The sequence below is a fragment of the Geodermatophilus sp. SYSU D00697 genome, assembly GCF_054050175.1.
On sequence record NZ_JBJGYV010000028.1, the window covers coordinates 1 to 57,284 of the forward strand.

General features: G+C 75.1%; 51 protein-coding genes and 1 tRNA gene (1 of these 52 running past the window's edge). 30 read left to right on the forward strand and 22 right to left on the reverse strand.

All coding sequences use genetic code 11. The features are described from left to right. Positions 1–73: 73 nt before the first annotated feature. Positions 74–1,588, reverse strand: a complete 1,515-nt coding sequence (locus tag ACI79C_RS19910; RefSeq protein ID WP_456947419.1) for a lipopolysaccharide biosynthesis protein — start codon at positions 1,586–1,588, stop codon at positions 74–76. Beyond that, complete coding sequence (locus tag ACI79C_RS19915) at positions 1,575–2,570, reverse strand: glycosyltransferase family 2 protein (RefSeq protein ID WP_456947420.1); 996 nt, start codon at positions 2,568–2,570, stop codon at positions 1,575–1,577. Before ACI79C_RS19915 ends, ACI79C_RS19910 begins: the two co-directional genes overlap by 14 nt. Before the next feature lie 317 nt (positions 2,571–2,887). On the opposite strand from ACI79C_RS19915, the gene ACI79C_RS19920 reads away from it, so the two are divergent. From ACI79C_RS19920 to mfd, 7 genes are all read left to right on the forward strand, one after another. Continuing rightward, on the forward strand, positions 2,888–4,219 hold the full coding sequence (locus ACI79C_RS19920; protein ID WP_456947421.1) for a hypothetical protein: 1,332 nt from the start codon (positions 2,888–2,890) through the stop codon (positions 4,217–4,219). A 70-nt stretch (positions 4,220–4,289) separates the two neighbouring features. After that, entirely contained in the window at positions 4,290–5,756 is a 1,467-nt protein-coding gene (locus tag ACI79C_RS19925) for a polysaccharide biosynthesis tyrosine autokinase (protein WP_456947422.1), read from the forward strand. 2 nt (positions 5,757–5,758) lie between these two features. Then, positions 5,759–6,352, forward strand: a complete 594-nt coding sequence (locus tag ACI79C_RS19930; protein WP_456947423.1) for an arsenate reductase/protein-tyrosine-phosphatase family protein — start codon at positions 5,759–5,761, stop codon at positions 6,350–6,352. Between the two features lie 137 nt (positions 6,353–6,489). Continuing rightward, entirely contained in the window at positions 6,490–6,972 is a 483-nt protein-coding gene (locus tag ACI79C_RS19935; protein ID WP_456947424.1) for an adenylyltransferase/cytidyltransferase family protein, read from the forward strand. Continuing rightward, positions 6,969–7,712, forward strand: a complete 744-nt coding sequence (locus tag ACI79C_RS19940) for a polysaccharide deacetylase family protein (protein ID WP_456947425.1) — start codon at positions 6,969–6,971, stop codon at positions 7,710–7,712. Before ACI79C_RS19935 ends, ACI79C_RS19940 begins: the two co-directional genes overlap by 4 nt. Positions 7,713–7,720: 8 nt before the next feature. Continuing rightward, the gene (locus tag ACI79C_RS19945) at positions 7,721–8,593 is read left to right on the forward strand and encodes a hypothetical protein (protein ID WP_456947426.1); all 873 of its coding nucleotides are present in this window, start codon (positions 7,721–7,723) and stop codon (positions 8,591–8,593) included. Positions 8,594–8,713: 120 nt separating this feature from the next. After that, the gene (gene mfd, locus ACI79C_RS19950) at positions 8,714–12,250 is read left to right on the forward strand and encodes a transcription-repair coupling factor (RefSeq protein ID WP_456947427.1); all 3,537 of its coding nucleotides are present in this window, start codon (positions 8,714–8,716) and stop codon (positions 12,248–12,250) included. 84 nt (positions 12,251–12,334) lie between these two features. Here the strand turns inward: mfd and ACI79C_RS19955 are convergent, their stop codons facing one another. Both ACI79C_RS19955 and ACI79C_RS19960 read right to left on the reverse strand, forming a co-directional pair. After that, entirely contained in the window at positions 12,335–15,286 is a 2,952-nt protein-coding gene (locus ACI79C_RS19955) for an acetoacetate--CoA ligase (RefSeq protein WP_456947428.1), read from the reverse strand. Next, positions 15,283–15,975 carry a 4'-phosphopantetheinyl transferase family protein gene (locus ACI79C_RS19960; RefSeq protein ID WP_456947429.1) on the reverse strand — a complete coding sequence of 231 codons (693 nt, stop codon included), beginning with the start codon at positions 15,973–15,975 and terminating at the stop codon, positions 15,283–15,285. Before ACI79C_RS19960 ends, ACI79C_RS19955 begins: the two co-directional genes overlap by 4 nt. Positions 15,976–16,087: 112 nt before the next feature. Between ACI79C_RS19960 and ACI79C_RS19965 the strand changes: the two genes are divergently transcribed. Both ACI79C_RS19965 and ACI79C_RS19970 read left to right on the forward strand, forming a co-directional pair. Beyond that, a complete protein-coding gene (locus ACI79C_RS19965) occupies positions 16,088–17,092 on the forward strand; it encodes a SurA N-terminal domain-containing protein (protein ID WP_456947430.1) in 1,005 nt (334 codons plus the stop codon). 4 nt (positions 17,093–17,096) lie between these two features. Then, the gene (locus tag ACI79C_RS19970; RefSeq protein ID WP_456947431.1) at positions 17,097–18,017 is read left to right on the forward strand and encodes a MazG family protein; all 921 of its coding nucleotides are present in this window, start codon (positions 17,097–17,099) and stop codon (positions 18,015–18,017) included. Positions 18,018–18,038: 21 nt separating this feature from the next. Here ACI79C_RS19970 and ACI79C_RS19975 read toward each other — a convergent pair whose 3' ends face one another. Continuing rightward, positions 18,039–18,788, reverse strand: a complete 750-nt coding sequence (locus ACI79C_RS19975; RefSeq protein WP_456947432.1) for a hypothetical protein — start codon at positions 18,786–18,788, stop codon at positions 18,039–18,041. 178 nt (positions 18,789–18,966) lie between these two features. Here ACI79C_RS19975 and eno point away from each other — a divergent pair, with 178 nt between their 5' ends. From eno to ACI79C_RS19995, 4 genes are read left to right on the forward strand one after another with little or no spacing between them, the layout of a single operon-like run. Continuing rightward, positions 18,967–20,247, forward strand: coding sequence for a phosphopyruvate hydratase (gene eno, locus ACI79C_RS19980; RefSeq protein ID WP_456947433.1), 1,281 nt, complete (start codon positions 18,967–18,969; stop codon positions 20,245–20,247). 13 nt (positions 20,248–20,260) lie between these two features. Continuing rightward, positions 20,261–20,845: a septum formation initiator family protein gene (locus ACI79C_RS19985; RefSeq protein ID WP_456947434.1), complete on the forward strand. Its 585-nt coding sequence runs from the start codon at positions 20,261–20,263 to the stop codon at positions 20,843–20,845. Next, the gene (locus ACI79C_RS19990; protein WP_456947435.1) at positions 20,842–21,453 is read left to right on the forward strand and encodes a DUF501 domain-containing protein; all 612 of its coding nucleotides are present in this window, start codon (positions 20,842–20,844) and stop codon (positions 21,451–21,453) included. Before ACI79C_RS19985 ends, ACI79C_RS19990 begins: the two co-directional genes overlap by 4 nt. Next, the gene (locus tag ACI79C_RS19995; RefSeq protein WP_456947436.1) at positions 21,450–22,400 is read left to right on the forward strand and encodes a Ppx/GppA phosphatase family protein; all 951 of its coding nucleotides are present in this window, start codon (positions 21,450–21,452) and stop codon (positions 22,398–22,400) included. The genes ACI79C_RS19990 and ACI79C_RS19995 overlap by 4 nt, the downstream gene beginning before the upstream one ends. 40 nt (positions 22,401–22,440) lie before the next feature. On the opposite strand, the gene ACI79C_RS20000 is transcribed toward ACI79C_RS19995, so the two are convergent. Together ACI79C_RS20000 and ACI79C_RS20005 are read right to left on the reverse strand one after the other, a co-directional pair. After that, complete coding sequence (locus ACI79C_RS20000) at positions 22,441–23,682, reverse strand: GNAT family N-acetyltransferase (RefSeq protein WP_456947437.1); 1,242 nt, start codon at positions 23,680–23,682, stop codon at positions 22,441–22,443. 137 nt (positions 23,683–23,819) lie between these two features. Beyond that, entirely contained in the window at positions 23,820–24,122 is a 303-nt protein-coding gene (locus ACI79C_RS20005; protein WP_456947438.1) for a DUF4235 domain-containing protein, read from the reverse strand. Between the two features lie 61 nt (positions 24,123–24,183). Between ACI79C_RS20005 and ACI79C_RS20010 the strand changes: the two genes are divergently transcribed. From ACI79C_RS20010 to ACI79C_RS20025, 4 genes are all read left to right on the forward strand, one after another. Beyond that, entirely contained in the window at positions 24,184–24,969 is a 786-nt protein-coding gene (locus tag ACI79C_RS20010) for a uracil-DNA glycosylase (RefSeq protein ID WP_456947439.1), read from the forward strand. 9 nt (positions 24,970–24,978) lie between these two features. Next, the gene (locus tag ACI79C_RS20015) at positions 24,979–26,361 is read left to right on the forward strand and encodes an NAD(P)/FAD-dependent oxidoreductase (RefSeq protein WP_456947440.1); all 1,383 of its coding nucleotides are present in this window, start codon (positions 24,979–24,981) and stop codon (positions 26,359–26,361) included. Positions 26,362–26,451: 90 nt separating this feature from the next. Beyond that, positions 26,452–26,525 (forward strand) — tRNA-Leu (locus ACI79C_RS20020). Between the two features lie 130 nt (positions 26,526–26,655). Continuing rightward, a complete protein-coding gene (locus tag ACI79C_RS20025) occupies positions 26,656–27,501 on the forward strand; it encodes a Bax inhibitor-1/YccA family protein (protein ID WP_456947441.1) in 846 nt (281 codons plus the stop codon). 158 nt (positions 27,502–27,659) lie between these two features. Here ACI79C_RS20025 and ACI79C_RS20030 read toward each other — a convergent pair whose 3' ends face one another. Then, entirely contained in the window at positions 27,660–28,880 is a 1,221-nt protein-coding gene (locus tag ACI79C_RS20030; protein ID WP_456947442.1) for an acetyl-CoA C-acetyltransferase, read from the reverse strand. A gap of 146 nt (positions 28,881–29,026) precedes the next feature. Then, positions 29,027–30,046 carry an SGNH/GDSL hydrolase family protein gene (locus tag ACI79C_RS20035; RefSeq protein ID WP_456947443.1) on the reverse strand — a complete coding sequence of 340 codons (1,020 nt, stop codon included), beginning with the start codon at positions 30,044–30,046 and terminating at the stop codon, positions 29,027–29,029. A gap of 68 nt (positions 30,047–30,114) precedes the next feature. Between ACI79C_RS20035 and ACI79C_RS20040 the strand changes: the two genes are divergently transcribed. After that, positions 30,115–31,479: a DUF2252 domain-containing protein gene (locus tag ACI79C_RS20040; protein ID WP_456947444.1), complete on the forward strand. Its 1,365-nt coding sequence runs from the start codon at positions 30,115–30,117 to the stop codon at positions 31,477–31,479. Here ACI79C_RS20040 and ACI79C_RS20045 read toward each other — a convergent pair. The 3 genes from ACI79C_RS20045 to ACI79C_RS20055 all read right to left on the reverse strand — a co-directional run bounded on the left by ACI79C_RS20045 (position 31,445) and on the right by ACI79C_RS20055 (position 35,746). After that, positions 31,445–32,266 carry an alpha/beta fold hydrolase gene (locus tag ACI79C_RS20045; protein WP_456947445.1) on the reverse strand — a complete coding sequence of 274 codons (822 nt, stop codon included), beginning with the start codon at positions 32,264–32,266 and terminating at the stop codon, positions 31,445–31,447. The two genes, ACI79C_RS20040 and ACI79C_RS20045, sit on opposite strands and share 35 nt — an antisense overlap. Positions 32,267–32,354: 88 nt before the next feature. Further along, positions 32,355–34,340, reverse strand: coding sequence for a VWA domain-containing protein (locus tag ACI79C_RS20050; RefSeq protein ID WP_456947446.1), 1,986 nt, complete (start codon positions 34,338–34,340; stop codon positions 32,355–32,357). A gap of 2 nt (positions 34,341–34,342) precedes the next feature. Next, positions 34,343–35,746, reverse strand: a complete 1,404-nt coding sequence (locus ACI79C_RS20055) for a sigma 54-interacting transcriptional regulator (RefSeq protein ID WP_456947447.1) — start codon at positions 35,744–35,746, stop codon at positions 34,343–34,345. Positions 35,747–35,996: 250 nt separating this feature from the next. Between ACI79C_RS20055 and ilvA the strand changes: the two genes are divergently transcribed. From ilvA to ACI79C_RS20075, 4 genes are all read left to right on the forward strand, one after another. Next, a complete protein-coding gene (gene ilvA / locus ACI79C_RS20060) occupies positions 35,997–37,196 on the forward strand; it encodes a threonine ammonia-lyase (RefSeq protein ID WP_456947448.1) in 1,200 nt (399 codons plus the stop codon). A 160-nt stretch (positions 37,197–37,356) separates the two neighbouring features. Then, complete coding sequence (locus tag ACI79C_RS20065) at positions 37,357–38,361, forward strand: ATP-binding cassette domain-containing protein (RefSeq protein ID WP_456947449.1); 1,005 nt, start codon at positions 37,357–37,359, stop codon at positions 38,359–38,361. After that, on the forward strand, positions 38,358–39,164 hold the full coding sequence (locus ACI79C_RS20070; RefSeq protein ID WP_456947450.1) for an ABC transporter permease: 807 nt from the start codon (positions 38,358–38,360) through the stop codon (positions 39,162–39,164). The genes ACI79C_RS20065 and ACI79C_RS20070 overlap by 4 nt, the downstream gene beginning before the upstream one ends. Positions 39,165–39,321: 157 nt before the next feature. Then, on the forward strand, positions 39,322–41,433 hold the full coding sequence (locus ACI79C_RS20075) for a M3 family metallopeptidase (RefSeq protein WP_456947451.1): 2,112 nt from the start codon (positions 39,322–39,324) through the stop codon (positions 41,431–41,433). A 19-nt stretch (positions 41,434–41,452) separates the two neighbouring features. On the opposite strand, the gene ACI79C_RS20080 is transcribed toward ACI79C_RS20075, so the two are convergent. The 3 genes from ACI79C_RS20080 to greA form a co-directional block, all read right to left on the reverse strand. Then, a complete protein-coding gene (locus ACI79C_RS20080; protein WP_456947452.1) occupies positions 41,453–41,866 on the reverse strand; it encodes a nuclear transport factor 2 family protein in 414 nt (137 codons plus the stop codon). Positions 41,867–41,993: 127 nt separating this feature from the next. Further along, positions 41,994–42,323, reverse strand: a complete 330-nt coding sequence (locus tag ACI79C_RS20085; protein WP_456947453.1) for an RNHCP domain-containing protein — start codon at positions 42,321–42,323, stop codon at positions 41,994–41,996. 14 nt (positions 42,324–42,337) lie between these two features. Beyond that, entirely contained in the window at positions 42,338–42,841 is a 504-nt protein-coding gene (gene greA / locus ACI79C_RS20090) for a transcription elongation factor GreA (protein WP_456947454.1), read from the reverse strand. A gap of 216 nt (positions 42,842–43,057) precedes the next feature. Between greA and mca the strand changes: the two genes are divergently transcribed. Both mca and ACI79C_RS20100 read left to right on the forward strand, forming a co-directional pair. After that, positions 43,058–43,945: a mycothiol conjugate amidase Mca gene (gene mca, locus ACI79C_RS20095; RefSeq protein WP_456947455.1), complete on the forward strand. Its 888-nt coding sequence runs from the start codon at positions 43,058–43,060 to the stop codon at positions 43,943–43,945. Continuing rightward, complete coding sequence (locus tag ACI79C_RS20100; RefSeq protein ID WP_456947456.1) at positions 43,942–44,283, forward strand: hypothetical protein; 342 nt, start codon at positions 43,942–43,944, stop codon at positions 44,281–44,283. Before mca ends, ACI79C_RS20100 begins: the two co-directional genes overlap by 4 nt. Before the next feature lie 65 nt (positions 44,284–44,348). Here the strand turns inward: ACI79C_RS20100 and ACI79C_RS20105 are convergent, their stop codons facing one another. The 3 genes from ACI79C_RS20105 to ACI79C_RS20115 all read right to left on the reverse strand — a co-directional run bounded on the left by ACI79C_RS20105 (position 44,349) and on the right by ACI79C_RS20115 (position 47,746). Beyond that, positions 44,349–44,921, reverse strand: coding sequence for an AMIN-like domain-containing (lipo)protein (locus tag ACI79C_RS20105; RefSeq protein ID WP_456947457.1), 573 nt, complete (start codon positions 44,919–44,921; stop codon positions 44,349–44,351). Positions 44,922–45,124: 203 nt separating this feature from the next. After that, positions 45,125–46,282, reverse strand: a complete 1,158-nt coding sequence (locus tag ACI79C_RS20110; RefSeq protein ID WP_456947458.1) for an MFS transporter — start codon at positions 46,280–46,282, stop codon at positions 45,125–45,127. A 111-nt stretch (positions 46,283–46,393) separates the two neighbouring features. After that, complete coding sequence (locus ACI79C_RS20115; RefSeq protein ID WP_456947459.1) at positions 46,394–47,746, reverse strand: ATP-binding protein; 1,353 nt, start codon at positions 47,744–47,746, stop codon at positions 46,394–46,396. A gap of 152 nt (positions 47,747–47,898) precedes the next feature. On the opposite strand from ACI79C_RS20115, the gene ACI79C_RS20120 reads away from it, so the two are divergent. Next, positions 47,899–48,642, forward strand: coding sequence for a response regulator (locus tag ACI79C_RS20120; RefSeq protein WP_456947460.1), 744 nt, complete (start codon positions 47,899–47,901; stop codon positions 48,640–48,642). On the opposite strand, the gene ACI79C_RS20125 is transcribed toward ACI79C_RS20120, so the two are convergent. From ACI79C_RS20125 to ACI79C_RS20140, 4 genes are all read right to left on the reverse strand, one after another. Further along, positions 48,573–49,115: a hypothetical protein gene (locus ACI79C_RS20125; RefSeq protein ID WP_456947461.1), complete on the reverse strand. Its 543-nt coding sequence runs from the start codon at positions 49,113–49,115 to the stop codon at positions 48,573–48,575. The genes ACI79C_RS20120 and ACI79C_RS20125 overlap by 70 nt on opposite strands. Positions 49,116–49,367: 252 nt before the next feature. Beyond that, the gene (locus ACI79C_RS20130; RefSeq protein WP_456947462.1) at positions 49,368–49,880 is read right to left on the reverse strand and encodes a ribose-5-phosphate isomerase; all 513 of its coding nucleotides are present in this window, start codon (positions 49,878–49,880) and stop codon (positions 49,368–49,370) included. Between the two features lie 76 nt (positions 49,881–49,956). Beyond that, complete coding sequence (locus tag ACI79C_RS20135; RefSeq protein ID WP_456947463.1) at positions 49,957–51,681, reverse strand: dihydroxyacetone kinase family protein; 1,725 nt, start codon at positions 51,679–51,681, stop codon at positions 49,957–49,959. Continuing rightward, entirely contained in the window at positions 51,678–52,703 is a 1,026-nt protein-coding gene (locus ACI79C_RS20140; RefSeq protein ID WP_456947464.1) for a sugar-binding transcriptional regulator, read from the reverse strand. Before ACI79C_RS20140 ends, ACI79C_RS20135 begins: the two co-directional genes overlap by 4 nt. Before the next feature lie 110 nt (positions 52,704–52,813). Between ACI79C_RS20140 and ACI79C_RS20145 the strand changes: the two genes are divergently transcribed. The 5 genes in view from ACI79C_RS20145 to ACI79C_RS20165 are tightly spaced (each overlapping or abutting the next) and all read left to right on the forward strand, a layout consistent with a single transcriptional unit that may run on beyond the window. Continuing rightward, positions 52,814–53,428 (forward strand): SIS domain-containing protein, encoded by a 615-nt coding sequence (locus ACI79C_RS20145; RefSeq protein ID WP_456947465.1) that lies wholly within the window; start codon positions 52,814–52,816, stop codon positions 53,426–53,428. Then, positions 53,425–54,924, forward strand: a complete 1,500-nt coding sequence (gene xylB, locus ACI79C_RS20150; RefSeq protein ID WP_456947466.1) for a xylulokinase — start codon at positions 53,425–53,427, stop codon at positions 54,922–54,924. Before ACI79C_RS20145 ends, xylB begins: the two co-directional genes overlap by 4 nt. Next, complete coding sequence (locus tag ACI79C_RS20155; protein WP_456947467.1) at positions 54,921–55,631, forward strand: hypothetical protein; 711 nt, start codon at positions 54,921–54,923, stop codon at positions 55,629–55,631. The genes xylB and ACI79C_RS20155 overlap by 4 nt, the downstream gene beginning before the upstream one ends. Next, positions 55,628–56,677: an NAD(P)-dependent alcohol dehydrogenase gene (locus ACI79C_RS20160; protein WP_456947468.1), complete on the forward strand. Its 1,050-nt coding sequence runs from the start codon at positions 55,628–55,630 to the stop codon at positions 56,675–56,677. Before ACI79C_RS20155 ends, ACI79C_RS20160 begins: the two co-directional genes overlap by 4 nt. After that, positions 56,674–57,284 carry the beginning of a sugar ABC transporter ATP-binding protein gene (locus ACI79C_RS20165; protein ID WP_456947469.1) on the forward strand. It continues 1,039 nt past the right edge of the window, so the window shows 611 of its 1,650 coding nt (coding positions 1–611); it begins with the start codon at positions 56,674–56,676; the stop codon falls past the right edge of the window. The genes ACI79C_RS20160 and ACI79C_RS20165 overlap by 4 nt, the downstream gene beginning before the upstream one ends.

The window sequence follows — 57,284 nt, forward strand, 5'->3', positions numbered from 1 at the left end:
GGGCGCCGCCGCACCGGGGGGCACCGCGGGGCCCCCCGGCCCGGGGGCCCGGGCCCCCCCCGCGTCCGTGCGGTCAGCGACCGCGGGAGACCATCTGCCGCCCCCACGCCACCACGCCCGTGAGGTCGGCCCGGATGCCCGGGACGAGGGCGGCCAGGCCGTAGGTGAGCAGGCCGGCGAGCAGGCCGGCCGCCAGGCGTCCGGGCGCGGGCCACGCGACGGCCAGCTGGGTGACCAGGAAGCAGACCGAGCCCCCGGCGGCGGCGCACGCGGTGATCCGCAGCGCGCCCAGCAGCAGCTGCCGGATCGGCAGCACGGTGATCCGGGACAGCCACCACAGCGACAGCGGCCACTCCAGCAGCGCGGCCGACGCGTAGCCGGCGGCGACGCCGACGACCCCGAACGCGCTGCCGACGCCGATGCAGGCGGCCTTCAGGACCAGGGTCACCGCGGTGTAGCGCAGCAGCTCCCCGGACAGCCCGCGGGACAGGTACACCCAGTGGCCGACGAAGGACAGCGTCTGCGCGCTGCCGGCCACGGCGAGCAGGGCCAGCACCGGGGCCACCTGGTGCCAGCGGTCCCCGAGCATGACGTCGACCAGCGGACCGGCGGCGCCCGCTCCCAGGCCCATGCCGGCGACCAGGGTGAAGCCGAGGGCCAGCTGGCTGCGGCGCAGGTACTCACCCGAGCGCTCCAGGTCGTCCTGGATGCGGGCCAGCACCGGGACCGCGACCGTGGTGGCCGGGGAGCGCAGCTGGTTGAGCGGGCTCATCAGCAGCTGGAACCCGCGGTTGTAGATGCCCAGCGCCACCGGGCCGGCCCACAGGCCCAGCGCCAGGTTGTCCAGGTTGTTGCCCGCGTAGTAGAGGACCGACGTGCCGGTGAGCCCCCCGCCGAAGCGCAGGAACGGCCGCAGGCCCGCACCGCGCCGGGGCCGGCGCGGCACCCACCGTGCCAGCGCGACCACGGCCACGAGGGCGGTCGTCGCCTGGGTGAGCTGCTGGGCGACCAGGGCCCAGTAGCCGGCGCCGGCGAGGGCGGTGGCCACCGCCACGGCGAAGGAGAGCAGCTGGGCGACCAGGTCCGAGCCGGCCACCGCGCCGAAGCGCAGGTCGCGCGTCAGACCGGCCCGGTACTGGGTGGCCAGGCCGTTGAGCACGAAGGTCAGGGACAGCGCGCGGACCACGGGTTCGAGCGCGGGCTGGTCGAAGGCGCTCGCCACCGGGCCCGCGGCGGCGACGGCGACCACCGCGAGCACCAGCCCGGCGGCGGTGTTGAGCCAGAAGAGCCCGTCCCGCTGGTGCGGGGTCAGCGACGGTGCGCGGATGGCGGCGGTGGACAGCCCGAGGTCGCGGACGACCTCGCCGATGCCGACCACCAGCAGGCCGACGGCGAGCAGGCCGTAGTCGCGGGGGGCGAGCAGCCGCGCGAGCACCACCACCGACGCCAGCTGCAGGAGGATCCGCAGCCCCTGCCCGACCAGCGTGACGCCGGCGCCCCGGGCGGCGACCCGGCCCAGGTCCGCCGGTGCGGACGGGGACGTCGCGACCGCGTCGGCGGCGGGCGCCCCGCTGTCAACGGGCGGCATGCTGCCGCTCCACGGGGACCGGGGGGCCCGGCAGGACGGCGGGGACCGGTGGCCGGGCGTACTCACCGGCCACGTAGCCGAAGGCGCCGACGACCAGCCCGGCGTAGCTGGCGGCGGTCGCGGCCGCGGCCCCTCGGGCGGCGTCGTCCCGCCGGGCCGTCGCGGCGAGCCACCGCGTCGACGCCTGCGGGATGCGCACCGCGGCCTTGGCCAGGACGACGGCACGGGTGCGGCACCGCCGGACCGGCCCGGCCGCCAGGTGGACCTCGGCGCGGCTCCACGAGCTGCCCGAGCGGAAGCTGCGCCGGAGCACCCACCGCCGGGTCAGGCGCGCGGCGGGGACGTGCTCGGTCGCCTCGGCCTCGTCGCACCAGCGCAGCCCGGCCCCCCGGTGCGCCAGCGCGTGGGTGAACAGGGTGTCCTCGCCGCCGGTGAGGCCCAGCCGCTCGTCGAAGGTCAGCCCCAGTTCGCGCACGCGGGCCACGTCGAGGAGCAGGTTGCCGGCTCCGGCCCCGAGCAGCAGGGAGCCGGTCGCGCACCGCCGGCGGTCGAACACCCCGGTCCCGGCGATCCACGGGTCGACGGGCCCGTCGAGGCGGGCCGCGACGGGCCCGGCGACAGCGGCGCAGCCCCACAGCCGCCAGGCGGCGACCAGCGTGGCCAGCCAGCCGGGGCCGGGCAGCTCGTCGTCGTCGATGAAGACCAGCGCGTCGGCGCCGGAGGCCTCGGCCAGCGCGCGGTTGCGTGCCGCGGAGATCCCCGGCCGGGGCTCGTGGACGTAACGGACACCGCGACCGGCCCAGCCGCCGACCAGGTCGGCGGCGCTGGCCTCGGGGTCGTTGTCCACGACGACGACCTCCGCCGGCGGCAGGAGGGTGGCGGCCTGCGTGACCAGCTCGTCGAGGAGTGGCGGCAGGAGCTCGGTCCGCCGGTAGGTGAGCACGGCCACGACCGTGGTCGCCCCGATGTCGACTTCGGACACGTTCTCCCCCTCGCCCAGGCGCGACCGGCGTCGCACCGGGTACATCGACGTCCCGGCAGGAGAACTTGAGGCGCGGCCGATCTCCGTCGCCGGCCGTTTCGGCCACACCATTCCGGCCGGTTCCCCGCGCGGGAGCCACTTTATGGTCCTGCCGTTCTCCCGGGGGTCGGACAGGCCCTTTCGGGTGATGTCCGCATTCGGGGGGAGCGGCGTCGGGCCGGTCCGTGAGAGCGTGCGCAGGTCCCTTTCTCGGACTTTCCGGAGAACAGTCCTCTCCGGCGTGCCGAGGGGGCGGGAGTCGCGCAGATCGGGGGACCATGGACGTGCTCGCCGTGCCGGGCCAGGCGGTGGACACCGTCCTGCTGGCCGGCGCCGTGGCGGCGGTCGGCGCCCTCGGTGTGGTCGCCATGCGGCACGCCCCGCGGCTGGCCCTCGCCGTCTGGCTGCTCGTGCTGTGCCTGGTGCCGGTGTGGGCCGGGATCTCGATCGTGCTCGAGTGGGAACCCGAGGTGCTGGTCACCCTCGTCGTCCTCGCCGTCCTGGTGTCCCTCCGCCCCCGGGGCGGTGCACCCCTGGCCGGCCGGCTGACGCTGGCCGACGGCGTGGTCGTGCTGTTCGTCCTCGCCGGGCTGGTCCCGATCGCGACGGGCGCCACGAGCATCAGCGACGTCTTCGTTCTGGTGGCGCAGTGGACGGGGGCGTTCCTCGTCGGCCGGCTGGTCGGCCAGCGGGTCGGCCTGCAGTGGGTGTACGGCGCGGTCGCGGTCGCGTTCACCCTCGTCGCGGTCCTCGCGCTGGTGGAGTTCGCGACCGGCTGGAACCCGTTCGTGCAGATCCCCGGGCAGGGCCGGCTCCACGTCGACTGGGCGCCGATCCAGGAGCGCGGCGGGCGGGCCCGGGCCGAGGGCGCCTTCGGTCACTCCATCGCGCTCGGCGCGAGCCTGGCCCTGGCCGTCCCGCTGACGCTGGCCGCGCCGTTCCGCGCCGCGGTGCGCGTGCCGATGGCGGTGCTCATGGTCGCGGCCTCTGCCGTGACGTTCAGCCGGGTGGGGCTGGCCACCGCCGTGTTCGGGATCGCGCTGTGCGTGGCGTTCCTGCGCAGTGGCCTGTCCACGCGGGTGCGGGTGGTCGTCACCGCCGGGCTCGTCGTCGTCGGCGCGGGCTTCGCGTCCCTGCTGTCCGGGGTGTTCGCCGCGGCGGGGTCGGAGGCCACCGACAGTGCCGGGTACCGCTGGGCGCTGCTGGAACTCGTCCCCGACATCGAGCTGTTCGGCCGCTCCAGCAGCGCCTACGGGCTGGCCTCGGGGGAGCGGTTCTTCGGCGGCTTCCGGTCGATCGACAACGCGCTGCTGCTCCTGGGCCTGCGCTACGGGTGGGTGCCGCTGGTCCTGGTCACCGTCCTGCTGCTGGCCGCGTGCGGCTACGTGCTCAGCGGTCGGGCCACCGCGCCGACGATCGCCGTCGTCGCGCAGATCCCCTCCTTCGTGAGCGTCGCGCTCATCACCCAGTACGCCACCTTCCTGTGGTTCGTCGCCGGGCTGGCCGTCTACAGCCAGTCGGTCGCGCGGAAGGGGGTCCAGCCGGCGCGCAACGGTCCGCTCCGCGAGGTCGGGCCCTCACCCGAAATGGTGAGGGTGCCAGTCGGTTGACGCATTTCCCGCTTACCTTTCCTGGACGCACATCGCTGCTGGTGGCGTTGACCACCGCGAGAGGAACATCGTGGCTCTGCGCACATTCCTGACCGTTCTGGGACGCCGTGTCCGGATCGTCGTCGCCGTGTTTCTGATCTGCGTGGCCGGGAGCGGACTGGCCACCTGGCTGGCGACGCCGACCTACACGGCCCAGGCCACCCTGTTCTTCTCGGTCGGGGCGGCCGAGAGCGTCGACGACCTGCAGCAGGGGGGCAACGCCACCCGCGCGCAGATGACGTCCTACGCCAGCCTGGTGGAGACGCCGTCGGTGCTGCAGCCGGTCATCGACCGGCTCGACCTCGCCGAGACCACCTCCGCGCTGGCCGGGCAGGTGGACGTCACCGCGCCCAGCGACACCGTCCTGCTCGAGATCGAGGTCACCGACACCGACGCGGGACAGGCGGCGCGCATCGCCAACGCGGTCGCCGACCAGGTGATCACCGTCGTGGAGGACCTCTCGCCGACCGGCACCGACGCGGTGCGGCCGGCCATCGAGGCCACCGTGGTCGCGCCGGCGGAGACGCCGCGGAAGACCTCCTCGCCCGACGTGCTGCTGAACCTGGCGGCCGGCGTCGTCCTCGGGCTGGGCCTCGGCGTCCTCGCCGCCCTCGGCCGGGACGCGCTCGACACCCGGGTGCGCACCGCCACCGAGGTCGCGGCCCTGACCAACCGGCCGGTCATCGGCAACCTCGGTGTGGACGGCACGCGCCAGCGGCGCGTCGCGGTCGAGGCCGCGCCGCACAGCCCGCAGGCGGAGGAGTACCGCCAGCTGCGGACCAACCTCCAGTTCCTCGACGTCGGCCGCCGGGGCGAGCTCGCCGACGGCGCCCGCACCTCCCGCGGCGTGCTGGCGGTCACCTCGTCGCTGGCCGCGGAGGGCAAGTCGACCGTCGCCGTGAACCTCGCCGTCGCGCTGGCCGAGACCTCCGCCCGGGTGCTGCTGGTCGACGCCGACCTGCGCCGCCCCTCGGTGGCGACCCGGCTCGGGCTCGAGGGGTCGGCCGGCCTGACCACCGTGCTGCTCGGCCAGGCCGAGGTCCCCGACGTCGTCCAGGAGTGGGGCCGCACGGGCCTGGAGGTGCTGACCTCCGGCGTCCTGCCCCCCAACCCCACCGAGCTGCTGGCCTCGCCGGCGATGCACCGGCTGCTCGACCAGCTGCGGGCCTCCTACGACCACGTCGTCATCGACTGCCCGCCGCTGCTGCCGGTCGCTGACGGCACGATCCTCTCGACCCTGGTCGACGGCACGATCGTGCTGGCCAACGCGACCAAGGTGCGCCGCCACCAGCTGGCGGAGGGCCTGCGCAACCTGGCCCAGGTCGACGCGCGGGTCCTCGGGGTGGTGCTCAACCAGCTCGACCGCGGCAAGGACACCTACGGGTACGCCCGGGACGCCGCCGTCGACGGCGGTGGGCAGGCGACCGCGGCCGGCCGGGGTCCCGTCCCCGTCGAGCCGGGCGCCGTCACCCGGGCCGGCAAGCAGCCCGTCGGCTGAGCGTGGTCGCCGCGGAGGCGGCTCGCCCGCCGTTCCCGGTGCTGGTGGTCTGCACGGGCAACATCTGCCGCTCGCCGGCCGCGGAGCTGCTGCTCCGGGCCGGCCTGGGAGAGGGCGCGGGCGTCGCCGTGGCCAGCGCCGGGCTCGCCGCCCTGGCCGGGGAGCCCGTCGCGGCCCCGATGGCCCGGCTGCTGGCCGCGCGCGGCGTCGACCCGGAGGGCTTCGCCGCCCGCCAGCTGGAGCCGCTCGGAGCGCGCTCGGCGGGCCTGGTGCTGACCATGACGACCGAGCAGCGGTCGGCGGTGGTCACCCGCGCCCCGGCGGCCGTCCGGCGCACCTTCGCCCTGCGGGAGTTCGCCGACCTGGCCCGGCTGGGCGGCGCCGCGCTCGACCAGCGGCACCCGGCCGACCGGCTGGCCGCCCTGGTCGCCGCGGCGCCGCGGCTGCGGGCACTGCGCACGGGTCCGCGGGACGACGACGTGGAGGACCCCCACGGGCGTCCCGACGAGGTCTTCGCGCACGCGTTCACCCGGATCGAGGGCGCCGTCGACGCGCTCCTCGACGTCGTCGTCCCGCGTCCTGCTCGCACTGCGTGATCGGAGGCGGGGGTCGCCCCCCAGGTCAGCTACGCACTTTCGGGTGGATGACCCCTCCGGGTGATGACTGTCCGTAGTCGTCTCTGGTCCACTGGACGGGACAAGGCAGCACGTCCTGCCACGGGGGAGAAGCACGCATGTCTCGAGTGATCGGGTACGCGCCGGGCGCGTACGACCTGTTCCACATCGGCCACCTGAACCTGCTGCGGCACGCCGCCGAGCAGTGCGACCACCTCATCGCCGGGGTGGTCTCCGACGAGATGCTCGTCCTGACCAAGGGCCGGGCCCCGGTCATCCCGCTGGCCGAGCGGATGGAGATCGTCCGCAGCCTGCGCATCGTCGACGAGGTCCACGCCGAGGTGGTCCCGGACAAGATCGACACCTGGCGCGAGGTCGGCTTCGACGTCATCTTCAAGGGCGACGACTGGCGCGGCACGGAGAAGGGCAACCGGCTGGAGCGGGACTTCGCCGCGGTGGGCGTCGAGGTCCGCTACTTCCCGTACACGGTGCACACCTCCAGCACGGCACTGCGCCGGGCACTGGTCGCGCTCGAGGGCGGCGCGGCGCGCGAGCCCCGGGCGGCCCGCGGCGCCGTCCTGGCCGGGGACGGCCGCCGGTGACCGTCCCGGCCGAGCGCGTGGCCGCCGACCGGCGGCGGCTGCGCATCCCGCCGGTCCTGATGTACCACTCGATCTGCCCGGCCGGCCGGCCCGACCCGCACCGGGTCCGGGTCACCCCCGACCGGCTCGACCGGCACCTGCGGCTGCTGCGCCGGCTGGGCCTGCGGGGCGTCTCGCTGGCCGAGCTGCTCGACGCCCAGCAGCGGGGGGCCGCGGCCGGGCTGGTGGGGCTGACCTTCGACGACGGGTACGCCGACTTCCTCGAGCACGCCGTCCCCCTCCTCGCCCGGCACGGCATGACCGCCACCCTCTACGTGGTGGCCGGGCTGCTCGGCGGGCAGAACGCGTGGGACGACGGCCCGCGGCTGGACCTGCTGGACGCCGACGGGGTCCGGTCGGTGGTCGCGGCCGGTCACGAGGTGGGCAGCCACACCCTCACCCACGCCGACCTGCGCGGTGCCGACGCGGCGACCCTGGAGCGCGAGGTCGCCGGCAGCCGCCGCGTGCTGGAGGACGTGCTCCAGGCCGCGGTGCCGGGGTTCTGCTACCCGTGGGGCTACTTCGACGCGGCCGCCGCCGACGCGGTCCGCGCGGCGGGCTACGACCACGCCTGCGTGACCGGGGACCACCTGCCCGGGGACCGCTTCACCCTGCCGCGCTCCTACGTCGCTCCCGGCGACCGCGCTCCGCACGTGCTGGCCAAGCTCGCCCGGCACGCCGTGCGCATGCGCGGCGTCTGAGCTCCGCCGTGTCCGGGCCGACCACCTCGTCGGTCGCGGGCTCCCGGGGAACCGCGCACCGCGCCGGGCGGCGGGGTGCGCTGGGGCTGCTCGCGGTGCTCCTCCTCGTGGGCGCCTGCGGCGGTCCGGCCGCCGATCCCGTGGCCTCGGCGACGCCCCGCCCGTCGCCGTCCCCGGAGCCGCTGCCCGACCTGGGGCCCGGTGTGCACGAGGTCGAGGTCGGCGGCCAGGCCGCGATCGTCGTCCGCCCGGAGCGGCCCAACGGCCGGCTGGTCGTCTACGCCCACGGCTACGAGGCCCGCGCCACCGCCCTGCTCAACGGCGAGGCGTTCGGGGAGCTCACCGACGGGCTGGTGGCCGCCGGGTACGTGGTCGCCGCCAGCGACGCCGAGGGGGACGCCTGGGGCAGCACGGCGAGCGTGGACGCCCACGCCGCCCTCGCCGCCGCCGTGAGCGACCTCGTGGACCCCACGGACGTGTACCTCGTGGCCGAGTCGATGGGCGGGCTGGCCGGTGCCCGCCTGGTCGAGGACCGGCGCATCGAGGGGCTGCGCGCCTACGCCGGCATCTACCCGCTGTGCGACCTCGGTTCGGTCTACGACGACTACGCCGACTCGATCGACGCCGCGTACGGGCCTGCGGTGGCCGACGCCCTGGAGGAGCTCTCACCGGTGGCCCTCGGCGCCGCCGTGCCCGCACTCTTCTGGGCGTCCGAGGACGACACCGTGGTCGACAAGGGCCGCAACGCCGACGTCTGCGCCGCGCAGGTGGTCGCCGACGGCGGCAGCGCGGTCGTCGTCGCCACCGAAGGGGAGCACGGCGACCCGTCCAACTTCGACCTGCCCGCCCTGCTCGAGTTCTTCGACGCCACCGCCGGCTGACCGCGCCGGCCGCTGCCCGTGCGCGGCGGCACCCTCCCCGCCCGCGGACTAACCTGGGTTACCGGCCCCCCGCGCACCCGGCGCGACGTGCGTGGCCCGGACTCTGTAGGAGACGGTCTCGTGACCTTGCGCGGCGTGCTCGACGTCGTCCTCACCGATCCCGGCATGGCCCGCGTCGTGGCCGCGGCCGGGACCGCGGAGCTGGCGGTGACCGCACCGCCGTCCGTGCAGCCGCTGGTGGCGGCGGCGCTGGCCGCGGGCACCGGTGGCGCCGGGGTCCCGGTGCTCGTCGTGACCGCGGGGGAGCGGGACGCAGACGCCGTAGCCGACCAGCTGCGCTGCTTCCTGCCCGACCGGCGCACCGAGGTGTTCCCGGCCTGGGAGACGCTGCCGCACGAGCGGCTGTCCCCCCGCGCGGACACCGTCGGCCGCCGGCTGGCGGTGCTCCGCGACCTCACCTCCCCCGGGGACAACGGCGCCATCGACGTGCTCGTCGCGCCGGTGCGCAGCGTGCTGCAGCCGCTGGCGCCCGGCCTGGGCGACCTCGTGCCGGTCGAGCTGCGGCCGGGCGACACCGCCGAGCTCGACGACGTCGCCCGCGCGCTGGCCGACGCCGCCTACACCCGCGTGGAGCTGGTGGAGAAGCGCGGTGAGTTCGCCGTCCGCGGCGGCCTGCTCGACGTCTTCCCGCCCACCGAGCCGCACCCGGTCCGCGTGGAGTTCTGGGGCGACGAGGTCGATGAGCTGCGCTACTTCTCCGCCGCCGACCAGCGCTCCCTCGACGAGCGCCCCGAGCGGCTGTGGGCCCCGCCGTGCCGCGAGCTGCTGCTCACCGACGCGGTGCGCGCGCGGGCGGCGGCGCTCGCTCTCGAGCACCCCGGCCTGCTGGAGATCCTCGGCAAGCTCGCCGAGGGGATCGCTGTCGAGGGCATGGAGTCGCTGACCCCGGCGCTGATCGAGGGCGACCTCCAGCTGCTCACCGACCTGGTGCCGCGCGGCACCCACGTCCTGGTCTGCGACCCCGAGCGCGTGCGCAGCCGGGCCGCCGACCTGGTGCGCACCGCCGAGGAGTTCCTCGCCGCGTCCTGGGCCACCGCCGCCGAGGCCGGGGAGGCACCGCTCGACCTCGGGGCGTCGTCCTTCCGGGACCTCGCCGACGTCGAGTCCGCCGCCCGCGGCCGCGGCCTGCCGTGGTGGCGCACCGGCGCGTTCACCCTGGTCAGCGAGGACGACGACACGCACGTCACCCTCGACGCGACGACGGTGGAGCGCTTCGCCGGCGACGTGCCCAGGGCCATCGAGACGATGCGCGGCTGGCACCGCGACGGGTGGCGGGTCGTGGTGACCTTCGCCGGGCCCGGCCCCGCGCAGCGTGCTGCCGACCAGTTCACCGAGGCCGACCTCGGCACCCGGCTGGTCCCCGACATCGCCGGGCCGCCCGAGCCGCGGCTGACCCTCGTCACCCAGGGCAACCTGGAGGCCGGTTTCGCCTTCCCCGGGGTGGGCCTGGCGCTGCTCACCGAGCACGACCTGACCGGCTCGCGCGGGACGACGATGCGCGACGCGGTGAAGATGCCGGCCCGCCGCCGCAACGCCGTCGACCTGGTGCAGCTGCAGCCCGGCGACCTCGTCGTGCACGAGCACCACGGCATCGGCCGCTACATCGAGATGGTCAGCCGCACCGTCAACGGCGGGCAGCGGGACTACCTGATCGTCGAGTACGCGCCGTCCAAGCGGAACCAGCCGCCGGACCGGCTGTTCGTGCCCACCGACGCCCTCGACCAGCTGACCCGCTACGTCGGCGGCGAGGCGCCGGCGCTGTCCAAGCTCGGCGGCGCCGACTGGCAGAAGACCAAGGGCCAGGCCCGCCGGGCGGTCAAGCAGATCGCCGCGGAGCTGATCCGGCTCTACTCCGCGCGCATGGCCACCAAGGGCCACGCCTTCGGGCCGGACACCGTCTGGCAGCGCGAGCTCGAGGACGCCTTCCCGTTCCAGGAGACCCCCGACCAGCTCGCCGCGATCGACGAGGTCAAGGTCGACATGCAGAACCCGGTCCCGATGGACCGGATCATCTGCGGAGACGTCGGCTACGGGAAGACCGAGATCGCCGTCCGGGCGGCGTTCAAGGCCGTGCAGGACGGCAAGCAGGTCGCCGTCCTGGTGCCGACGACGCTGCTGGCCAACCAGCACTTCAAGACCTTCTCCGAGCGGTTCGCCCAGTTCCCGGTGAAGGTGCAGGTGCTCTCCCGCTTCCAGTCCGACGCCGAGACCCGGCAGATCCTCGAGGAGCTGGCCCGCGGCGAGGTGGACGTGCTCGTCGGCACCCACCGGCTGCTGCAGCCGACGACCCGCTGGAAGGACCTCGGCCTGGTCATCGTCGACGAGGAGCAGCGCTTCGGCGTCGAGCACAAGGAATACCTCAAGACCATGCGGACGGCGGTCGACGTCCTGTCGATGTCGGCCACCCCGATCCCGCGCACCCTGGAGATGTCGCTGACCGGCATCCGCGAGATGTCGACGATCCTCACCCCGCCGGAGGAGCGGCACCCGGTGCTGACCTACGTCGGCGCCTGGGACGACAAGCAGATGGCCGCGGCGATCCGCCGGGAGCTGCTGCGCGACGGCCAGGTCTTCGTCATCCACAACCGGGTGCAGTCGATCGACAAGGCCGCGGCGAAGATCCGCAACCTGGTGCCCGAGGCCCGCGTCGCCGTCGGCCACGGGCAGATGAAGGAGCACGAGCTCGAGCGGATCATGGTGGGCTTCTGGGAGAAGGAGTACGACGTCCTGGTCGCGACCACGATCGTCGAGTCCGGCCTGGACATCCCCAACGCCAACACGCTGATCGTCGACCGCGCCGACACCTTCGGCCTCTCCCAGCTGCACCAGATCCGGGGCCGCGTCGGCCGGGGGCGGGAGCGGGCCTACGCGTACTTCACCTACGACCCCTCGCGGCCGCTGACCGAGACCTCGGTGGACCGGCTGACCACCATCGCGCACAACACCGACCTCGGCGCCGGCATGGCGGTGGCGATGAAGGACCTCGAGATCCGCGGGTCGGGGAACCTGCTCGGCGGCGAGCAGTCCGGGCACATCGCCGGGGTCGGCTTCGACCTCTACGTCCGGCTGGTCGGCGAGGCGGTCACCGACTACCGGGCGCAGCTGTCCGGCGAGGAGGCCCCGGCCGAGCCGGCCGACGTCCGGGTGGACCTCCCGGTCGACGCCTACCTGCCGCACGACTACGTGCCCGGCGAGCGGCTGCGGATGGAGGCCTACCGCAAGGTGGCCTCCGTGCAGTCCGACGAGCAGGCGCAGGCGGTGCTCGACGAGCTCACCGACCGCTACGGCGCCCCGCCCGCGCCGGTGCTCAACCTGCTGGCCGTCGCCCGGTTCCGGGCCGCGGTGCGGGCGTGGGGGATCACCGAGGTGTCGCTGCAGGGCCGGGCGATCCGCATCTCGCCGGTCCCGCTGCGGGAGTCCCAGCAGATGCGGCTGGCCCGGCTGGCCGACGGCGCGACCTACAAGTCCGCCGTCGACACCATCTCGCTCAAGGTGCCGGTCGGACCGGAACGCCGGACCCCGCTGCGCGACGTCGCGCTGCTGGAGAACCTGCACTCGCTGCTGGCCTCGGTCCTCGACCAACCGGTCGCGGCCTGAGGGGGAGGGTTCCCGAACCTCGACCGGCTCCCCTGCAGGGACCCGCCGCGAGCGTGCGAGCGGCGGGGGGGCAGGGGAGCCCTCTCAGCGCAGCGTCTTCGACACGCGGGCGGCCAGGGTGCCCACGTGCTGCTCGCTGAGCATCCCGACCCGGTCGTCGTCGACGTCGCCGTGGTACCCGGGGACGTCGACCACGGTGAGGTCCCGGGACACCCGCCGCCAGGCGCCCAGCGTGCCGCGGACGATGTCCCGGGAGCCCTCGGCCAGGTAGTAGGTCACCGGGCCGGCGACCGGCCCCGGCCGGTAGGCCTCCCCGACCGCCTCCGACCGGGTGAAGAACGCCAGCTCCGCGTCGGCGACGGCCGCCGGTGACCGCGTCGGGGCGGCCGGGGACGGGCGCAGCCGGTCGCGCACCGCACTCAGCACGCGGCGGGACAGCAGCGTGCGCAGCCGCGCCGCCCATCGCCGGGAGGTGACCTCCCAGCGGCTCAGCGCCGCCTGCGGCGGGCGGACGTCGAGCAGCCCGAGCCACGCGACCGTGTCGCCGTCGCCCTCCAGGGACGTCGCCATCGCCGAGGCCACCAGGCCGCCGAACGAGTAGCCGACGAGGCTGTAGGGCCCCTCCGGCTGGATCTCCCTCACCTGGTCGAGCGCGTGCGCGGCGACCTGCTCGATCGCCAGGTGCTCCCCGCCCGGGCCGGTCAGCCGCGGCTGCAGCCCCAGCACCGGCCGGTCGGTGGCCAGCCGGCGGACCAGCCCGGCGTAGAGGTTCAGCTGCCCCCACGCGTCGGCCACGAAGAAGACCGGCCGGCCGGTCCCGGGGCGCAGCACCGCCACGCCGCCGTCCTCGGGCGACCCGGCGGCGGCCACCGCGAGGGCCAGGCCCCGCGGCGTGGGCTGATCGGCGAAGACCTCCAGCGGCACGTCGGCCCCCAGGTCCAGCCGGACCCGCCGCAGCAGGCTGAGCACCTGCCGGGAGGTGCCGCCGAGGTCGGCGAAGTCGTCGTCGGGCCCGATGCCGCCGGTCCTCAGCACCTCGCTCCACAGCCCGGTGACCGCGCGCAGCAGCGGGTCGCCGTCGTCCGCCACGGGCGCGTCCGGGGCGGTGCCGGCCGCGGCGACGGCCGCCCGGATCGCGTCCAGACAGGCCGGCGAGCGCAGCGCGCTGGCGTTGGCCACCGGGTCGCCGTTCACCGCGTCGCGGGCGGCGCGCTCGGAGCGCTTGCCGTTGTGCGTCAGCGGCAGCTCCGGGACGGCGACCACGAGGGCCGGCACGTGCGCCGCGGAGGCCTGCTCGCGCAGCCTGCGCCGGATGGTCCGGTCCAGCCCGCCGTCGAGCGCGGCCCCCTCGCGCAGCACGACCAGCAGCACCATCCGGGTGGCACCCGGGCGGTCGGGGTCGCGCTGCTCGACGGCCATCGCGTCGGCGACCTCGGGCAGGCTGCGCAGCACGGTGTAGATCTCGCTGGGCCCGATGCGGACGCCGTCGATGTTGAGGACGCCGTCGGAGCGGCCGTGCAGCCGGGCCGAGCCGTCGGCGTCGAACTCGACGAGGTCGCCGTGGGTCCACATGCCCGGGTGCTCGGCGAAGTAGGAGGCGCGGAAGCGGGCACCGTCGGGGTCGCGGAGGAAGCCCACCGGCCGCGAGGGGAACGGGTTGCGGCAGACCAGCTCGCCGACCGCGCCCACGACCTCGGTGCCGTCCTCGTCGACCGCGGCCACGTCGAGGCCCAGGCTGCGGGTCTGGCAGCGACCCCGCCGCACCGGCTCCTCGGGGCTGCCGAGGACGAAGCAGCCGATGATGTCGGTGCCCCCGGAGATCGACTGCAGCGGCACCGGCCCGACGTGCTCGGCCACCCAGTCGAACTGCCAGTCGTGCAGCACCGCGCCGGTGGAGAGCACCGCCCGCACGCGGGAGAGGTCGTGCTCGGCGGCGGGGGACCACCCCGCGTCCTGGCACAGCTGCAGGTAGGCCGGGCTGGTGCCGAAGACGGTGACCCCGTGGTCGTCGACCAGGTCCCACAGCGTCCGGGGGCCGGTGACCGGCCCGTCGTAGGTGACGACGTGCGCGCCCACCGCCAGCGCCGACAGCTGCCAGTTCCACATCATCCAGGCCGTGGTGGTGTGGAAGTACAGCGTGTCGGCCGGCGTCAGGTCGCCGTGCAGGCGGTGCTCCTTGACGTGCTCGAGCAGCGTGCCGCCCGCGCCGTGCACCATCGCCTTGGGCGGGCCGGTGGTGCCGGAGGAGAACATCACGAACAGCGGGGTGTCGAACGGTCGCCGCTCCCACGCAGGCGACGGCCCGGCCCCGGCGACCAGGTCGTCGAGCCGGTCCGCGGGCAGCGCCCCGTCGGGCAGCGGGAGGTCGTCGAGGACGACGAGCCGGCGGACGGTCGGCAGCCCGGCCAGCAGCGCGGCCGCCGTCCCCTCGCCCATGACGGTGCGGTCGACGGCGAGGAACGCCGGCTCCACCTGCTCGAAGCGGCCCAGCAGGGCCGGGGCCCCCATGTCCGGCGCGGCGGTGGAGACGGCGGCACCCAGGGCGGCCGCGGCCAGGGCCACGACGATCGTGCGGGCGGCGTGCGGCGCGACGAGCACCAGCCGGTCGCCGGCCCGCAGGCCCGCCCCGGCCAGCGCGGCCGCGGTGACCTCGACCTCCGCGCGCAGCTGGCCGCGGGTGAGGGTGTCGGCCGGACGGTCGGCGTGCACGGCGGTCACGGCGGGGGCGTCGTCACCCGCGCCCGGCAGCGGCCGCAGCAGCGCCTCGGCGTAGTTGAGACAGACGTCGGGGAAGAAGCGGGCGGTCCGCACGTCGTCCCCGGTGCGGACGACGTCGGCCGAGCCCGACCACGGCAGCTGCGACCAGTCCAGCAGCGTGCGCCAGAACAGCTCCGGCTCGGCCACGGAGAACGCGTGCAGCGCGCCGGGGGCGTCGAGCGGGACGCCGGCGACCTCCTCGCAGCGCACGCGGAACTCCGCCAGCTGGGACGCGCCGCGGTCGGCCGAGCGTCCCGGGACGGCGGGGGCGAGGGTCATGAGGACATCTCCTGTTCCGGAGCGGGGGCTTCCGGGGCGCTGGCGAGGCTGGCCACCCAGCCGTCGGGCACGGGCACGGGGGAGACCGGCCAGCCGGCGACGACGCCGTCCGCCCGGCCGATGACGGTGACCGTCGCCGCGGGGTCCTCGCGCAGCCCGGTGCCGCGGGCCTTGAGGACGGCTTCCTTCTGCGTCCAGGCGCGGGTGGCGGCGACCGGGCGGGCCGCGGGCGGCAGGAGGGTGAGCGCCCGCCGCTCGGACGCGCTGAGCCAGCCCTCGTCGAGCACCCCGGGGTGCCACGGCGTCACCCGCTCCACGTCGACGCCGACCCGCCGGCCCCGCCCGACCGCGACCAGCCCCAGCGCGCCGCTCGCCGAGCAGTTCGCGTCCAGGCCGGTGCCGTCGAGGGCCAGCCGGGGGCGTCCGGCCGCGGTCGTGGTCAGGGGCACCCGGTCCGGGGGCGTGCCGAGCTCCTCGGCGAGCACCGCGCGGAGGGCGGCGCGCAGGAGCACCCGGCGCCGGTGGACCGGAGGGGTGCCGCGGCGGGCGCGGGCGAGCTCCTCGCGGGACAGCGACGCGGTCGCGCGCGCCACCGCGTCGTCGTCCGCCGCCAGGTCCACGAGCCGGACGACGAGGTCCCCGCAGGCAGACGCCGGCCAGGAGCGCACGGGCGGCACGGGCAGCGGCACCCCGCGATGCTGGCCGCACAGGCGCGTGCGGCGCATCCCTCGTCGGGGGGACGCCGCCGGGGAGGCGGCGCCTGCGCCGTCGGTCACACCCGGTGTGGCACCCTCGCAAGGCGTGCGCACACGTCGCCTGACCACGACCCTGGCCCTCGGCCTGGCCGCGCTGGCCGGGGTCGCCGGCTGCCGGACGTCGCCCGACGTCGCCGCCTACGTCGGGGACGAGCAGGTGACCGTGGCCGAGCTGCAGGCGGCGGTCGACGAGCGTCTGGAGGCCCCCGACCTCGCCGCGGCGACCCAGGGCCGGGAGGACGAGTTCACCCGGCTGGTGCTCACCCGGCTGGTGCAGTCGGAGGTCTACGCGGCGGCGGCCGAGCGGTACGGCGTGACCCTCTCCGACGCCGACGTGCAAGCGCGGCTCGACGAGCTCATCGGCGACCAGGACCCCGACGCGATCTACGCGCAGGCCGCCGCCCAGGGGGTCGGCCGGGCCGACGTCTTCGAGACCGTCCGGCAGCAGCTGGTGCGTCAGCGGATCCTGGCCGAGCAGGGGGTCGACGCGGGGCTCTCGGAGGAGCAGCTGCGGGCCGACTACGAGGAGCAGCTGCCCGGGCTCTCCCGGGTCCAGCTCGGCTACGTGACGGTGCCCGACCAGGCCGCCGCCGACGCGGCCGTGGCCACGCTGCAGGCCGACCCGGCCGCGTACCCGGCGATCGCCGGGCAGTACCCCGGCAGCACCACCCTCCCCCAGTTGCAGCCGCGGGGCCGGGACGAGGTGCCGACCGCCATCGCCGACCAGGTCGGCGCGGCCGCTCCCAACACCGCCTTCACCACCACCGTGAGCGAGGTCCCCGGCGTCCTCGTCGTCTTCGTCGGGCAGCCGGTCACCCCGTCGTTCGAGGAGGTCCGGCCGCAGCTGGAGCAGGCCGCGCAGGCCGAGGTCGACGACGCCGCGCAGCAGCTGGTCGCCGAGGTCCGGGACGGCCTCGACATCACCGTCAACCCACGCTTCGGCGTCCTCGACGAGGGCCAGGTCGTCCCGGACGACAGCGGCGTGGTCGAGGTCCTCGGCACCGACACGGGGGCCGGGCAGGGCACCGGTCCGGCCACTGCCGGAGACTGACCGGGTGCCCGTCGCGCTCGCCGTCACCGTCCGCCCGACCCTCCCCGGCCTGCTCGGCCCCGCCGGTTGGCGGGCGGTCTCCGGCGGGCTCCCGGTCGTGGCGCTGCCCGGCGCAGCCGCCACCGCCGAGGCCCTGCGGGCCGCGGGGTGGGCGGTCGACGGCGTGCCGGACGCCGCCGCGGCGGCCGCCCGTCCCGACGAGGTCGTGGCGCTCGTGACGGGGGAGGACGTCGGTGCCGCCGAGGTCGTCGACGGCGCGCCGCTCCCACCGGGGGCCCGGCTGCTCGACGTCGTCGCGGTCATGGACCGGCTGCGCTCACCCGGCGGCTGCCCGTGGGACGCCGAGCAGACCCATGCCTCGCTGCGCGGGTACCTGCTCGAGGAGGCGCACGAGGCCTACGACGCGATCGTGGACGACGACCCGGCAGCGATGCGCGAGGAGCTCGGGGACGTGCTGCTCCAGGTGGTGTTCCACGCCCGGGTGGCCGCCGAGGCCGAGCCCGGCCGGCGGTTCACCGTCGACGACGTCGCCGGTGAGCTGGTCGACAAGCTGGTGCGGCGGCACCCGCACGTGTTCGGGGACGCCGGGCCGCGGGACGTCGCCCAGGTCGAGGCCGGGTGGGAGGAGATCAAGAAGGCCGAGAAGCAGCGCCGGTCGCCGACCGAGGGCGTCTCCCGGTCCCAGCCCGCGGCGTCCTGGGGTGCGGCCCTGGTGCGCCGGGCCGGGCGGGCCGGCCTGCCGGTGCCCGAGCCGGCGGAGCTGTCCACCCGCAGCCCCGAGGAGCTGGGGGAGCGCCTGCTGGCCGTGGTCAGCGGTGCGGCCGCCCGCGGCTGGGACGTCGAGGACGCGCTGCGGGAGGCGGTCCGCCGCTACGCCGGTGAGCTCGACGCGGCCGCGGAGGCCCGCGACGGCGCCGGGCGCTGAGCCCGGCACCGTCCTCCCGCGTCAGACCAGCGCGGGGGCCGGCTCGGCGTCGGCGGGGTCCGTCCGGCGCTCCCGGACCACCCGGCGCAGCAGTGTCGCGACGTAGGACACCGTCAGGCTGAGCACCACCAGCTCGCCGCCGTCCTCGATCGTCCCCATGCTCCCGGCGAGCGGGGTGTCGAGGAACAGGACGTGCAGCTGGTCGACCACGCCGCCGAAGAAGACGTAGCCGGCGACCAGGACGGCCAGCCCGAGGTTGGCCCGGCGGGTCCAGCGGTCGCTGCTGCGGAGGAAGAGCACCACCACCGCGAGCGGCACGACCGACAGCAGCCCCCAGACGAGGATCTCGCCGAGGTCGTTGGACCGCAGGCCCAGGAAGCCGTCGGAGGGGAACCAGAGGTGCGCGGTGAGCCGGTCGGCCAGCCAGGCGCCCTTGTTCTCGTGCAGCCGCAGCTTGTCGTCGGCCAGGGCCGCGGCGAACAGCAGCGCCCAGCCGACCCAGACCGGCCGCCGGGAGAGCACGGCCAGGGTCGCCAGCGAGACGGCGAGTGCGGCCTGCAGGGCGTAGCCCCACGTCTCGGAGTGGCCGCCGTCGGCCTCCAGCAGCCACGGGGACGGGTCGAGCAGGTCCAGGCCGAACCGCTCCTCGTGGACCACCGACACGACGACGAACGCCAGGTCGACCAGCAGCAGGCCGGCCAGGAGCGGCCAGCTGAACAGCGTCCGCACGCGCGGCCGCGCCGCCCACAGCTCCGAGAACCCCGAGGTCATCCCTGCTCCTCCGCACCGGCCCGACGAGGGCATCCGTCCAGGAGCCAGCAGACCGGCGCGGGACGGGGGCGGACAAGGGGACCGGGGGAGGACCTCCCCCGGACGAGGGGTGCCGGTCGCTGGTCCGCGTCCGGCGTCGCGGTCACGGCCCGGCGACCGGGCTGGCTAGGCTGCCCCCGTGCCCAGCATCGACGCCGTAGGCGCGCGGGAGATCCTCGACTCGCGCGGAAACCCCACCGTGGAGGTCGAGGTCGCCCTCGACGACGGGACGATCACCCGGGCCGCGGTCCCCAGTGGCGCCTCCACCGGCGCGTTCGAGGCGGTGGAGCTGCGCGACGGCGGTGAGCGCTACGGCGGCAAGGGGGTCGGCAAGGCCGTTGACAACGTGCTCGACGTCATCGGCCCCGAACTCGTCGGCTACGACGCCAGCGAGCAGCGGCTGATCGACCAGCGGCTGCTCGACCTGGACGGGACGCCGAACAAGGAGCGCCTAGGGGCCAACGCGATCCTCGGTGTGAGCCTCGCGGTGGCCAAGGCGGCCGCGGAGTCGGCCGGGCTGCCGCTGTTCCGCTACGTCGGCGGTCCCTCGGCGCACCTGCTGCCGGTGCCGATGATGAACATCCTCAACGGTGGCGCCCACGCCGACAGCAACGTCGACGTGCAGGAGTTCATGATCGCCCCCATCGGCGCGGCGACCTTCACCGAGGCCCTGGCCATGGGCACCGAGACCTACCACGCGCTCAAGGCCGTGCTGAAGGGCCGGGGGCTGTCCACCGGCCTCGGGGACGAGGGCGGTTTCGCTCCCGACCTCCCCAGCAACCGCGACGCGCTCGACCTGATCGGCGCGGCGGTGGAGAAGGCCGGCTACACCGTGGGCGAGGACATCGCCTTCGCCCTCGACGTCGCGGCGACCGAGTTCCACGGCGAGGGCGGCTACGACTTCGAGGGTTCGACCCGGTCGGCGGAGTACCTCACCGACTACTACCGCGAGCTGGTCGAGGCCTATCCGATCGTCTCCATCGAGGACCCGCTGTCCGAGGAGGACTGGGACGGCTGGATCGCGCTCACCGCGGCGCTCGGCGACCGGGTGCAGCTGGTCGGCGACGACCTGTTCGTCACCAACCCGGCCCGGCTGGCCGACGGCATCGCGCGCGGGGCGGGCAACGCGCTGCTGGTGAAGGTCAACCAGATCGGCACGCTGACCGAGACCCTCGACGCGGTCTCCCTCGCCCACCGCAGCGGCTACCGCTGCATGATGAGCCACCGCTCCGGCGAGACTGAGGACACCACCATCGCCGACCTCGCCGTCGCCACCGACTGCGGGCAGATCAAGACCGGCGCTCCGGCGCGCAGCGAGCGGGTGGCGAAGTACAACCAGCTGCTGCGCATCGAGGAGGAGCTCGACGAGGCCGCCCGCTACGCGGGCGCGGCCGCGTTCCCGCGGCTGTCCGGCCGATGAGGTCCACCCGCCGATGAGCGGTGCGCGCAGCCGCCGGGGCGGGGCGGGGCCGGTCCCGCCCGCCCGGCGCCGCTCCACCGGGCGCCCGCTGTCGACCGCGGCGTCCCGCCCGGTCCCGGCCGGCAACCGCTCCGGTGCGGGCAGCCGGCCGGAGGCCCGCCGCCCCGGACGCCGCACCCCGCGGACGGCGGCCGGTTCCGGCGCGCCCCGCCGTCCGCTGTTCACCGGCCGGGCGGTGGTGCTCGGCGGGCTGGTGCTGCTGCTCGCGCTGACCCTGGCCGGGCCGATCCGCCAGTTCCTCGCCGGCCGCGCCGAGCTCGCCCGGCTGGCGGCTGAGGGCACCGCCCTCGACCAGCGGGCGGAGGACCTGCAGGCGCAGCTGGAGCGCCAGGCCGACCCCGACTACCAGACCCGGCAGGCGCGCGAACGGCTGACCTACGTGCTGCCCGGCGACCGGCTGGTGGTGGTGGTCGACGGCGACGCCGTGGAGGGCGATGCCGGGACCGTCCCCGAGGAGTCGGACGCCGAGCTGCCCTGGTACGACGCGCTGCTGCAGTCGGTCGCCGTGGCCGACGGGGACGAGGAGCCGGGCGAGTGAACGAGTCGCGCGCTCCCGGGGACCGCGTCCGGGAGCTGGTCGGCCCGGAGGACCGCGAGATCGTCGCCCGGCAGCTCGGCCGGCCGCCCCGGGCCCTGCGGGCCGTGGCGCACCGCTGTCCCTGCGGGCAACCCGACGTCGTCCAGACCTCCCCGCGGCTGGAGGACGGCACCCCGTTCCCCACGCTCTACTACCTGACCTGCCCCCGGGCCAACGCCGCGGCCAGCCGGCTGGAGTCCACCGGCCGGATGAAGGAGTGGCAGGCCGACCTGGGCACCGACCCCGAGCTGGCCGCGGGGTACCGGGCCGCGCACGAGGCCTACCTCGCCGAGCGCGACGCCCTGGGCGTGCTGCCCACCCGGAACACCGCCGGCGGCATGCCCGACCGCGTCAAGTGCCTGCACGCCCTCGCCGGACACGCGCTCGCCGCCGGGCCCGGGGTGAACCCGATCGGTGACCGCGCGGTGGCCGAGATGGGGGAGTGGTGGGCCAACGGCCCCTGCGCGGCGGATCGCGAAGACGACGGCCGAGCGAGCATCGCAGGGAGCGCCAGCGACCGAGGAGCGGAACGAGGCCGGAGTCGAGCCGTGGACGAGGACGAGAGATGACCCGTGTGGCGGCGATCGACTGCGGCACCAACTCGATCCGCCTGCTGGTGGCCGACGTCCCGCCGGAGGGGCCGCACACCGACCTGCTGCGCCGCATGGAGGTGGTCCGGCTCGGCCAGGGCGTCGACGCCACCGGGCGGCTGGCGCCGGAGGCGATCGAGCGCACCCGCGTCGTGCTCGCCGAGTACGCCGCGCAGGCGCGCGAGCTCGGCGCGACGGCGGTCCGCATGGTGGCCACCAGCGCCAGCCGGGACGCCGCCAACCGTGCCGACTTCGAGGACATGGTGGTCGCGACGCTGGGCCGGCTGCCCGACGTCGTGGCCGGCGACGAGGAGGCGCGGCTGTCCTTCCTCGGCGCGACCGCGTCGCTGGACGCCGCGGTCGCCGCCCACGGCCAGCCCGCACCGAAGGCGCCCTACCTGGTCGTCGACATCGGCGGCGGGTCCACGGAGTTCGTCCTCGGGGACGCCGGTGGGGTCCGGGCGGCCCGCTCGGTCGACATCGGCTGCGTCCGGCTGACCGAGCGGCACCTGCACGGCGACCCGCCCACGGCCGACGAGATCCAGCGCGCCGAGGCCGACATCCGCGCGGCCCTGGCCGAGGTGGCCGCCACGGTGCCGGTCGGCGAGGCGGCGACGCTCGTGGGGCTGGCCGGCTCGGTGACGACCGTCGCGGCCCTCGCCCTCGGGCTGCCGGCCTACGACCCGGTCGCCATCCACGGCTCGCGGATCCCCGTCTCCGCCGTCCGCGCGGTGACCGCGGGGCTGCTGACGGCCACGCGGCAGCGGCGCGCGGCCGAGGCGGTCATGCACCCCGGCCGGGTCGACGTCATCGGCGCCGGCTCGCTGGTGCTGCGGGTGGTCATGGACGCCTTCGCGCTCGACGACGTCGTCGTCAGCGAGCACGACATCCTCGACGGCATCGCGCTCGGGATCGCCCGCGGCTGACCGGCGCGCGGGCGGCCGGTGCCGGTCGAGCGGGCCGGTGCTACGTCCGCGCCCGGAGCACCCGCAGGCCGTGCATGACCGCGCGGGCGAGGTCGCGTGCCCGGCCGCGCAGCGCGCGCCGGGCCAGCGTCAGGGCGCCGCCGATGACGGCGGTCGCCGTGAGGTACCCGGCCGAGCCCAGCAGCCCCGGGCGGGCGAGCAGGAGCCGCGTGCTCGTCACCTCGGTGGGGCGCCAACGGAGCTTGTAGTCCTCCTCACCACGGAGGAACGAGTACTCGGCCTTCTCCAGCCGGGTCGCGCGCTCCAGCGCGCCGCTGACCAGGAGGACGGCGGTGTCGATGTGCTGGCGCAGCTCCGGGGAGATGCCGGCCAGGTAGTAGGCCAGCTGCTCGGGGCCCACGAGGTCGACCTCGCTGGCCATCAGCTCGCCGTCCAGGCGGTACTCCACGAACACCGCCTGGCCGCGCTCGATCATCGGTGCGAGGGCGTCGACGAGGTGCTGCCGGAACCGGTCGGTGAGGTGCTCGGGGTTGCCGCGGCGGCCGGCCCACTGCGCCTCGTGGAGCCTGATCAGGTCCGGAACGGCCCGCGCGACGGACCCGGGCGCCACCTCCGTCCGCTCGATCCCCAGCCTGTCGACCCTGCGCAGCTTGCGGCGGAGGGTCCCCGCCGTCCGTGCCGGGACGCGGGCCAGGACATCGGCCACCGGCAGCGCCGGCAGGTGCAGGTGGACCGATCCGGTCCTCCGCCGGACACGGCCGGGCCAGCCCTGCGCCCAGCGCGCCGCCTCGGCGTCCGGGAGCACCTCGGGCAGGTCGACCAGGCGCCACCCGGGCACCTGCAGCAGCGCCTGGACCAGCCGGGGTCCGGCGTCGGGCACCTCGGGGTCCACCAGGACGTCGGTGTGGTCGGAGAGGTCCCCGCCCAGCGGGGCCAGCAGGTGCACCAGCCCGCGGCGGACCCGGTGCAGGGCCGCGGCCGCGACCAGGAGGTCGTCCTCCCACACGGTGACCACGACCAGCTGCCCGGCCGGGACGTAGGCGCGCGCCCAGGCGCTGGTCCACGCGTGGGTCTGGAACGGCGTGGCCGACGGGCAGCGGGCCCAGAGGTCGTCCCACGCACCCGCCAGCACGTCGAAGTCGGCGTGCGCGCGGACGACCGCGGCGCGCCGGTCCGGCGCCGGGGGCACCGGCAGCGGGATCACCCGGCCGGTGGCTCCGTCCTCCACGACCGGGACACCGGCACGGGGACCCCGCCCCGAGAGCGACACCGTCGCGTCCACCCGTCCACACTCCTCACCCGCCGGCGCCGGCACGTCGTCCGTCCTGGTCGCCGACCGCGTTCGAGGCTAGGTGGAGGGCGGGGTGCTGGCGCGCCCCGAAAGGGGGAGACCGGGCCGCTCGCCGCGGCCGGCCGGGGTCAGGTCGTGCCCTGGTTGATCCCCGGCGGCAGCTTGCCGGTGAGCTTCTCGTAGGTGGCCGCCGCCCCGCGGGCCGCCACCAGCCGCCCGGCGGCCACGGCCACACCGGAGACCGCGGCCCACGCCAGCGCCTCGCCCCAGCTGACCCCCGGGGCGGCCGGGTTCTTCGGCGGCGTGGTGCCGCGCACGCCGTACCAGGCGGCGTCGCTCACCTTCCGGACGGCGATGCCCGCGGGCACCGCGAACCCGGCCGAGAGCAGCTTCCAGCTCGCCGGTGCCTTCTCCTTCTTGCTGCGTGCCACGAGGTGATCATGCACCGGAGCCGGTCCCGGCGCGCCCGCGGCGGGGTGGTTCCCTGACGGCGTGGCAACCGACGCCTCCGGCTTCCCCGTGACCCGCAGCCCCGCCGGGGTCGTCCGGTCGGCTCGGGGCAGCCGCGACCTCGCCGTCCTCGACAGCCGCGTGTCCGGCTGCCGGGCGTGCCCGCGGCTGGTGGCCTGGCGGGAGGAGGTGGCCCGGGTCAAGCGGGCCTCCTTCCGCGACCAGGAGTACTGGGGGCGGCCGGTCCCCGGGCTCGGGCCGGCCGACGCCCGCATCGCCGTGGTCGGGCTCGCGCCGGCCGCGCACGGGGGCAACCGCACCGGGCGGGTGTTCACCGGGGACCGCAGCGGCGACTGGATCTTCGCCGCGCTCTGGCGGGCCGGGCTGGCCAACCAGCCGACGTCCACCCACGTCGGGGACGGGCTGGAGCTCACCGACGTCCGGGTGGCCGCCGCCGTGCGCTGCGCGCCGCCGGCCAACGCCCCGACGCCGGAGGAGCGGGACACCTGCTCGCCGTGGCTGGCCCGGGAACTGGCGCTGCTGCCGCGGCTGCGGGTCGTGGTCGTCCTCGGGGGCTTCGGCTGGACGGCGCTGTGGCCGGTGCTGGCCGAGGCCGGCCACCAGCTGCCCCGGCCGCGGCCGGCGTTCGGGCACGGGGCGGAGGTGACCCTGGAGGGGCCGCGGGGGCCGCTGACCCTGCTGGGCAGCTACCACGTCAGCCAGCAGAACACCTTCACCGGCAAGCTCACCGAGCCGATGCTCGACGCGGTGCTGTCGCGGGCCACCGAACTCGCCGCGACCGTGCCGAGACCGGGGGAGCGGCCCTAGGCTCCCCTCATGGCGCAGCGACCCGTGGTCCTGGTCGTGGGTGGCGGTTACGTCGGCCTCTACACCGCCCTCCGGCTGCAGAAGCGGCTGTCCCGGGGGCGGGCGGAGATCGTCGTCGTCGACCCACAGCCCCACATGACCTACCAGCCCTTCCTCCCGGAGGCGGCGGCCGGCTCGGTGGAGCCGCGGCACGTGGTGGTGCCACTGCGCCGCACCCTGCCGCGGTGCCGCGTGATCACCGGCGCGGTCACCGGCCTGAGCCACGCCGAGAAGCGTGCCCGCGTGGCGCCCATCGAGGGGGAGCCCTTCGAGCTGTCCTACGACGTCCTGGTGATGGCCGCCGGCTCGGTGGCGCGCACCCTGCCCATCCCGGGCCTGGCCGAGCACGGCATCGGGTTCAAGAACGTCGGTGAGGCCATCTACCTGCGCAACCACGTCCTCGCCCGGCTCGACGCGGCCAGCTCCACCGACGACCCGGAGGTCCGCCGCCGGGCGCTGACCTTCACGTTCGTCGGCGGTGGGTACGCCGGCGTGGAGGCCTTCGCCGAGCTCGAGGACATGGCCCGCTACGCGGTCGAGCACTACTACCCGCGGCTGTCCCCGGCCGACATGCGGTGGGTGCTGGTCGAGGCGATGGGGCGGATCCTCCCCGAGGTCGACCTCGACATGGCTGCCTGGACGGTCAAGCAGCTGACCGCCCGGGGCATGGACGTGCGGCTCAACACCCGCCTGGAGTCGATCTCCGACGGCTGCCTGGTGCGGCTCTCCGACGGCGAGGAGTTCGCCAGCGACACCCTGGTGTGGACGGCGGGCACCAAGCCCAACCCGATGCTGGCGGAGACCGACCTGCCGCTGGACCAGCGCGGCCGGGTGGTGTGCGAGCCGACCCTGCAGGTGCAGGGGGTCCCCGACGCCTGGTCGGCCGGCGACCTGGCCGCCGTCCCGGACCTCACCAAGGACGACCCCGCCGCCACCACGGCGCCCAACGCGCAGCACGCCGTCCGGCAGGCCAAGCGGCTCGCCGACAACGTGGTGCTGACCCTGCGCGGGGAGGAGCCGGTGCCCTACCGGCACGCGTACGCGGGCTCGGTGGCCAGCCTCGGCCTGCACAAGGGGGTCGCGCAGGTCTACGGCGTGAAGCTCAAGGGCTGGCCGGCGTGGTTCATGCACCGCACCTACCACGTCAGCCGGGTGCCGACGTTCAACCGCAAGGCGCGGGTGGTCGCGGACTGGACCCTCGCCGCGGTCTTCCGGCGGGAGGTCATCTCCCTGGGCCAGCTGCAGGACCCGCGGCGGGAGTTCGTCGCGGCCGCCAACACCGGCCGGACCGGTCAGCTGCCCCCGCCGTCGGCGGCCGACCGCGCCCAGTCCGGCTCCGCCCGGGCGAGCTGACGCCCCTGCCACGCTCTCCGGGGGACCGCGCACCGCCGGTCCTGCTCGCGGTGCGCGCGGCCCGGCGGGGCTAGCGTTCGACCACCGCAGGCCCCCGTAGCCCAATCGGCAGAGGCAGGCCCCTTAAAAGGGTCCGAGTGTCGGTTCGAGTCCGACCGGGGGCACGCCGACCCCCTCGTCCGGGTGTCCAGGGAACTCGCAGGAACGCACGGGCACGTTCGGGCGTTGACCTGGACGAGTGGGGTGCAGGACCGTTGACCCCACGAACCGCTCGGTCACCTCGAGGAGATGACGATGCCCAGCCACAACCCGGTCTTCGGCCGGGGCTTCGCGAACGCCGCTGCCGGCAACGGCCAGCAGTCCGGCCAGTGGGGTGCCCCGCAGTACGGCGCTCCCCAGTACGGCGCCCCGACGCAGGACCCGTACGCCGCGCCGTCGCCGTACGCCCGGTCGCCGTACGCGCCGTCGACCACCCGCTACATGACGATGGACGACGTCGTCCAGAAGACGGGCCTGTCGTTCCTCGTCACCGTCCTCTCGGCCGCCGTCACCTGGGCGCTGCTCCCGCAGGAGCTGGCCTTCGGCCTGGCGCTGCCCGCCGTCCTGGTGGCCTTCGTGCTGGGCCTGGTGATCGCGTTCAAGCAGATCGCCAACGCCGGCGCGACCCTGGCCTACGGCGCTCTCTACGGCGTCGCGCTCGGTGCCATCAGCGAGGCGTTCAACAACCTCTACCCCGGCATCGTCATGCAGGCGGTCATCGGCACCTTCGGTGTCTTCGCCGGCATGCTGGTCGTCTACAAGACCGGCGCCATCCGGGTCACCCCCAAGCTGACCCGCTGGATCGTCGGCGCCATGTTCGGCGTCCTGGCGCTGATCCTGGTCAACCTGGTCGTCAGCCTGTTCGTCGGCGGTGACGCCCTCGGCCTCCGCAGCGGTGGCCCGATCGCCATCCTGTTCAGCGTCATCGTGATCGGTGTGGCGGCCTTCTCGCTGCTGCTGGACTTCGACATGGCCGACGAGGCGATCCGCCGCGGCGCCCCCGCCAAGTTCGCCTGGTACATCGCCTTCGGCCTGCTGGTGACGGTCGTCTGGCTGTACCTGGAGATCCTGCGGCTGCTGTCCTACCTGCAGAACGACTGAGAGGACCCCGCTTCGGCGGGGCCATCACACGGCAGTGGCCCGGTCCCCGCGAGGGGGCCGGGCCACTGGCCGTTCCCGGGCCCCCGCAGGACCCGCGCCACGGCCCCGTCCCGGTCCCGCCCTGAGCGTGCGCAGGGTGGGGAGGACGGGGTCCTTCCTCAGCTCAGGCGCTCGAGGACCATCGCCATGCCCATGCCGCCACCGACGCACATCGTCTCCAGGCCGAAGGTCTTGTCCTTGGTCTGCAGGCCGTTGATCAGCGTGCCGGTGATGCGGGCGCCGGTCATGCCGAAGGGGTGGCCGACCGCGATCGCGCCGCCGTGCACGTTGAGCCGGTCGAGGTCGATGCCCAGGTCGCGGTAGCTGGGGATGACCTGCGCGGCGAACGCCTCGTTGATCTCCACGAGGTCGATGTCGCCGATGCTCATGCCCGCCCGCTGCAGGGCCAGCTTGGAGGCGTCGACCGGGCCGTAGCCCATGATCTCCGGCGACAGCCCGGTCACCGCGGTCGAGACGATCCGCGCCAGCGGGGTCAGGCCGAGGTCGCGGGCCTTGGTGTCGCTCATGACGACGACCGCGGCGGCCCCGTCGTTCAGCGGGCAGGCGTTGCCGGCGGTGACCCGCCCGTCGGGCCGGAAGACCGGCTTGAGCCCGGCGATGCCCTCGAGCGTGGTGCCCGGCCGCGGGCCGTCGTCGGTGCTGACGACGGTGCCGTCGGGGGTGGTGACCGGGGTGATCTCGCGCTCCCAGAAGCCCTCGGCGATGGCCTGCTCGGCCAGGTTCTGGCTGCGGACGGCGAACTCGTCCATCTCCTCGCGGGAGACGCGCTTGAGCAGCGCCAGGTTCTCGGCGGTCTGGCCCATGGCGATGTAGATGTCGGGCAGCTCGCCGTTGTCGCGGGGGTCGGTCCAGGAGTCGGCGCCGCTCTCGGCGGTCTTGGCCACCCGGGCCTCCGCGTCGTCGAACGCCGGGTTCTTGGTGTCCGGCAGCCCGTCACTGCTGCCCTTGGCGAAGCGGGACACCATCTCCACCCCGGCGGAGATGAACACGTCGCCCTCGCCGGCCTTGATCGCGTGCATCGCCATGCGGGTGGTCTGCAGCGAGGACGAGCAGTAGCGGGTGACGGTCGTGCCGGGCAGGTGGTCCATGCCGAGCAGGACGCTCACCACCCGGGCCATGTTGTAGCCCTGCTCGCCGCCGGGCAGGCCGCAGCCGAGGATCAGGTCGTCGATGTCGGTCGGGTCGAGCGCGGGCACCTGGTCCAGCGCCGCGCGCACGATCGTGGCGGTGAGGTCGTCGGGCCGCAGGTCCTTGAGCGAACCCTTGAACGCCCGCCCGATGGGGGAGCGGGTGGTGGCGACGATGACGGCTTCGGGCATGGGTCCTCCACGGTGAGGCGGATCCGACGGGGGACGCCGGACGTCGGGTCGGTGCCGAACCTACTCCCCGGTAACGCGGGTGCGGCGCAGTCGCGCGGTGTCTCCTGCCCGACCCCGCGCGGCGGTCCGCTCCTCGCTCGCCGTCGTCAGGAGGTGGACGACTCGGCGGCGCGTTCGGCCTGCTCGGGCGTGGGCAGGTCAGGCGGCCGGCGGCGACGCAGCCGCGCCCACGGTCCGCGGGGACCGGTCTCCGAGCCCCGGACCGCGGTCGCCTGCACCTCGGTGCCGGTCCGGCCGGCGGCGCGCGCGGCGGCACGGGCGACGGGGCGGACGGTGTCGCGGCGCAGGTTGCGCAGCCCGCGGTCGGCCGAGGCGGGCCAGACGCCGAGTGCGTCGGCGATCGAGGGCAGCAGCACCGCGGCCGCGGCGGCGTACCCCGCCCCGCTCGGGTGGAACTCGTCGACGCTGAACAGGCCGCGGTCCTCCGCGAACCGCGGACCCAGGACCGAGCCGAGCGACACCGTCCGCCCCCCCGCCTCGACCACGGCGATGGTCTGCGCGGCGGCCATCTGCCGGCTCCAGCGGCGGGCCAGCAGCCGCAGCGGCTGGCCGATCGGCCGGATCGTGCCCAGGTCCGGGCAGGTGCCGACCACGACCTCCGCGCCCGCCTCGACCAGCCGGCGGACGGCGTCGCGCAGGTGCCGCACCGAGATCGAGGGCCGGGTGCGGCTGGTGACGTCGTTGGCCCCGATCATGATCACCACGACGTCCGGGTGCTCGACGAGGGCCTTGTCGACCTGCTCCTCGAGCTCGTGGGACTCCGCGCCCGAGACCGCGAGCCGGACCAGCCGCACGGGGCGCTCCGCCAGCTCCGCCAGCGCGGCAGCGAGCAGCACGCCAGGGGTCTCGGCCGCCCGCTCCACGCCCAGGCCCACGGCGCTGGAGTCACCGAGGACGGCGAGGACGATCGGCTTGCCGCGGCCGCGGCCGTAGATGCCGTCGCCCGAGGGCGGGTCGGCCTTGGCCGTCCGCGCCTCGACCCGCCGTCGGGCGGCGCGCGCCTGCGCCCGCAGCAGCGTGACCAGCCCGGCCCCGACCAGGCCCACGCCACCGCCGCCGTAGGCGGCACCGGTGGCCAGTCGCCATGCCGTGCTCGCTCGAGTCACCGCCGTCCCCGTCCTCCAGTTGCGGAAAGCACCTGTCCCGCAGGCTAACCGCCCCCTACGGTCCCCCCATGGCGGATTCCCTCGCAGGGGGCAGCGGTGGCCGTCCGGACGGCGACCGGTCGCGGCAGATCGTCGACGTGCTGGTCGACGCGTTCTCCGAGCTGATGACCGCGGACGCCGACGCCTTCCGCACCAAGTTCCGCAAGATGGCGGCCGACCCGTTCGCCTTCTACCGGGGCAGCGCCTGCCTCTTCTACGCCGACATGGCCCAGCTGGAGGACCGCTGGTGCGACGAGCGCACCAGCCGGGTGTGGATCCAGGGCGACCTGCACGCCGAGAACTTCGGCACCTACATGGACGGCGGGGGGCGGATCGTCTTCGACGTCAACGACTTCGACGAGGCCTACCTGGGCCACGTCAGCTGGGACCTCCGCCGGTTCGTCGCCAGCTTCGCGCTGCTGGCCTGGCGCAAGGCCCTGGGGGACGACGTCATCGCCGACCTGCTCGGCCGGTACCTGCACGCCTACCTCGACCAGGTCGCCGCGTTCACCCGCCTCGAGGACGACCGCTCCTTCGCGCTGGTCCGGGAGAACACCGAGGGGGCGGTGTACGAGGCCATCCTCCGGACCACCGCGCGCACGCGGCAGGCACTGCTGGACCGGATGACCGTCGTCGAGAACTTCGAGCGGCGCTTCGCGGAGGGCCCGCGCAACCGCCGGCTGGGTGACGCCGAGCGCGCCCGGGTGCTGGCCGCCCTCGACCGGTGGCGGGAGACGGTGTACCCGCCGCGCCGGCGGCGCGACGTGGCCTACGACGTCAAGGACCTGATCGCGACCGGCGGCTTCGGCATCGGCAGCGCCGGCCTGCCCGCCTACAACGTGCTCATCGAGGGCTACGACCAGGCGCTGGAGAACGACGTCGTCCTCTCGCTGAAGCAGGGGAACGTGCCGGCACCCAGCCGGATCGTCCGGGACCCCGGCATCCGTGGGTACTTCGAGCACGAGGGCCACCGGACGGCGGTCAGCCAGCGGGCGCTGCAGGCCAACGCCTCGCAGTTCCTCGGGCACACCGAGATCGACGGCGTCGGGTTCGTCGTCCAGGAGCTCTCGCCCTACGAGGTCGACCTGGACTGGGAGGACCTCACCGAGCCCGAGGAGATCGCGCCGGTGATGACCCAGCTGGGCCGGGCGACGGCGAAGGTGCACTGCGTGGGCGACGTGGACAGCGACCACACGCTGGTGGCGTTCCAGACCGAGGAGGCGATCACCGCGATGGTCGGGGACCGGCGCGAGGAGTTCGTCCAGGACCTGACCGCGTTCGCCGCGGCCTACGCCCGGCGCACCCAGGAGGACCACCGGTTGTTCGTCGACGCCTTCCGCGCCGGGGACATCCCCGGCATCAGCTCGAGCGGTGCGCAGCCGGTACGTCGTTGACCCGTCCGGGCAGGTGACCGGCGATGCAGGTGGCGAGGTCGGCCGCACGCCAGCGGTGACCGCTGCCGGGGATCTCGGCGCGCTCGGCGGAGGGGAGGGCCGCGACGATCGACTCGGCGGCGGCCGCCATGAACGGGAAGGTGGACGCGCCGAGCAGCACCACCGTGGGCGCGGTGACCGGGGCCCACAGCTGCCGCCGCGGCGCGGACCGGGTCCACGCCAGCGCCTCGGCGTCGGCCTCGAGGGTGGGTGCCATCCGCTCGAACAGCGGCCACTGCGGTCCGGAGCGCATCGCCTCGAACCACTCCGGGGGCATGCCCGCGGTCCACAGCCGCCAGAGGCCCTCCCGGTCGTCGGCGGCCACCAGCGCCCGGACGGCGGCCAGGTGGTCCGCGCCGTCGGTGCCCTCCTCGTCGTCGAGGGGCACCTCCCACAGCACCAGGCGCTCCACGCCCGGCAGCTCGGCCGCCGCGGCGAGGGCGATCGCGCCGCCGGAGGAGCTGCCGTACAGCCACGCCCGCCCACCGACCACGCCGAGCAGGGCACGGATGGCCGCGACCTCCCCGGCCAGCCGGAACGGCGGCTCCCCGCCGCTGTCGCCGCGGCCGGGACGGTCGTGGTGGACGACGTCGAAGCCGCGGGCGGGCAGCTCGGTGGTCAGCGCGCGGGTGTCGGGGTCGACGGCGCGGAACTGCCCGGCACCGCCGACGAGGACCAGCGGCTGGCCGGCGCCCTCGCGGTCGTAGGCGATCCGGACGCCGTCCTCGGTCTGGACGTACTCGGTCATGCCGGTACGACCCCACGGGACGGCGGGATCCAGCGCCCGCCGTCCGGCCCCGTCGGGCACCGCCCCGAGCTCGCGAGGGGGTCCTCTCTCAGCGGGGCCGACGGCCCCTCCGGGTGCGGAGGTAGTCGGCGACCACGTACTCGCCGAGCCGCTCGCTGTCGGGCGTGAACACCCGGCCACCGGCCCGCTGGGTGATGTCGTGGACGAAGTGCACCAGCCCCGGCTCGGGATCGAGCGCGAAGACGTTCATCGTCGCCCCCGACCGGGCCACCCGCTCCACCTCGGCGACGGTGCGGGCGATCGTCTCGGGCATCGGCGGCCAGCAGAAGAACGGCGTCCCGTCGTCCTCCAGGTGCGCGGTCGGCTCCCCGTCGGTGACCACCAGGACCACCGGCTCGGCGTCCCGGTGCCGGGCGAGGAACCGGCGGGCCAGGATCAGCCCGTGCTGCAGGTTGGTGCCCTGCAGCGTGTCCACCGACAGCTCGGCGAGGGTCTCCGGCCGCAGCACCTGCGCGGTCGAGGAGAACCCTATGATCTGGATGGCGTCCTGCGGGAAGCGGGTGGTCACCAGGGAGTGCAGCGCCATCGCCGTCGACTTGGCCGCGCCCCACGTGCCGCGCAGCGCCATCGAGTAGGAGAGGTCGACCAGCAGCGCGACGGCAGCACCGGTGCGCCGCTCGGTCTCGACGACCTCGAAGTCCTCGACGGCGATCCGCACCTGCCGCTGGCCGTCCCGCCGGGGCTCGTGCGCGGTGCGCAGGACGGCGTTCTTCACCGTCCGGACGACGTCGAGCGGCTGCTCGTCGCCGAACCGCCACTCCCGGCTGCTGCCGGTCAGCTCGCCGGCGGCGCCGGCGTCGGCGACGTCGTGCTCACCGCGGCCGGTGGCGTCGAGCTTGGCGAACACCCGTCGCAGCGCGGTGGCCCCCAGCCGGCGGACCGCCTTGGGTGAGAGCTCCAGCCTGCCGTCGGAGCGGTTGAGGTAGCCCTGCCGCTCGAGCTCCCGCTCCAGCTGGCGCAGCGCGGCCAGGTCGTCGACGGCCGGCCGGCCCAGCGCCCGCTCCAGCAGCTCCTCGTCGACGTCGGCCAGCGAGGCGCCGGCGTAGCCCTGCGAGAGCTGGTTGGACAGGGCCTCGAGGTCGGCGAGCTCGGCGACCGCGCTGGTCGCGTCGCCCAGGCCCAGGCCCTGCTCGCCGTCGGGCACCTGACCGCGCTGTCCCCACGGCAGGTCGGGGCGGGCCTGGCGGAGGGCGTCCTGCAGGTGGGCCATCTCGCTGGCCAGGCCCATGTCGGCCATGGTCTGCGCCATCAGCTCGGACAGCTCGGCGCGCTGGTCGGCCGACAGGCCGGCCATCATGCGCTCCTGCGCGGCGGCCCGGCGGGCGAGGGAGTCGATGAGCTCGTCGATCGACTGCGGGTCATCCGGGAAGAACTGACCGTGCTTGTCCATGAAGTCGGCGAACTGCTCGTCGGTGTCCTCGCCGCGGTTGTGCGCGTCGATGAGCTGCGAGAGATCGGCGACCATGTCCTTGACGGCCTGCATGTCCTGCTCGGTGGCGTTCTGCAGCGCCTGCTTCATGGAGGCGAAGGAGCTGTCGAGCACCTCGCGGCGCAGCAGGTCCTGGATCTGCTCGTAGGCCTGCCGGGCCTCGTCCGACCGCCAGCCGTAGTCCTTCAGCGCCCGGACGGCGCCGGCGGTGTCCTCCGGCAGCGCGTCCAGCTCGGCCTCGGCCAGCCGCGCGCTGTCGTCCGGGTCGGGGAACAGCTCGCGCCGCTCGGCCTCCAGCGCCCGGTCCAGCAGCTCGCGGACCTCCTGCAGGGTGCCGTCCATCCGGCCGGCCTGGCGCGCCTGGCGGAGCCGGTCGCGCACCGACCGGCGCAACTCGTCCATGCCGCGGCGCCCGTCCATGCCGCGGCGCAGCAGCTCGCGAAGGGCCTCGCGGACCCCGCTGCCGCCGAGCACCGAGTCGCCGATCTCGTCGACGGCGCTGCCCAGGTCGTAGGGCGGGGCCAGCGGGTCGGGTCCGCCGTGCCAACGGGAGTAGCGGTGGCCGCGTCCGCGCCGCGAGGGCATGGTCAGGCCCCGTACACCGTGCGAGAACCGTCGGTGTCCTTGGCCAGCCGCCGGGTGAGGTAGAGCCCCTCCAGGGCGAACTCCACCGCGGCGGCGGCCTGCTCGGCCGACTGCTCGCCCTCCGGCACGCCCAGCCGGCCCAGCAGCTCGGCCAGCTTCGGGATGGTGCCGAGCTGGCCCAGCAGCGCCGCGGCGGGCACCAGCTCGCCGGACTCGACGGTCTCCCCGCCGGTGAAGTGCTCCTGCAGCCCGGTGAGGTCCAACCCGGCGCAGCGGGCACGGAAGGTCTGGGCGGTCGCCTGGCGCAGCAGGTGCTCGAGGATCTCCAGCTCCCGCTCGTCGTCCGGGTCGGTGCCGGCGTCGGCGAACTCGACCTTCCCCCGGCTGGCCGGGACGACGCTGGGCAGGTCCACCACCCGCGCCACCGGCCGGGTCTCCCCGGCGACGGCGGCCCGGCGGACGGCGGAGGCGGCGACGGTCTCCAACCCGGCGATCGCGAACCGGGCGCTGACCCCGGAGCGCTGGTCGACGTGGTTGGACTCGCGCACCAGCCGGGTGAACCGGGCGACGATCTCGGCCAGGTGCTCGGGGATGACCGGGGAGTCGAAGTGCCCGTCGCCGGCCGCGGCGCCCGACTGCCCGCCCCCCGCCACGCTGAGCCAGCTGGTGTGCGCCTCCTGGTGCAGCAGCCGGATCTCGTCGGCCAGCTCGATCGGGTAGTGGGTGCGGACCTCCGCGCCGAAGCGGTCCTTGAGCGGGGTGATGATCCGCCCGCGGTTGGTGTAGTCCTCGGGGTTGGCGCTGGCGACCAGCAGCAGGTCCAGCGGCAGGCGCACGCGGTACCCGCGGATCTGGATGTCCCGCTCCTCCAGCACGTTGAGCAGCGCCACCTGGATGCGCTCGGCGAGGTCGGGCAGCTCGTTGACGCTGAAGATGCCGCGGTTGGTGCGCGGCACCAGGCCGTAGTGGACCGTCTCGGGGTCGCCCAGGGTCCGGCCCTCGGCGACCTTGATCGGGTCGACGTCGCCGATGAGGTCGCCGACGCTCGTGTCCGGGGTGGCCAGCTTCTCGCCGAACCGCTCGCTGCGGTGCAGCCAGCCGACCGGGGTGGCGTCGCCGTGCTCGGCGATCTGCCGGTGCGCCCAGACGCTGATCGGGTGCAGCGGGTGCTCGTTGAGCTCGCTGCCGGCCAGCACCGGCGTCCACTCGTCGAGCAGGCCCACCAGGGTGCGGATCAGCCGCGTCTTGCCCTGCCCGCGCTCGCCGAGCAGGACCAGGTCGTGGCCGGCGATGAGGGCGCGCTCCACCTCGGGGACGACGGTGTCCTCGAAGCCCACCATGCCGGGCAGGCTGGGCTCGCCGGCCCCCAGGCGGGCGAGCAGGTTGGCGCGGAGTTCGGCCTTCACCGGTCGGAAGGTGGCCCCGCTGTCGCGGAGGGCGCCCAGGGTCGTGGGAGCGGGGGGAGCGGAGGCTGTGGTGCCCGGGTCCGTCACCCCAGCCACGGTACGACGCCACCGCCGGTGGGGGCACCCGTCGGCGGCTCCTGCCTGCGCGGACCGGTCCGTGGTCCCTGCCGCGGCGCTCCTCCTCCGCAGGGCGGACGGCGCTGCCGGCGCCTGCGAAGATCGGGTCATGGTCGCTGCGGAGGTGCCTCTGGTGAGCGGGGCGGACGTCGAGGCGGCGGCCGCCCTCCTCGACGGCGTCGTCCGGCGGACGCCGCTGGAGCACTCCCGCGCGCTGGCCGAGCGGGCCGGCGGGCCGGTGTGGCTCAAGTGCGAGAACCTCCAGCGCACCGGCTCGTTCAAGATCCGCGGCGCGTACGCCCGGCTGGCCCGGCTGAGCGCCGACGAACGGGCCCGCGGGGTCGTCGCCGCCAGCGCGGGCAACCACGCGCAGGGCGTCGCGCTGGCCGCGCAGCTGCTCGGCATCCGGTCCACCGTCTTCATGCCGGAGAGCGCCCCGCTGCCCAAGGTGGCCGCCACCCGGGGGTACGGCGCCGACGCCCGGCTGGGCGGGGCCACGCTGACCGACGCCCTCGCCGCGGCCGCCGAGCACGCGCAGCGCACCGGAGCGGTGTTCATCCACCCGTTCGACCACCCCGACGTGATCGCCGGCCAGGGCACCGTCGGTCTCGAGGTGCTCGACCAGTGCCCCGACGTCGCGACCGTGGTCGTCTGCACCGGTGGGGGCGGGCTGGTCTCCGGGATCGCCGCGGCGGTGAAGGCCCGCCGTCCGGACGTGCGGGTGGTCGCCGTCCAGGCGGAGGCGGCGGCCGCGTTCCCCGGGTCCCTGGCCGCCGGCCGGCCGGTGGCGCTGGGCGGGATGGCCACGATGGCCGATGGCATCGCCGTGGGAGCGCCGGGGGAGCTGACCTTCGCGCACGTCCGCGAGCTGGTCGACGAGGTGCGCACGGTCACCGAGGAGGACCTCTCCCGCGCGCTGCTGTTCTGCCTGGAGCGGGCCAAGCTGGTGGTCGAACCGGCCGGGGCCGCGGCGGTCGCGGCCGTGCTGGCCGACCCTGCGGCCTTCCGCCCGCCGGTGGTCGCCGTGGTCTCCGGCGGGAACATCGACCCCGTCCTGCTGCTCAAGGTCGTCCAGCACGGCATGGCGGCGGCCGGCCGGTACCTGCGCCTGCGGCTGCGGGTGCCCGACCGCCCGGGGTCACTGGCGGCGGTGCTCGGCGAGCTGGCCGACGCCGGCGCCAACGTGCTGGAGGTCGAGCACGAGCGCACGGCGACCCGGTTGGACCTCGGCGAGGTGGAGGTCTTCGTCGTCCTGGAGACCCGCGGACCCGAGCACGCCGAGGAGGTCCTCGGCCGGCTGGAGCGTGCCGGCTACGCGGTCACCACCGGCTGACCGACGAGTTCCGGTCGCCGCCGCCGTCCACACCCCGTGCCCCGCATCCGGTGGGGGGTGGCGGACGAAGGAGAGTCGTGGACCAGCTCGTCGCGAACGGGGCCCGGGCGGGCCGAAGAGCAGTCGGAGAGTGTCGGCACCCGGCCCTAGCGTGCCCCGCATGAGCGACGCGATAGTCGTCGAGGGGTTGGTCAAGCGCTTCGGTGCGACGACCGCGCTCGACGGGGTGGACCTCACCGTGGCCGAGGGCGCGGTGCTCGGGCTGCTCGGGCCCAACGGCGCAGGGAAGACGACCGTGGTGCGCATCCTCACCACCCTGCTGCGCGCCGATGCCGGCCGGGCGGAGGTGGGTGGCCTCGACGTCGTGCGCGATGCCGACGCGGTGCGGTCCCGCATCGGGCTGACCGGGCAGTACGCCGCGGTCGACGAGTACCTGACCGGGTTCGAGAACCTGGAGATGGTGGGCCGCCTGTACCGGCTGGGCCGCCGGGAGGCCCGCGCGCGGGCGGGCGAGCTGCTCGAGCGGTTCGACCTGACGGGGGCCGCCAACCGCCCGGCCAAGACCTACTCCGGCGGCATGCGCCGGCGGCTGGACATCGCCGCCTCCCTCATCGCGCGGCCCCGGGTGCTCTTCCTCGACGAGCCGACCACGGGGCTGGACCCGCGTAGCCGGCTGTCGATGTGGGAGTTCATCGCCGACCTGGCCGGCGGCGGGACGACGATCCTGCTGACCACCCAGTACCTGGAGGAGGCCGACCGGCTCGCCGACCGGATGGTGGTGATCGACCGGGGGCGGGTGATCGCCCGCGGCACCGCCGACGAGCTCAAGGCGCAGGTCGGGGGTCAGCGGCTGGAGCTGACCGTGCGCGACGCCGGCGACCTGAAGGAGGCCGTCGGCCGGCTGCGGGTGCTCGCGGTCGACGAGCCACGGCTGGACGAGTCGACGCGCCGGTTGTCGCTCCCGGTGAGCGGCGGCACCGACGACCTGGCCACGGCGCTGCGCCTCCTGGAGGGCAGCGGCATCGAGGTGCTCGACGTCGGCCTGCGCCGGCCCGACCTCGACGACGTCTTCCTCACCCTCACCGGCCACGCCGCCGAGGAGGGCACCGGCACCGGTGAGGCGACCGACCGGAGGCCCGCGACGACCACGGGAGGTGGCCGGTGAGCGCGCTGGCCCAGACCGTCTCCGACGGTCTCACGATCACCCGCCGCAACCTGATCAAGGTCAAGCGGGTGCCGGACCTGATCGTCTTCGCGACGCTGTCGCCGATCATGTTCGTGCTGCTGTTCCGGTACGTGTTCGGCGGCGCGATCAGCGTGCCCGGTGAGATCAGCTACGCGGAGTTCCTGCTGCCGGGGATCTTCGCCCAGACCGTCGTCTTCGGCAGCACCATCACCGGCGCCAGCCTCGCGGAGGACCTGCAGAAGGGGCTCATCGACCGGTTCCGCTCGCTGCCCATGTCCCGGTCGGCGGTGCTGATCGGGCGCACGGTCGCCGACCTCGGGCTCAACGCCATCTCCATCGTGGTCATGGCGCTGACCGGGCTGCTCGTCGGCTGGCGGATCAACTCCTCCCTGGGGGAGGCGGTCGGCGGCTTCCTGGTGCTGCTGCTGTTCGCCTACGCGATCTCGTGGCTCATGGCGGTGGTGGGCCTGCTGGTGCGCACGCCCGAGGTGGTCAACAACGCCAGCTTCATCGTGATCTTCCCGCTGACGTTCGTGGCGAACACCTTCGTGCCGCTGGAGACCTTCCCCGCGGTGCTGCGCACCTTCGCGGAGTGGAACCCGGTCTCCGCGGTCACCCAGGCCGCGCGGGAGCTGTTCGGCAACACGGTGCCCGGCACCCCGGTCCCGGAGGCCTGGTCGATGCAGAACCCGGTCCTCTACTCGGTGATCTGGACGGCGGTCATCCTGGTGGTGTTCGTGCCGCTGTCGGTGCGGCTCTACCAGCGCACGGCCAGCCGATGAGTGGACCGGTCGCGGAGGCCGCAGGGTCTCCGCGACCGCTCCACTGTCTGCGGCTCAGTGGTGGCCGGGGACGGCACCTGGCCGCGGTGCGGTCCGGTGGGACCGCGCTGGCATCGCGGTGCGGTCCGGTGCGACCGCAGTGACACAGTGGGCGGTGATGAGCGCCGTCGAGTCCGTCCCCGCCGTCCCCTCCGCCGACAACCCGCTGCTCGAGCCGTCCCCGCTGCCGCTGCAGCTGCCGCCGTTCGCGGCGACCACGCTGGAGCACTGCCGCGAGGCCGTGCTCGCCGGGATGGCCGAGCAGCGCGCGGAGGTGGCGGCCATCGTCGGTTCCCCCGAGCCGCCGACGTTCGAGAACACCGTCGTCGCCCTGGAGCGCTCCGGCCGGCTCTACCGCCGCGCCGGGGCGGTGTTCCACAACCTCGCCTCGTCGGTCTCCTCCGACCGGCTGCGCGAGATCGAGCGCGAGCTCGCGCCACTGGAGTCCGCGCATACCGACGCCTTGCGGCTGGACCCCGAGCTGTTCGCGCGGATCGACGCCGTCCACGCCGCGCGGCACGGGGCCGGGCTCGACGCCGAGGCCGTCCGGCTCGTGGAGCGCTACCACCTGGACTTCGTCCTCTCCGGAGCCCGGCTCGACGACGCCGGCCGGGCCCGGCTCTCGGAGCTCAACGGCGAGCTGTCGGCGCTGTCGACGACGTTCGGCCAGAACCTCCAGGTCGCCACCGAGGCCGCGGCGGTGGTGGTGGCCGACGCCGCGGAGCTCGACGGGCTCGGCGAGGCGGAGGTGGCCGCCGCCGCGCGGGCGGCCGCCGACCGCGGGGTCGACGGCTTCCTGCTGCCGCTGCTGCTGCCCACCGGCCAGCCGGTGCTGGCCAAGCTGCGCGACCGGGAACTGCGCCGCCGCGTCTTCGAGGCATCGGTGAGCCGCGCCTCCGACGGGGAGCACGACAACGGTCCGGTGGCGGTGCGGATCGCCCGGCTGCGGGCCGAGCGGGCCCGGCTGCTCGGCTTCGCCACCCACGCCGACCTGGTGCTGGCCGACTCGACCGCGCGGACCACCGCGGCGGTCGACGCGATGCTCGCCTCCATGGTCGGGCCGTCGCTGGCCAACGCCCGCGCCGAGGCGGCCGCCCTCGGCGAGGTCGCCGCCCGCGACGGGGTGACCGACCTCGCGCCGTGGGACTGGGCCTTCTACAGCGAGCGGGTGCGGGCCGAGCGCTACGCCGTCGACACCGCCGCCCTGCGGCCCTGGTTCGAGCTGGAGCGGGTGCTGCTCGACGGCGTCTTCCGCGCCGCCGAGCTGCTCTACGGGTACCGCTTCACCCCGCGTCCGGACCTGGCCGGCTACCACCCCGACGTCCGCGTCTGGGAGGTCACCGACGCGGCGGGGGAGACCGTCGGGCTCTACCTCGGCGACTACTTCGCGCGGGAGGGCAAGCGCGGCGGGGCGTGGATGAGCTCGTTCGTCACCCAGTCCCGGCTGCTGGACACCAAGCCCGTGGTGGTCAACAACCTCAACGTCACGCGCGGCGCCGACGGGCAGCCGACGCTGCTGACCCTCGACGAGGTCGACACGCTGTTCCACGAGTTCGGCCACGCCCTGCACGGGCTGAGCTCGGCGGTCACCTACCCGCGGTTCGCCGGCACCAGCGTGCCGCGCGACTTCGTCGAGTTCCCGAGCCAGGTCAACGAGATGTGGGCCCTCGAGCCGGAGGTCCTCGGCAGTTACGCCCGGCACGTCTTGACCGGGGAGCCGCTCCCCGCCAGCGTGGTCGAGGCGATCGAGGCGGCCCGGCTGTGGGGCGAGGGGTTCGCGACGCTGGAGTACCTCGCGGCGACCCTGCTGGACCAGGCCTGGCACCGGATCACGCCCGAGACGGAGGTCGGCGACCCCCAGGAGTTCGAGCGGGCGGCCCTGGCCGCGGCCGGCGTCGCCTACGAGCTGGTCCCGCCGCGCTACCGGACCACGTACTTCCAGCACGTCTTCGCGGGTGGGTACGCAGCCGGGTACTACTCCTACATCTGGTCGGAGGTGCTCGACGCCGACACCGTGGAGTGGTTCCGGGAGAACGGCGGCCTCCGTCGCGAGAACGGCGACGTCTTCCGGGAGCGGCTGCTGTCGGTCGGGGGGTCGGTGGACCCGCTGGAGGCCTTCCGCGCCGTCCGGGGCCGGGACGCCGACCCGACGCCGCTGCTGCGCCGCCGTGGCCTGCTCCCCGCCGTGGCCGGGGGACCGGACGCCGGGGAGGGGCAGGAGCCCGGCTGAGCGCAGCCGTCCGGCGCGCTCAGGTCGCCGGCAGGACGCCGTCCCACAGCTCGTCGAAGGCGATGCTGTCGTAGAAGGCGGTGCCGTGGACGACCCGGCCGTCGCGCAGCGTCAGGAACCAGGCGTAGGTGTTGCGGTAGGTAGTCCCCGACGTGGTGGCGCCCTCGCCGTCCCAGACGACGATGACCGTGTCGCCGTCGCAGTAGACCCCGCGGACGTCGACCGGCCGGAACGGGGCGTCCGGCCGGAACCGCGCACCGAACGGGTGCAGCACCTCGTCGCTGAACTGCTGCGCGCTGCCGTAGGTCCCGGCCGCGCGGGACCGACCGACGATCTCCCAGGTCATCTCGTCGGCGAAGATGCTCGACACGTGTCGCTCGCCGCGCGACCACGCCGTGAAGGCGTCGGTCACGACCGCCCGGTTGTCCTGCACCGCCAGCCCTCCTCGCACGGTGCGGCCGCCAGGGCGCCCCGACGGCCGGTGCCACGGATGACCGCCCATCCTGGCCCGTCCTGACCGCGGGCGGAACGGGCCGGGTCTCGGGGGTCCGCTCAGGCGTTCACAGCCAGGGCAGGCCGAGGACGACGTCCAGGTCGTCGGGGCCGTCGCCCTCGCGCACGAGCCGGTTGGGCTGGCGCTGGCCGCACGCCGTGCAGCGGTGGACCACCTGCCAGCCCTTGCCCGACTTCTCCACCAGCCCGATCGGCTCCATCGGCGCCCGGCACTCGCTGGCGCGGTCGCCGGGGAGGTCGTCGACGTGCAGCGACCACAGGCAGGTCGGGCAGTGGTTGCGGTAGTGCCCGTCGGTGTTCGCCGGCACCGCCGCGGCGCAGTGCACGCAGGTGAACCCGGTGTTCTCCGCCCGGCGGGAGCGGGTGCCGCGGTTCACGCGGACCTGGCCGCTCAGGGGACGAACGGCTCGACCGCGACCACGTCGACGGTGATGTCCCGGCCGTTCGGTGCGGTGTAGGTGACCGTGGCACCCGGCTCGGCACCCATGATCGCCGACCCGAGGGCGGACTCGGGGGAGTAGACCTGCAGCCCGGTGGTGCCGGCGATCTCCCGGGAGCCGAGGAGGAACTTCTCGGTCTCGTCGTCGCCCTGGAAGCGGATGGTGATGACGGTGCCGGTCGCCGCGTGGGTGGCCGTCGTCGGGGCGTCCCCGACGCGCGCCTTGCGCAGCAGGTCCTCCAGCTGGCGGATGCGGGCCTCCTGCTTGCCCTGCTCGTCCTTGGCGGCGTGGTAGCCGCCGTTCTCCCGGAGGTCGCCCTCCTCGCGGCGGGCGTTGATCTCGGCGGCCATGGCCGGGCGGCCCGCCACCAGCTGGTCGAGCTCGGCCTTGAGCCGGTCGTGGGCCTCCTGGGTCAGCCAGACGCCCTGGTTCTGCTCGTCAGTGGGGGTGGACACGGCATTGCTCCTGAAAAGTCGGTGGCCGCCCCCCGCCCGGGGAACGGCCGCGTTCAGAACGACCAACGTAACACCGGCGGGACGCGGTCGTGTTCCGCCGATCACGCCCGCCGGGATGCGGAACGGTAGCGGCTCGGAGGGTGACGAGCAGCACGTCCACCCGATCGGGCGCCGGTGCGGCGGCGGGCCGTCGTACTCGCGGGGGACAATGTCCCGGTGACCGAAGCAGACCCGTTGCGCCTGCTCGCCGTGCACGCCCACCCCGACGACGAGTCGAGCAAGGGCGCCGCGACGATGGCCAAGTACGTCGCGGAAGGCGTCCGCGTCCTGGTGGCGACCTGCACCGGAGGTGAGCGCGGCTCGGTGCTCAACCCGGCGCTGGACCGGCCCGAGGTCTGGGAGCGCCTGCCCGAGATCCGCAGGGAGGAGATGGCCCGGGCGCGGGAGATCCTCGGGATCGAGCAGGAGTTCCTCGGCTTCGTCGACTCCGGCCTGCCGGAGGGCGACCCGCTGCCGCCGCTGCCCGAGGGCTGCTTCGCGCTGGTGCCGACCGAGGAGGCCGCGGCCCCACTGGTGGAGCTGATCCGCCGGTTCAAGCCGCACGTCATCACGACCTACGACGAGCGCGGCGGCTACCCCCACCCCGACCACATCAAGACCCACGAGGTCTCGGTGCACGCCTTCGAGGCCGCCGGTGACCCCGACCGCTACCCGGAGCTCGGTGAGCCCTGGCAGCCGCTGAAGCTCTACTACCACATGAGCTTCACGCTGCCCCGGACGCGGGCCCTGCACGAGGCGATCCTCGCCTCCGGCCAGGAGTCCCCGTACACCGAGTGGCTGGAGAACTGGGACCCCGACCGGGACATGTCCCACCGGGTCACCACCAAGGTGCACTGCGCCGACCACTTCGCCACCCGGGACGCCGCGCTCATCGCCCACGCCACGCAGATCGACCCGAACGGCCGGTGGTTCGCCTGCCCGCTGGAGGTCCAGCAGCAGGTGTGGCCGACCGAGGACTACGAGCTGGCCCGCTCCGTCGTCGACTCCACGGTCCCCGAGGACGACCTGTTCGCCGGGGTGCGCAGCGAGGTGACCGTCCCGTGACCGCCGTGACCGCCGTGACCGTCCTGGCCGCCGCCGGGGAGCAGCTGCCCGAGGACGTCGGCAAGTCCGGCCCGCTCGGCCTGCTGCTCATCGTGCTGCTGCTCATCGCCACCGCGCTGCTGGTGAAGTCGATGAGCCGGCACCTCGAGCGGCTGCCGCGCAGCTTCGACGACCCCGCCGACGACGGACCCCGGGTCGTCGTCCCCGACACCCCGGCCGAGCTGCTCGAGGAGCGCAAGCAGCCGGGACAGGAACTCCTCGACACCCTGCGCCGGGCGCCCCTGGCCATCGAGCCGCCCCGCCGGGACGGCGACGGCCGGCCCGGAGCCCAGGGCTGACCGGACCGGCCGTCGCCGGGGGGTGACGCCGCCGTCCCCGGAGGGCCCGGGGACGGCGGGTGCGCTCACTGCTGCCAGCGGTGCGCGACGTCGATGACCAGCCGGTCGACGCCGGCCGAGGAGCCCTCGATGACGAAGGCGCGGAACGGCAGCCGGGCCCGCGTGCCGATGCCCACGTTCGTCTGGCCCTCGAAGGAGTCCAGCCACCGCACCTGACGGAGGGTCGTGTAGCCGCGGACGTCGACCACCTCGCGCGGGTTGGCCGGCGAGTAGGTCGGGTCGCCGTCCTCGTCGTAGGCGGCCGCGCCCAGCGTGACCTGCAGCGCCGCGCCGCCCCGCAGCGGGACGACCTCGCCGCTGCCGGCCTGCCGGACCGCCGGCACGTAGCGGACCGACCAGGCGTCGAAGCCCGAGACCTCGGCGACGTCGATGACGACCCGGTCGTAGCAGGCGTGCCGCCCGGCGCGGACGTCGGACACGAGGTCGTCGCCCGGCTCCGCGGCGTTCACCGACCGGGCCTTCGAGCCCCAGGTGATGTCGCAGTACGGGCCGGCGGAGGCCGTGGCCGGGGCGATCAGCCCCACGGCGGCCAGGGCCGAGACGAGGAAGACGAGGACCCGAGCACGGGACCGGTTCATGGTGAGCCTCCTGGAGATGTGTGCCGCACCACTCCGGGCGGCGTGGTCAGGATCAGCCGACTCGCCGACGGGTCGCCAGGGTCCCCGTCGTCTTCGATCGCCGAAGGTCAGCGGTCTCCACCGGCACAGTTCCACAACGCTCCGGCGCGCCTGCTCGTACCGTCGGGCAGAGTGTGCTGAGCGTGACCTGAACTGGTCGCGCCTCAGGCCGGCCGCCGCCACCGGGCCCGGCCCCAGACGGCCACGAGCCCGAGCGGGACGGCGACGAGGCCGGCCAGGAGGTAGATGGTCCGGTAACGGCCGGCGTCGGCCAGGTCCGCGACGGCGACCGCCGCCAGCGCGCTGCCGCAGAACAGGGCCCCCGCGAACAGCGACACCACGGTGGCCCGGGCCGCGGGCAGCACCTCGGTCGCCCAGGTCTGCAGCGACGAGTGCATGGCCGCCCACGTGAGGCCGAGCAGCAGCGTCACGGCGATCGCCGCGACCGCCGTCTGCGACGAGGCCAGCAGCAGGCAGGCGGCGACCGCGGAGGCGGCGCCGACGGCGATCAGCCGCGACGGGTGCACATGACGGGAGAGCCGGCCCACCACCGCCGCGAAGACGAACACCGCGACGCCGTAGACCGCGGTGACGCCGCCGGCCAGGGCCGGTGGCGCACCGGCCGCCTCGACCGCGGCCGGGAGGAGGGTGAGGGCGCCGAGCACCACGCCGCCCTCGACGAAGGCCAGGCCCAGCACGAACGTGGCCGCCGGGGACCGCGCGACCGTGAACAGCGGGGTCAGCGGACCGCGGTGGGTCCGGGTGCGCGGTGGTTCGGGCAGGCGGCGCAGCGCCACGCACAGCACCAGCGCCGCGGCTCCCGTGGTGAGGAAGACCGCGCGCCAGGAGGACAGCTGGGCGACGGCCCCGGCACCCGCTGAGGCGAGCGCGGTGCCGAACGCCACCCCGACCATGAGCCGGGTGAGCTCCCGCTGGCGCCGGTCGGCGGGCACGGTGTCGCCGACGTAGATGATCCCGGCCGGGTAGGCCGCGCCGAAGAACGCGCCGCCCACCCCGCGGGCCACACCCAGGGCCAGGGGTGTCCCCGCCCCGGCGGCGGCGAACGCGGCGAGGCCGGCGACCACCAGCGCCAGCCGCATGGTGCGGACCAGGCCCAGGGAGTCCGACACGAGTCCCCAGACCGGCTGGCTGAGGCCGTAGGCCAGGAAGTAGGCGCCGGCCGCCTGGACCACCGCCGACAGCGGGACGTCGAGGTCGGCGGCGATCGCCAGGAGCATCGGCGGCATCGCGAAGCGGTCGAGGATGCTGACGAACGCGTTGACCTGGAGCAGCCGTACCGGCCGCGACGAGGTGCCGGCCATCAGCGGGCGGAGCGAGGGAGACCGGGGCGGCGACCTCGGGTCATCCGGCTCCTCGGGGCGTGCGACGGCATCGGGCCAGGACTGTCCAGCACCGGCCGCCCGGGAGCAAGTTCAGCCGGCCGCGGGCCGGACCGTGGCGTCCACCTCCCGCCCGGTCCCGGGCTCGCTGCCCGCGGGTGGGAGGAGGAGGGTGAACACCGGTGGGGAGGCGCGCTGCAGCTCCAGTCGCCCCTGCGCGGACTCGGCGAGCCGGCGCGCCAGCGCCAGTCCGATGCCGTGCCCGTCACGCCGGTCGGCTCGCCGGGTGAACAGCCCGGCGCCGGCCGCCGGCAGCCCGGGGCCCTCGTCGCAGACGTCGATCGCCACGGCGCCGGTGGCCTCGCGGACGGCGACGGTGACCGTTCCGCCGCCGTGCGTGGTGGCGTTGTCGACCAGGACGGCGAGCACCTGCCGCACCGCCGCGGTCGACGCCCACGCGTCCGGGGTGCCGGGTTCGACGTGCACATCGAGGTCCCGGCCGTGCAGGGCCAGCCGAGCTCCCCACTCCGGGGAGAGCTCGCCGACGAGGGCGCCGACGTCGATCGGCGCGGCCTGTCCGCCCTGACCGGCGTGGGCGAGGGCGAGCAGTTCCTCGATGGTCGCCTCGAGACGGTCGGCGTCGGCCAGGCTCGCGGCGATGGCCTGCCGCAGGTCGTCGTCGGGCTGCTCCAGCGCCGCCTCCAGGCGCAGCCGCAGGCCGGCCAGGGGGGTCCGCAGCTGGTGGGAGGCGTCGGCGGAGAACGCGCGTTCCCGGGCGAGCATGTCGTCGAGGCGGGCTGCGGTGGTGTCCAGTGCCGCTCCCACCGAGTCGATCTCCTCGATCCCGCCCCGGCGGCTGCGGACGCTGAAGTCGCCGTCCCCGAGCCGGCGGGCCCGGTCCTCGAGGTCCTCCAGGGGGCCGGCCAGCCGGCGCGCCTGGCGGCGGCCGACGAGCCAGGCGATGGACACCGCGGCGACCGCGAGCCCGGCCATCCCCGTCCACACGAGGACGACGTTGTCGAGCACGGCGCCGCGAGGTCCGGTGACGACCACGGCACCGATCACGTCGTCGGAGTGCGTCACGGGGACGGCGGCGACGAGGACCTCCCCCTCGGTCCCGGTGCTCACGTCGCCGTCGAGCGTCTCCTCCACCAGGTCGGGGTCGTCGATCGGCACGGACCCGGCCAGGAGGTCGCCGTCGTCGTCGTAGACGGCCGCGGACCGCTCGTGGCCGTCGTCGTCGAGCTCGGTGAGGTCCTCGGGGTCGACGAAGTGGTCGTCCACGTCGCCGGACACCTCGATCGCGACGTCGCTGGCCACCTGCACCAGGTGGCCGCGCTCGTGCTGGAGCGCGTACTGGAGCACGCCCACGCCCAGGGGCACACCGAACAGGCAGATGGCGAGGACGGAGGCCAGCAGGGCGACTCCGATGATGCGGGTGCGCACGAGCGTCGTCCCCTTCCGCCGTCGCCGTCGGGCACCACGGTCAGTGGGCGCCAGGATGCCGCGCCGAGGCGACGATGTCACCGCACCCGCGTGCCGCCGAGGCCATCGATCGCGCCTCCCCGCCGCGCCCCCCGGGCTGCGACCATGTCGCCATGGTCGGCCGGATCCTGCTGGTCGAGGACGACCCGACGATCGGTGAGGTGCTGGCGACCAGCATGCGCAGCCACGCCTACGACGTCGTCTGGGCGCAGTCGGGGGGCGCTGCCCTGGACCGGGCCGCGGCGGGGCCGGTCGACCTGGTGCTGCTGGACCTCGGGCTGCCCGACCTCGACGGCGTGGAGGTGTGCCGGCGGCTCCGGCGCCTGCAGCCGGGCTGCGTGCTGGTCATGCTCACCGCCCGTTCGGCGGAGATGGACGTCGTCGTGGGCCTGGAGGCGGGCGCCGACGACTACCTGGTCAAGCCGGTCCGCCTGACCGAGTTGCACGCCCGGGTGCGTGCGCACCTGCGCCGCGGCGCCGCCACCTCGGTCGAGCCGACGGTGCGCACCGTGGGTGACCTCGTCGTCGACGTGCCGCGCCACCGGGTCACGCTGGGAGGGCGAGAGCTCCGCCTGCGCCCCAAGGAGTTCGACCTGCTGGCGCGGCTGGCCGCCCAACCCGAGGTGGCGCACAGCCGGGAACAGCTCATGCGGGACGTGTGGGACGAGAACTGGTTCGGCTCCACCAAGACCCTCGACGTCCACGTCGCTGCGCTGCGCCGCAAGATCCAGGAGGGTGCCGGGTCCGGGCACCGGATCCCGGAGATCGTCACGGTGCGCGGGCACGGTTACCGGCTGGAGCTCCCGGCTCCCGAGGCCGGCGGCAGCCCCTCCGCGCCCGGACCGGTGAGGGGTTGACGCCGCCCGCTCCCCGGCAGCGGTGTGCGGCCGTGCAGGTCGGGCAGGGCGAGCAGCCGTGGCTGCGGCGCGCCCGCGTCCCGGGACGGGGTCAGGGTGATCTCCCAGGTGCCGACCTTGGAGACGGTGTCGACCCCGGTCTGCAGGTCCGCGGAGCTCCTGTGGGCGCGGGCGGTGATCGCGCCGCGGGCCTCCTCGCCGGTCAGCACCGCGTGCACGAGCTCCAGGACGGCGTCGAGGTGCTCCCCGGCACGGGGGTCCGCGCGGCAGGTGTGCGCCGCGACGGTCAGCAGCCGGGTCTCGTGCGGGGTGCCCGGCGCCTGCTCCTCCCAGCTCGGGACGACGAAGCAGTCCCCGCCGGGGCCGGGTCGCCCCCGATCGAGCCGTTCGGCGTAGTTCAGCAACAGGGTGCCCAGCACGGCGTCCCGGGTGAGCAGGCCACCGACCACGAGGCGAAGGTCCATCGTCGCCATCCCGTCGCTCGTCGCAGGACCGGCAGCGCCGGCGAGGCCACCCACGTCCCCGCCCCTCGGGGGTCGGCCGGTGCGCCGTCGACGGTATGCCCGACACGCCGAGGGCAGACCGCGGGGCGGCGAGGAATCCGCCGGCGCCGGCAGCGGGGGTCGGTCCCGTGCCCGTTCGCGGGGAGGCGGGGAGGCGGGGAGGCGGCCAGGCCAGCGTGCCGACCCGGACCTGGCCCGCTCCCACGCCGACCGCCGCGCGGTTCAGTCGCAGGCCAGCGCGGCGTCCTCGTCGATGGTGTGCTTGGCGTCGGCCACGCCGGACTCGTACTCGCCGATCGCGGCGACCTTGTCGGCGGAGGCGCTGGAGGTGTCGAACCGGTACCCCAGCCACTCGCGGGCCAGCCGACGGGCGAGCTCCAGGCCGACGACCCGCTGCCCGAAGCAGAGGACCTGGGCGTCGTTGGACAGGATCGCCCGCTCCACCGAGTAGCTGTCGTGCGCGGTCACCGCCCGGATGCCCGGGACCTTGTTGGCGCTGATCGCCACGCCCAGACCCGTACCGCACACCAGCAGGGCACGGTCCGCCCGCCCGTCGGCGATCATGCGGGCGGCGGTCACGGCAACGTGCGGGTACGCCGTCGTCTCGGCATCGCCGACACCCACGTCGGTGACCTCGGCGACCCGGTCGTCCCCCTCGAGGTCCCTCTTGAGGGCCTCCTTGTACTGGTACCCGGCGTCGTCACTGCCGACGACGACCCTGATCGGCTCCACCATCCGTCTTCCCATCTCTCGAGTTCCGTTGTCCTCCCCGGCCCGCGACCCTCGTGCGGTCCCGGGCCCTGGTGCCGGTTCAGCGCTCCGCGAGAACGCCGTGGATCGCTCGGACGATCATCGCCATGGAGGTGGCGCCCGCGTCGGGGGTGCCCTTGCTGCGCTCCGCCAGCGGGCGGGCGCGCCCGACCTTGGGCACCATGTCCGCGGTCGCCCGGGCGGCCTCCTCGGCCCGATCGGCTGCGGCGGCCCAGGCCGCCACGAGCGGCTGGCCGCCGGCGACGCCCGCCGCCAGCACCTGGCTGAAGGGCTGCAGGACGTCGAGCATCGTCTTGTCGCCGGGCTTGGCCCCGCCCAGACGCATGAGGGCCTCGAACCCCTCCTGGACGCCGTCGGCGAGCGCCTGGGCGTCGGTGGTGTCGCCCAGGCGGCGGCCCACGGAGTTGAGCAGCTCGCCCCACAGGACGCCCGAGGTGCCGCCGGCGCGGGAGGCCCAGGCGTCCCCGGCGGCGCACAGGACCCCCGTGCTGCCCGCTCCCTGGTCGAGCGCCTCCCGCCCCGCCTGCAGCGCGGCGGCGCTGCCCCGGACCATCCCCCGGCCGTGGTCGCCATCCCCGGCGACGGCGTCGATCCGGCCCAGCTCCTCCTCGGCGCCGGCGACGACGTCGGCCAGCGCCTGCAGCGCCGCCAGCACGGCCTCGCCGGCGGCCCGGGCGTCCTCCGGCGTGGTGGCGCCGCCGGACACCTGGGGTCGCGCGGCCTGCATCGTCTCCTCCGGCGACCGGACCGGACCGGCCTCACCGCCCGCGGTGGTGCCCTTGCGGTAGGCGGGGCTGTCGGCCGGCGCGGTCCAGAGCCGCTCCAGCTCCTCGTCCAGCCACATCAGGGTCAGCGAGCAGCCGGCCATGTCGAGACTGGTCACCAGCTCGCCCACCTCGGGCTCGACCACCTGCAGTCCCGCCTCGCGGAGCAGCCGGGCCACCGTCGCCCAGACGATGAAGAGCTCTTCGTACTTGGTGTTCCCCAGCCCGTTGAGGATGGCCGCGACCCGGGCGCCGGCTCCGCTGGGGGCCTCGGCCAGCAGGCCCTCCACCAGGACCCTCGCCAGTTCGGCAGCGGTGGGCATGTCCTCGTCGCGGACGCCGGGCTCGCCGTGGATGCCCAGCCCCAGGCCCATCTTGCCGGCGGGCACCGTGAACAGCGGGGAGTCCGCACCGGGCATGGTGCACCCGTCGAACGCCACACCGAGCGTGCGGGTGCGCTCGTTGGCGTGGCGCGCCACCCGCTCGACCTCGTCGAGCGTGGCCCCCTCCTCGGCCGCGGCCGAGGCGGTCTTGAAGACCGTGAAGTCGCCGGCGATCCCGCGACGCTTGGCCTGCTCGGAGGCCGGTGCGCTGGCCACGTCGTCGGTGACGGCCACGTACCGCGCCGGGATCCCCTCGGCTTCCAGGCGCTGCACGGCGAGGGTGAAGTTCATGACGTCACCGGCGTAGTTGCCGGTCGAGAACAGGACCCCGGCGCCGCCGTTGGCGGCGCGGCCCACCGAGGCCGCGTCGGCCGCCGAGGGGGAGGTGAACACGTTGCCGACCACGGCGCCGTCGGCGAAGCCCGGTCCCACCACGCCGCAGAACGCCGGGTAGTGCCCCGAGCCGCCCCCCACCACCACGGCGACCTTCCCGGGGCGGGTGGCCTGCGCTCGGACCACACCGCCGGGGACGCCGACCACACGGTCGGCGTGCACGTCGAGGAAGCCTTCCAGCGCCTCCTCGGTGAAGGTGGCCGGGTCGTTGTACAAGCGGGTCATCGGGTTCTCCCTGGTGCGGACCGGAGGTCGACGGGACGGGCCTCGGAACGGCGTGGGGCGCCGTCGAGGTCGGCGCTCGAGGCGGGGGTGGTCTGCTCAGCCGGGTCGTCGGCGACGAGGCGGCGGGCGACGTGGACGTCAGTGACCAGTGAGGAGACGAGGCCGGCGCGCAGGACCGCACGGATCGCCTCGGTCTTGTCCGCGCCGCCGGCCACGCCGATGACGTCGTCGATGCCCCGGAGCTCCGCTTCGGAGACCCCGATCCGCTGGTCGTCGAGCAAGGGCACCACGTGGCCGGACGCATCGACGGGCAGGGTGCAGACCTCGCCCACGACCCCCGCCGCCGTGAGCGCCTCGCGCTCGGGCCGGGACAGGAAGGAGTAGACCCGCGACGTCTCCGCGGTCCACCCGCCGATGGAGACGATCGCCTTGCTGACGTCGGGGTAACGGGTCACCGCCGAGCGGACCGACTCCTGCGACCTCAGCGCGGTGGCGGTGCGGGCATCGGGGGCGATGATCGGGGCGAAGATGGGGAAGACCTGGCCGCCGTTGACCTCGCCCACCGCGCGCGTGATGTCCGTGGACGTCTCGCCGACCACCCCCACCATGCCGGTGAGCTGCACGACGTCGCAGCGGGCCATGTCGTGCAGGTGGGCGGTCATCGCCCGCAGGCTCCGGCCCCCACCCACCCCCAACACGTCGTCCGCGGTGACGATCTCGCGCAGCAGCTCACCGGCGGCGCGTCCGATGGAGCCCGAGACATCCCGGTCGTCCGGGGTGACCACGACCAGCGCGCGGCGCAGCCCGTGGCGGGCGGCCAGGCGCTGGGACAGGTCCAGGTCCAGGTCGCTGGGCGAGTGGATCTCGATGCGGACGATCCCGGTGTCCAGGGCGCGTTGCAGCAGCCGACCCACCTTGAACCGTGACAGACCCCGTTCCCTGGCGATGTCGATCCTCGAGGCGCCGTCCAGGTAGTGCCGGCGCGCCACGGTGACGATCTCGGCCAGCTCGTCGGGCCCCATTGCACCTCCCCGGTCGCCGTCGTGCACATGTGAGCACAGGACTTGACCTATGAGCAAGCGGTGAGCAAACTCACCGCGTCGCAATGTCGCGAGGACAGGCAGGTCGGTTGGTGGGTGAGGTCGACGTGGAGGGGCGGGCGCGGGCCTTGCTCCTCCGTCAGGCGGATGCGCTGCGCAGCCTCGCCGACCAGCTCGGGCCCTCCTTCCACGCGGTCGTGGCTCGGGTGGCCGGCGTGCGCGGCAAGGTCGTCACCATCGGCGCGGGGACGTCGGGGAACGTCGCCGCCCGGCTGGCGCACCTGCTCTCGGTGTGCGGCACTCCGGCGTTCTCCCTCCCGGTGCTGGACGCCCTGCACGGTGGTGTCGGAGCGGTCACCGCGGAGGACGTCGTCATCGCGTTCTCCAAGGGCGGTCGCTCCGAGGACATCACCGCCCTCGTCACACTCCTGGGCGCGCGGGGGGTCCACGTCGTGGCCGTCACCGAGGCCCCGGAGTCCCCGTTCGCCCGGGCCGCCGGCACCGTGGTCGCGCTGCGCACCGAGCCTGCCGACGCCGACCTCGGGGGACTGGTCGCCACCGGCAGCACCCTGGTCGCCTCGGCCTGGGGGGACGCGCTGACCGCGGTCCTGATGGAGCTGCGGGGGCACACCCTCAGCGACGTGGTGGCCGCACACCCGGCCGGTGTCGTGGGCCTGGCTCGGGTGCACGAGGGGGCCGGCGGATGAGCCCGCGTGTGGTCGTCGGCGTCGACTCCTCGACGCAGTCCTGCAAGGCCGAGGTGCGCGACGTCGAGACCGGGGCCCTGCTCGGCACGGGCGCGGCGCCGCACCACCCCGCCTTCCCGCCGTGCAGCGAGCAGGACCCACAGGACTGGTGGACCGCCGCCTCGACGGCCATCCGCTCGGCCCTGGCGTCCGCCGGGTCGCGGGGCGGGGACGTCGCGGCCCTCTCGGTCGCCGGGCAGTGCCACGGGCTGGTCGCACTCGACGGCGCCGACCGCGTGCTGCGGCCGGCCAAGCTGTGGAACGACACGACGTCGACGCCCCACCTGCGGCGGCTGCGGTCGGTGATCGACGACGGGACCTGGGCCCGTCGCGTCGGCTCGGTGCCCACCGCGGCCTTCACCGTGGGCAAGCTGGCCTGGCTGGCCGCCGAGGAACCACACCACTTCGCGGCGCTGCGCCGGGTGCTGCTCCCGCACGACTACCTGACCCACCGGCTCACCGGGCGCTACGTCACCGACCGCTCCGAGGCGTCCGGGACGGCGTACTTCGACGCCGTCCGCGGCGAGTACGCCCTCGAGGTCCTCGCGGCGGTCGCCCCCCGGGCCGACTGGCCGGACCTGCTGCCGGAGGTCCTGGGGCCCTCGCAGCCGGCGGGGACGGTGCTGCCCGAGGTGGCCGAGCAGCTCGGCCTGGCCCCGACCACTCTCGTCGGCGCCGGTGGCGGCGACCAGCACGCGGCTGCGCTGGGGCTGGGGATGCGCAGTGGCGACGTCCTGTACGTGCTGGGGACCTCCGGCGTCGTGGCCGCCTCGTCACCGCGTCCGGTGCACGACCCCAGCGGCCTGGTCGACGGCGTCGCCGACATGACCGGCGGCTGGCTCCCGCTGGTGTCGACGCTCAACGCCGCACGGGTCACCGACGCCTTCGCGCGGCTGCTGGGCGTGGGGCACGCCGAGCTGGCCCGGCTCGCGCTGGCGGCGCCGGCCGCGACGGGGCCCGTGCTGGTCGCCTACCTCGACGGGGAGCGGAAGCCGGACCGCCCGGAGGCCCACGGTGTCCTCGCCGGCATCACCTCCGCCACCACACGCGAGGACGTCGCCCGGGCGGCGTTCGAGGGGGTCCTTCTCGGCCTCGTGGACGGGCAGGAACACCTCCGGACCTGTGGGGTCGACGTCGACGGCCGGGTGCTGGCCGCCGGGGGTGGGGCCCGGTCCCCGGCCTACACCCAACTGCTGGCCGACCTCACCGGCCGCCCGGTCGAGGTCGCCGACGAGGGCGACGCCGGCGAGGCCACCGCCCGGGGCGCGTGCGTGCAGGCCGCTGCGGTGGCCACCGGCACCGACGTCACCGAGGTCCGCGACGCCTGGCGGCCGGACGCGCAGGTGCGCGCCGTGCCGCGGGCCACGACCCGTGACCCGCGCCCGCTGTACGCGGCGGTCGCCGCCTCCTCGGCGGTCCTCCCGCCTGCCGCGCACACGCCGCTGGCGGCGCGATGACCGCCCCGATCACCGGCCGCGGCGCCGTGGTGCAAACGTGGGACACGCCGCCGGGCGTCAGCACCGCCGGCAGTCTGTACGCACTGCCGCCGGAGTCCAGGCTCGTGGCCGCCACGCTGCTGCACGCAGGGGGCCACTGGGTGCACGTCGACGTCCTCACCGCGGGTGGCCGGGCCGTCGGCGGCGTGGCGGTCGAGACCCTCGCGGCCGTGCGCGCCGCCCTGCCGGCGGCCCGGGTGGAGGTGCACGTCATCGAGCGCGCGTCCGGCCCTGCCGGGCCCGGCCCGGACGACCTGCTGGAACGGCTGCTGGCGGCGCGCCCCCAGCGGCTGGTCCTGCCGCCCGGGTGGTGTGCCGCCGGGAGCCCGGCAGTGCGCCGGGTCCGGGGCTCCGGCGGCGAGGTCTGGAGCGAGGTGGCGCCGACCGTCGCCGTCGACGTGGTCCGTGGCCTGGCCGATGCGGTGGACGGTGCGCTTGTCATGCTGATCCAGCCCGGCACCCGTGAGGCCGCCGACCTCTCCAGGCTGGACACCGTGCGGCAGCTCGCCGGTCACCTGCCCGTGGGGGTCGACGGCGGCGTGCGCCCGGAGCACACCGCGGCCTGCGTCGCCGCCGGCGCCGTGCACATGGTCTCCGGACGTGCTCTCCTGCAGCCCACGGACCCCGTCGGCATCCCTGTCCCTGTCCCTCTGGAAGGAGCCCGATGAGCGCAGTGAACGCGGTCGCAGAACAGATCCCGGAGTCCATGCGGGCGAGCGTGCTCGTCGCCGCCAACACCGTGGTCGTGGAAGAACGTCCGGTGCCCGCCGTCCCGCTCGGGGAGGTGCTCGTCGAGGTCTCCGCGGTGGGGGTCTGCGGCTCGGACGTGCACTACTACCGGCACATGCGCGCCGGGGACTTCGTCGTCGACGCCCCGCTGGTGCTCGGGCACGAGGTGGCCGGCCGCATCGTCGCCGTCGGCGAGGGGGTCGACCCCGCCCGGGTGGGGCAGCGGGTGGCGATCGAGCCACAGCGGCCGTGTCACGTCTGCCGGCAGTGCGTCGAGGGCCGCTACAACCTCTGCCCGAACATGCGCTTCTACGCCACGCCGCCGGTCGACGGCGCCTTCACCCAGTTCATCACCGCGCCGTCGATGTTCGCGCACACGCTGCCCGACACCCTCTCCGACGACGCCGGCGCGCTGCTGGAGCCGCTGTCCGTGGGCATCGCCTCCATGCGCAAGGCCGCCATCAGCCCGGGCGACACGGTGCTCATCGCCGGCGCCGGCCCCATCGGCATCATCACCGCCCAGACGGCCCGGGCCTTCGGGGCTCGGGAGGTCATCGTCTCCGACCCCGTGGGACCGCGGCGGGAGCGGGCGCTGGAGTACGGAGCCACCTCCGTCGTCGACCCGACCAGCGAGGACCTCGTCGGTCTCGACCTGGGGGTGGACGCGTTCATCGACGCCAGCGGCGCGGCGCCGGCGATCACCGCGGGCATCCGCTCGGTGCGCCCCGCCGGCACCGTCGTGCTGGTCGGCCTGGGCAACAGCGAGCTCGCCCTGCCGGTCTCGGTCATCCAGGACCGCGAGATCACCGTGACCGGCATCTTCCGCTACACCAACACCTGGCCGCTGGCGATCCACCTGGTGTCCTCCGGCCAGGTCGACGTCGACTCGCTGGTCACCGGCCGGTTCGACCTGGACCACGTCCAGCAGGCGCTGGAGTCCGACCGCGACCCCGGCAGCCTCAAGTCGATCGTGGTGCCGGCATGAGCCGCCCGGCAGCCGCGTCAGGGGCGACCGCCGCGGGCGCGACGGCCACGCTGGCGGACCCGGACGCGGTGGCGCTGGAGTGCCGCGGTCTGGTCAAGTCCTTCGGCGGTGTCCCAGTGCTCAAGGGCGTGTCCCTGTCCCTGCCGCTGGGTACCGTCACGGCCCTGGCCGGTGAGAACGGGGCCGGCAAGTCCACCCTGATGAAGATCGCCTCCGGGCAGTACCGCGCCGACGAGGGATCGGTCTTCGTCGGTGGACACGAACTCCACGCCGGTGACATCCGTGCCGCCCACCGCCTGGGCGTCGCGATCGTCCCGCAGGAGCTGGCTGCGATCGACCACATGACCGTGTACGAGAACCTGTTCGTCGGGCACGAGATCAAGACGCGGCTGGGGACCCTGGACCGCCGGGCCATGATCACGAAGGCCCGGTCCATGCTCGAGGTGTTCGGCGTGGACATCGACCCCGGCGCCAGGATGGGCACGCTCCCTGTCGGACTGCAGCAGATCGTCGAGATCGTGAAGAACTCCAGCCGCGGCGCCCGCGTCCTGCTGCTGGACGAGCCGACCTCGGCGATCGACGAGAAGGAGGTCGAAGGCCTCTACGA

Coding starts and splice junctions, on each gene's coding strand:
- ACI79C_RS19910 (WP_456947419.1), bottom strand. CDS start 1,588: ATGCCGCCCGTTGACAGCGGGGCGCCCGCCGCCGACGCGGTCGCGACG.
- ACI79C_RS19920 (WP_456947421.1), top strand. CDS start 2,888: ATGGACGTGCTCGCCGTGCCGGGCCAGGCGGTGGACACCGTCCTGCTG.
- ACI79C_RS19935 (WP_456947424.1), top strand. CDS start 6,490: ATGTCTCGAGTGATCGGGTACGCGCCGGGCGCGTACGACCTGTTCCAC.
- ACI79C_RS19955 (WP_456947428.1), bottom strand. CDS start 15,286: ATGACCCTCGCCCCCGCCGTCCCGGGACGCTCGGCCGACCGCGGCGCG.
- ACI79C_RS19975 (WP_456947432.1), bottom strand. CDS start 18,788: ATGACCTCGGGGTTCTCGGAGCTGTGGGCGGCGCGGCCGCGCGTGCGG.
- ACI79C_RS19985 (WP_456947434.1), top strand. CDS start 20,261: ATGAGCGGTGCGCGCAGCCGCCGGGGCGGGGCGGGGCCGGTCCCGCCC.
- ACI79C_RS19995 (WP_456947436.1), top strand. CDS start 21,450: ATGACCCGTGTGGCGGCGATCGACTGCGGCACCAACTCGATCCGCCTG.
- ACI79C_RS20015 (WP_456947440.1), top strand. CDS start 24,979: ATGGCGCAGCGACCCGTGGTCCTGGTCGTGGGTGGCGGTTACGTCGGC.
- ACI79C_RS20025 (WP_456947441.1), top strand. CDS start 26,656: ATGCCCAGCCACAACCCGGTCTTCGGCCGGGGCTTCGCGAACGCCGCT.
- ACI79C_RS20030 (WP_456947442.1), bottom strand. CDS start 28,880: ATGCCCGAAGCCGTCATCGTCGCCACCACCCGCTCCCCCATCGGGCGG.
- ACI79C_RS20040 (WP_456947444.1), top strand. CDS start 30,115: ATGGCGGATTCCCTCGCAGGGGGCAGCGGTGGCCGTCCGGACGGCGAC.
- ACI79C_RS20045 (WP_456947445.1), bottom strand. CDS start 32,266: ATGACCGAGTACGTCCAGACCGAGGACGGCGTCCGGATCGCCTACGAC.
- ACI79C_RS20050 (WP_456947446.1), bottom strand. CDS start 34,340: ATGCCCTCGCGGCGCGGACGCGGCCACCGCTACTCCCGTTGGCACGGC.
- ACI79C_RS20065 (WP_456947449.1), top strand. CDS start 37,357: ATGAGCGACGCGATAGTCGTCGAGGGGTTGGTCAAGCGCTTCGGTGCG.
- ACI79C_RS20075 (WP_456947451.1), top strand. CDS start 39,322: ATGAGCGCCGTCGAGTCCGTCCCCGCCGTCCCCTCCGCCGACAACCCG.
- ACI79C_RS20105 (WP_456947457.1), bottom strand. CDS start 44,921: ATGAACCGGTCCCGTGCTCGGGTCCTCGTCTTCCTCGTCTCGGCCCTG.
- ACI79C_RS20110 (WP_456947458.1), bottom strand. CDS start 46,282: ATGGCCGGCACCTCGTCGCGGCCGGTACGGCTGCTCCAGGTCAACGCG.
- ACI79C_RS20120 (WP_456947460.1), top strand. CDS start 47,899: ATGGTCGGCCGGATCCTGCTGGTCGAGGACGACCCGACGATCGGTGAG.
- ACI79C_RS20125 (WP_456947461.1), bottom strand. CDS start 49,115: ATGGCGACGATGGACCTTCGCCTCGTGGTCGGTGGCCTGCTCACCCGG.
- ACI79C_RS20130 (WP_456947462.1), bottom strand. CDS start 49,880: ATGGTGGAGCCGATCAGGGTCGTCGTCGGCAGTGACGACGCCGGGTAC.
- ACI79C_RS20135 (WP_456947463.1), bottom strand. CDS start 51,681: ATGACCCGCTTGTACAACGACCCGGCCACCTTCACCGAGGAGGCGCTG.
- ACI79C_RS20140 (WP_456947464.1), bottom strand. CDS start 52,703: ATGGGGCCCGACGAGCTGGCCGAGATCGTCACCGTGGCGCGCCGGCAC.
- xylB (WP_456947466.1), top strand. CDS start 53,425: ATGAGCCCGCGTGTGGTCGTCGGCGTCGACTCCTCGACGCAGTCCTGC.
- ACI79C_RS20155 (WP_456947467.1), top strand. CDS start 54,921: ATGACCGCCCCGATCACCGGCCGCGGCGCCGTGGTGCAAACGTGGGAC.
- ACI79C_RS20160 (WP_456947468.1), top strand. CDS start 55,628: ATGAGCGCAGTGAACGCGGTCGCAGAACAGATCCCGGAGTCCATGCGG.